The sequence below is a fragment of the Mesorhizobium sp. B2-5-4 genome (assembly GCF_006441095.1).
Lineage (GTDB): Bacteria > Pseudomonadota > Alphaproteobacteria > Rhizobiales > Rhizobiaceae > Mesorhizobium > Mesorhizobium salmacidum.
On the sequence record NZ_VFUR01000021.1, the window covers coordinates 54,707 to 95,510 of the forward strand.

The 40,804-nt window shown below is 64.7% G+C and carries 52 protein-coding genes and 1 pseudogene (1 of these 53 only partly in view); 26 read left to right on the forward strand and 27 right to left on the reverse strand.

Features of this window, described 5'->3' with window-relative positions; genetic code table 11:
* Positions 1-63, reverse strand: partial view of a DUF1236 domain-containing protein gene (locus tag FJ492_RS23085; RefSeq protein WP_140772487.1) — the 5' portion only. 234 nt of this gene lie to the left of the window's left edge; only the first 63 of its 297 coding nucleotides appear in the window; it begins with the start codon at positions 61-63; its stop codon lies off the left edge, out of view.
* A gap of 894 nt (positions 64-957) precedes the next feature.
* On the opposite strand from FJ492_RS23085, the gene FJ492_RS23090 reads away from it, so the two are divergent.
* Positions 958-1,185, forward strand: a complete 228-nt coding sequence (locus FJ492_RS23090) for a polymerase (RefSeq protein WP_140508513.1) — start codon at positions 958-960, stop codon at positions 1,183-1,185.
* 113 nt (positions 1,186-1,298) lie between these two features.
* Positions 1,299-1,520, forward strand: coding sequence for a hypothetical protein (locus FJ492_RS23095; protein WP_140772429.1), 222 nt, complete (start codon positions 1,299-1,301; stop codon positions 1,518-1,520).
* Positions 1,521-1,611: 91 nt separating this feature from the next.
* Here FJ492_RS23095 and FJ492_RS29505 read toward each other — a convergent pair whose 3' ends face one another.
* The 3 genes and pseudogenes from FJ492_RS29505 to FJ492_RS23105 form a co-directional block, all read right to left on the reverse strand.
* Complete coding sequence (locus tag FJ492_RS29505) at positions 1,612-2,091, reverse strand: diguanylate cyclase (RefSeq protein WP_348641916.1); 480 nt, start codon at positions 2,089-2,091, stop codon at positions 1,612-1,614.
* Positions 2,092-2,432, reverse strand: a pseudogene (locus tag FJ492_RS29595) (PAS-domain containing protein); the annotation flags it as partial.
* 15 nt (positions 2,433-2,447) lie between these two features.
* Entirely contained in the window at positions 2,448-3,353 is a 906-nt protein-coding gene (locus tag FJ492_RS23105) for a LysR family transcriptional regulator (protein ID WP_140508511.1), read from the reverse strand.
* Between the two features lie 93 nt (positions 3,354-3,446).
* On the opposite strand from FJ492_RS23105, the gene FJ492_RS23110 reads away from it, so the two are divergent.
* The 6 genes from FJ492_RS23110 (at position 3,447) to FJ492_RS23130 (ending at position 7,738) form a co-directional block, all read left to right on the forward strand.
* Positions 3,447-4,328: an aldo/keto reductase family oxidoreductase gene (locus FJ492_RS23110; protein WP_140772431.1), complete on the forward strand. Its 882-nt coding sequence runs from the start codon at positions 3,447-3,449 to the stop codon at positions 4,326-4,328.
* A 264-nt stretch (positions 4,329-4,592) separates the two neighbouring features.
* On the forward strand, positions 4,593-5,345 hold the full coding sequence (locus tag FJ492_RS23115; RefSeq protein WP_140772434.1) for a pseudouridine synthase: 753 nt from the start codon (positions 4,593-4,595) through the stop codon (positions 5,343-5,345).
* 148 nt (positions 5,346-5,493) lie between these two features.
* Positions 5,494-5,781, forward strand: coding sequence for an SDR family NAD(P)-dependent oxidoreductase (locus FJ492_RS29300; protein ID WP_246676094.1), 288 nt, complete (start codon positions 5,494-5,496; stop codon positions 5,779-5,781).
* Positions 5,727-6,161 carry a hypothetical protein gene (locus FJ492_RS23120; protein WP_246676095.1) on the forward strand — a complete coding sequence of 145 codons (435 nt, stop codon included), beginning with the start codon at positions 5,727-5,729 and terminating at the stop codon, positions 6,159-6,161. The genes FJ492_RS29300 and FJ492_RS23120 overlap by 55 nt, the downstream gene beginning before the upstream one ends.
* A gap of 40 nt (positions 6,162-6,201) precedes the next feature.
* Positions 6,202-7,260, forward strand: a complete 1,059-nt coding sequence (locus tag FJ492_RS23125) for an RNA polymerase subunit sigma-70 (RefSeq protein WP_140750609.1) — start codon at positions 6,202-6,204, stop codon at positions 7,258-7,260.
* Positions 7,261-7,336: 76 nt separating this feature from the next.
* The gene (locus FJ492_RS23130) at positions 7,337-7,738 is read left to right on the forward strand and encodes a VOC family protein (RefSeq protein ID WP_140508505.1); all 402 of its coding nucleotides are present in this window, start codon (positions 7,337-7,339) and stop codon (positions 7,736-7,738) included.
* Between the two features lie 284 nt (positions 7,739-8,022).
* Here the strand turns inward: FJ492_RS23130 and FJ492_RS23135 are convergent, their stop codons facing one another.
* Positions 8,023-8,604, reverse strand: a complete 582-nt coding sequence (locus FJ492_RS23135; protein WP_140772436.1) for a histidine phosphatase family protein — start codon at positions 8,602-8,604, stop codon at positions 8,023-8,025.
* 261 nt (positions 8,605-8,865) lie between these two features.
* On the opposite strand from FJ492_RS23135, the gene FJ492_RS23140 reads away from it, so the two are divergent.
* Entirely contained in the window at positions 8,866-9,315 is a 450-nt protein-coding gene (locus FJ492_RS23140) for a universal stress protein (RefSeq protein WP_027146284.1), read from the forward strand.
* A 37-nt stretch (positions 9,316-9,352) separates the two neighbouring features.
* Here the strand turns inward: FJ492_RS23140 and FJ492_RS23145 are convergent, their stop codons facing one another.
* Positions 9,353-10,252 (reverse strand): AraC family transcriptional regulator, encoded by a 900-nt coding sequence (locus FJ492_RS23145; RefSeq protein ID WP_140772438.1) that lies wholly within the window; start codon positions 10,250-10,252, stop codon positions 9,353-9,355.
* Positions 10,253-10,467: 215 nt separating this feature from the next.
* Here FJ492_RS23145 and FJ492_RS23150 point away from each other — a divergent pair, with 215 nt between their 5' ends.
* A complete protein-coding gene (locus tag FJ492_RS23150) occupies positions 10,468-11,037 on the forward strand; it encodes a DUF308 domain-containing protein (protein WP_140772440.1) in 570 nt (189 codons plus the stop codon).
* 60 nt (positions 11,038-11,097) lie between these two features.
* On the opposite strand, the gene FJ492_RS23155 is transcribed toward FJ492_RS23150, so the two are convergent.
* Positions 11,098-11,850 carry a sulfite exporter TauE/SafE family protein gene (locus FJ492_RS23155; RefSeq protein WP_140772442.1) on the reverse strand — a complete coding sequence of 251 codons (753 nt, stop codon included), beginning with the start codon at positions 11,848-11,850 and terminating at the stop codon, positions 11,098-11,100.
* 28 nt (positions 11,851-11,878) lie between these two features.
* Positions 11,879-12,082 carry a hypothetical protein gene (locus FJ492_RS23160; RefSeq protein WP_140772445.1) on the reverse strand — a complete coding sequence of 68 codons (204 nt, stop codon included), beginning with the start codon at positions 12,080-12,082 and terminating at the stop codon, positions 11,879-11,881.
* A 124-nt stretch (positions 12,083-12,206) separates the two neighbouring features.
* Between FJ492_RS23160 and FJ492_RS23165 the strand changes: the two genes are divergently transcribed.
* Entirely contained in the window at positions 12,207-13,079 is an 873-nt protein-coding gene (locus FJ492_RS23165) for a LysR substrate-binding domain-containing protein (RefSeq protein ID WP_140772447.1), read from the forward strand.
* 21 nt (positions 13,080-13,100) lie between these two features.
* On the opposite strand, the gene FJ492_RS23170 is transcribed toward FJ492_RS23165, so the two are convergent.
* From FJ492_RS23170 to FJ492_RS23190, 5 genes are all read right to left on the reverse strand, one after another.
* Complete coding sequence (locus FJ492_RS23170; protein WP_140750623.1) at positions 13,101-13,799, reverse strand: RES family NAD+ phosphorylase; 699 nt, start codon at positions 13,797-13,799, stop codon at positions 13,101-13,103.
* On the reverse strand, positions 13,793-14,203 hold the full coding sequence (locus tag FJ492_RS23175; protein ID WP_140508495.1) for an MbcA/ParS/Xre antitoxin family protein: 411 nt from the start codon (positions 14,201-14,203) through the stop codon (positions 13,793-13,795). Before FJ492_RS23175 ends, FJ492_RS23170 begins: the two co-directional genes overlap by 7 nt.
* A 114-nt stretch (positions 14,204-14,317) precedes the next feature.
* Positions 14,318-15,751, reverse strand: coding sequence for an aldehyde dehydrogenase family protein (locus FJ492_RS23180; RefSeq protein ID WP_140772449.1), 1,434 nt, complete (start codon positions 15,749-15,751; stop codon positions 14,318-14,320).
* A gap of 153 nt (positions 15,752-15,904) precedes the next feature.
* A complete protein-coding gene (locus tag FJ492_RS23185; RefSeq protein WP_140772451.1) occupies positions 15,905-16,288 on the reverse strand; it encodes an ACT domain-containing protein in 384 nt (127 codons plus the stop codon).
* Between the two features lie 2 nt (positions 16,289-16,290).
* Entirely contained in the window at positions 16,291-16,776 is a 486-nt protein-coding gene (locus FJ492_RS23190) for a GNAT family N-acetyltransferase (protein ID WP_140772453.1), read from the reverse strand.
* A gap of 345 nt (positions 16,777-17,121) precedes the next feature.
* Between FJ492_RS23190 and FJ492_RS23195 the strand changes: the two genes are divergently transcribed.
* From FJ492_RS23195 to FJ492_RS23210, 4 genes are all read left to right on the forward strand, one after another.
* The gene (locus FJ492_RS23195) at positions 17,122-17,499 is read left to right on the forward strand and encodes an ester cyclase (protein ID WP_181166728.1); all 378 of its coding nucleotides are present in this window, start codon (positions 17,122-17,124) and stop codon (positions 17,497-17,499) included.
* Positions 17,500-17,650: 151 nt separating this feature from the next.
* Complete coding sequence (locus FJ492_RS23200) at positions 17,651-18,712, forward strand: YeiH family protein (protein ID WP_140772455.1); 1,062 nt, start codon at positions 17,651-17,653, stop codon at positions 18,710-18,712.
* Positions 18,713-18,836: 124 nt separating this feature from the next.
* Positions 18,837-19,886: an AraC family transcriptional regulator gene (locus FJ492_RS23205; protein ID WP_140772457.1), complete on the forward strand. Its 1,050-nt coding sequence runs from the start codon at positions 18,837-18,839 to the stop codon at positions 19,884-19,886.
* Between the two features lie 175 nt (positions 19,887-20,061).
* Complete coding sequence (locus FJ492_RS23210; protein WP_140718442.1) at positions 20,062-21,111, forward strand: alpha/beta fold hydrolase; 1,050 nt, start codon at positions 20,062-20,064, stop codon at positions 21,109-21,111.
* A gap of 16 nt (positions 21,112-21,127) precedes the next feature.
* Here the strand turns inward: FJ492_RS23210 and FJ492_RS23215 are convergent, their stop codons facing one another.
* The 3 genes from FJ492_RS23215 to FJ492_RS23225 form a co-directional block, all read right to left on the reverse strand.
* A complete protein-coding gene (locus FJ492_RS23215) occupies positions 21,128-21,625 on the reverse strand; it encodes a GAF domain-containing protein (protein WP_140772459.1) in 498 nt (165 codons plus the stop codon).
* Between the two features lie 226 nt (positions 21,626-21,851).
* Positions 21,852-23,468 carry a chaperonin GroEL gene (groL, locus tag FJ492_RS23220; protein WP_140750637.1) on the reverse strand — a complete coding sequence of 539 codons (1,617 nt, stop codon included), beginning with the start codon at positions 23,466-23,468 and terminating at the stop codon, positions 21,852-21,854.
* A gap of 58 nt (positions 23,469-23,526) precedes the next feature.
* Positions 23,527-23,841, reverse strand: coding sequence for a co-chaperone GroES (locus FJ492_RS23225; RefSeq protein ID WP_140718439.1), 315 nt, complete (start codon positions 23,839-23,841; stop codon positions 23,527-23,529).
* A gap of 246 nt (positions 23,842-24,087) precedes the next feature.
* Between FJ492_RS23225 and FJ492_RS23230 the strand changes: the two genes are divergently transcribed.
* Both FJ492_RS23230 and FJ492_RS23235 read left to right on the forward strand, forming a co-directional pair.
* Entirely contained in the window at positions 24,088-24,342 is a 255-nt protein-coding gene (locus tag FJ492_RS23230; protein WP_140718438.1) for a hypothetical protein, read from the forward strand.
* Positions 24,339-24,605, forward strand: a complete 267-nt coding sequence (locus tag FJ492_RS23235) for a DUF1488 domain-containing protein (protein WP_140772461.1) — start codon at positions 24,339-24,341, stop codon at positions 24,603-24,605. Before FJ492_RS23230 ends, FJ492_RS23235 begins: the two co-directional genes overlap by 4 nt.
* Here FJ492_RS23235 and FJ492_RS23240 read toward each other — a convergent pair whose 3' ends face one another.
* The 3 genes from FJ492_RS23240 to FJ492_RS29305 all read right to left on the reverse strand — a co-directional run bounded on the left by FJ492_RS23240 (position 24,606) and on the right by FJ492_RS29305 (position 25,594).
* Positions 24,606-24,824, reverse strand: a complete 219-nt coding sequence (locus FJ492_RS23240; RefSeq protein WP_140750643.1) for a DUF6500 family protein — start codon at positions 24,822-24,824, stop codon at positions 24,606-24,608. It lies immediately after the preceding gene.
* Between the two features lie 73 nt (positions 24,825-24,897).
* Positions 24,898-25,089, reverse strand: coding sequence for a hypothetical protein (locus FJ492_RS23245; protein ID WP_140718435.1), 192 nt, complete (start codon positions 25,087-25,089; stop codon positions 24,898-24,900).
* Between the two features lie 4 nt (positions 25,090-25,093).
* Positions 25,094-25,594, reverse strand: a complete 501-nt coding sequence (locus FJ492_RS29305) for a hypothetical protein (RefSeq protein ID WP_246676096.1) — start codon at positions 25,592-25,594, stop codon at positions 25,094-25,096.
* A 62-nt stretch (positions 25,595-25,656) separates the two neighbouring features.
* Here FJ492_RS29305 and FJ492_RS23255 point away from each other — a divergent pair, with 62 nt between their 5' ends.
* The 5 genes from FJ492_RS23255 (at position 25,657) to FJ492_RS23275 (ending at position 32,179) form a co-directional block, all read left to right on the forward strand.
* Positions 25,657-26,706 carry a LacI family DNA-binding transcriptional regulator gene (locus tag FJ492_RS23255; RefSeq protein ID WP_140772463.1) on the forward strand — a complete coding sequence of 350 codons (1,050 nt, stop codon included), beginning with the start codon at positions 25,657-25,659 and terminating at the stop codon, positions 26,704-26,706.
* Between the two features lie 62 nt (positions 26,707-26,768).
* The gene (locus tag FJ492_RS23260) at positions 26,769-28,016 is read left to right on the forward strand and encodes a sugar ABC transporter substrate-binding protein (protein WP_140772465.1); all 1,248 of its coding nucleotides are present in this window, start codon (positions 26,769-26,771) and stop codon (positions 28,014-28,016) included.
* A gap of 375 nt (positions 28,017-28,391) precedes the next feature.
* A complete protein-coding gene (locus FJ492_RS23265; RefSeq protein ID WP_140508459.1) occupies positions 28,392-29,318 on the forward strand; it encodes a sugar ABC transporter permease in 927 nt (308 codons plus the stop codon).
* Positions 29,318-30,175, forward strand: coding sequence for a carbohydrate ABC transporter permease (locus FJ492_RS23270; protein ID WP_140508458.1), 858 nt, complete (start codon positions 29,318-29,320; stop codon positions 30,173-30,175). Before FJ492_RS23265 ends, FJ492_RS23270 begins: the two co-directional genes overlap by 1 nt.
* A 21-nt stretch (positions 30,176-30,196) precedes the next feature.
* The gene (locus tag FJ492_RS23275; protein WP_140772467.1) at positions 30,197-32,179 is read left to right on the forward strand and encodes a glycoside hydrolase family 127 protein; all 1,983 of its coding nucleotides are present in this window, start codon (positions 30,197-30,199) and stop codon (positions 32,177-32,179) included.
* A gap of 176 nt (positions 32,180-32,355) precedes the next feature.
* On the opposite strand, the gene FJ492_RS23280 is transcribed toward FJ492_RS23275, so the two are convergent.
* The 7 genes from FJ492_RS23280 to FJ492_RS23310 all read right to left on the reverse strand — a co-directional run bounded on the left by FJ492_RS23280 (position 32,356) and on the right by FJ492_RS23310 (position 35,830).
* Positions 32,356-32,754, reverse strand: a complete 399-nt coding sequence (locus tag FJ492_RS23280) for a DUF1801 domain-containing protein (protein ID WP_140508454.1) — start codon at positions 32,752-32,754, stop codon at positions 32,356-32,358.
* Between the two features lie 34 nt (positions 32,755-32,788).
* A complete protein-coding gene (locus FJ492_RS23285) occupies positions 32,789-33,232 on the reverse strand; it encodes a DUF1801 domain-containing protein (RefSeq protein ID WP_140772469.1) in 444 nt (147 codons plus the stop codon).
* Positions 33,233-33,244: 12 nt separating this feature from the next.
* Positions 33,245-33,466: a hypothetical protein gene (locus tag FJ492_RS23290; RefSeq protein ID WP_181166729.1), complete on the reverse strand. Its 222-nt coding sequence runs from the start codon at positions 33,464-33,466 to the stop codon at positions 33,245-33,247.
* Positions 33,467-33,504: 38 nt separating this feature from the next.
* Positions 33,505-33,897: a VOC family protein gene (locus FJ492_RS23295; RefSeq protein WP_140718426.1), complete on the reverse strand. Its 393-nt coding sequence runs from the start codon at positions 33,895-33,897 to the stop codon at positions 33,505-33,507.
* 77 nt (positions 33,898-33,974) lie between these two features.
* A complete protein-coding gene (locus FJ492_RS23300) occupies positions 33,975-34,406 on the reverse strand; it encodes an SRPBCC domain-containing protein (RefSeq protein WP_140508446.1) in 432 nt (143 codons plus the stop codon).
* Positions 34,403-34,726 carry a metalloregulator ArsR/SmtB family transcription factor gene (locus FJ492_RS23305; protein WP_027146469.1) on the reverse strand — a complete coding sequence of 108 codons (324 nt, stop codon included), beginning with the start codon at positions 34,724-34,726 and terminating at the stop codon, positions 34,403-34,405. The genes FJ492_RS23300 and FJ492_RS23305 overlap by 4 nt, the downstream gene beginning before the upstream one ends.
* Before the next feature lie 375 nt (positions 34,727-35,101).
* Positions 35,102-35,830, reverse strand: a complete 729-nt coding sequence (locus FJ492_RS23310) for a gamma-glutamylcyclotransferase (RefSeq protein WP_140772473.1) — start codon at positions 35,828-35,830, stop codon at positions 35,102-35,104.
* A gap of 150 nt (positions 35,831-35,980) precedes the next feature.
* Between FJ492_RS23310 and FJ492_RS23315 the strand changes: the two genes are divergently transcribed.
* Both FJ492_RS23315 and FJ492_RS23320 read left to right on the forward strand, forming a co-directional pair.
* Positions 35,981-36,673, forward strand: coding sequence for a DUF2270 domain-containing protein (locus FJ492_RS23315; RefSeq protein ID WP_140718565.1), 693 nt, complete (start codon positions 35,981-35,983; stop codon positions 36,671-36,673).
* A 99-nt stretch (positions 36,674-36,772) separates the two neighbouring features.
* Positions 36,773-39,100 (forward strand): cation:proton antiporter, encoded by a 2,328-nt coding sequence (locus FJ492_RS23320; protein ID WP_246673002.1) that lies wholly within the window; start codon positions 36,773-36,775, stop codon positions 39,098-39,100.
* 12 nt (positions 39,101-39,112) lie between these two features.
* Here FJ492_RS23320 and FJ492_RS28835 read toward each other — a convergent pair whose 3' ends face one another.
* Positions 39,113-39,256 (reverse strand): hypothetical protein, encoded by a 144-nt coding sequence (locus FJ492_RS28835; protein ID WP_181166730.1) that lies wholly within the window; start codon positions 39,254-39,256, stop codon positions 39,113-39,115.
* A gap of 212 nt (positions 39,257-39,468) precedes the next feature.
* Here FJ492_RS28835 and FJ492_RS23325 point away from each other — a divergent pair, with 212 nt between their 5' ends.
* The gene (locus tag FJ492_RS23325) at positions 39,469-39,915 is read left to right on the forward strand and encodes a DOPA 4,5-dioxygenase family protein (RefSeq protein ID WP_140718566.1); all 447 of its coding nucleotides are present in this window, start codon (positions 39,469-39,471) and stop codon (positions 39,913-39,915) included.
* A gap of 76 nt (positions 39,916-39,991) precedes the next feature.
* Positions 39,992-40,804: ornithine cyclodeaminase family protein (locus FJ492_RS23330; RefSeq protein ID WP_140772475.1), on the forward strand; the 813-nt coding region annotated here is incomplete at its 3' end.

Consider the following 40,804-nt stretch of genomic DNA (forward strand, 5'->3'; position numbering starts at 1 on the left):
GGCGGCCGCGCCGACACCTGCGAGCAACAGAACCGCGGCTACGGCGGCAAGATTCTTTTTCATCAGTTCCTCCATGTGAAATCCACGCAGCTACGACATTGTCACCGCGCTGCCGATCGAACTTCAGGCGGGATTGAATGTTCCAGGATTGGGCTTCGGTCCGACATTCCCAAGACTTTGGTCCCATCTCAAAACGCAATGGTCCTGCCGGAGCCGCCAGCGGGAACGGCCATCTTTCATGCTCGTTGTTCGCTGCAAGGTCACGGCGGATAGCTGGTGAAAGTCGGACAGCGACCGCGCGTTTTTTTCAAATTGGCGCAGCTAACGTCCCTTCCTGCGCCAACAGGGTTCGTCCGCTGCTTCCATGCGGTGGGCGAACCCTGAATTTCCTGGTTTCGGGCCGAGATGTGAGGAGATCCTGATGTTCAGCGACAAGGAAACCCGACTTATGGAGGCGGCGCTGTTGATGGCGGTCCCGTTATCGGCCCTGATCGCCGTCCTGCTCGTCAGCTTTACCTTAAGCTGGTAGCAGCCCTTGTCGTTTTTCACTGGCAATCGTGGCGCCGAGTTGAGGCGATGGGACAGCGGATGCGTCCATACAATCCCTGTCTAACGGATCTCGGCGTGCTTTCCGTCACCCCGCGGATCGGGCTTAACCGTTGCCGAGGAATCAACGCTCGCCGCTGCCCGCGGAAATCGCGGTCCGTTCATGATGCTTCAGGAGAGGCAGCCCGGCCTGCCTTGGCGGAGGGCTCGGTACGTTGCGAGCAGGCCGGGCCATGCTCCGGCTGCCACCATTGGTGGAGGCTCGGCCGGTGCGCAGGCAGGTTGTGCCTTTATCGTTCGACCCGCAACTCGGACTGAAGTCCAAAGTATCAGGCGCATTGGTCCCACACGTTGAACATAGTCCGCTGGTGCTCGTTGCCCATTGCAGGTGCGTGATTTGGAGGAGAGATAATGCAGCTTGGTGAGATCATCGCCAATACCTTGGCCATCCTCTTGCTGGTCTGTTTTCTCGCCAGCACGTTCTTCCTTTTCGGAAAGCCATTGTGGCCGGAGCAGCATGCCCGCATGGTCATCATCCCGGCGGTCGACAGGATGACGACAGCCTCGACTGCGCCCAATGGCACACCTGTCCTGCCGGACACTTTCGACACCAGCCTTGCCCATCCAAGGCCGTCCTGAGGGCCGTCAAGGGCGCGCGCGGCGGCGAATGCAGCTGCGCGCGAACAGCCGGAACCAAAACGACCGGCAACGGTTTCCCACCTGAAGGGACCGTAACTACGGAAACAGCAGTAATGGAACTTCTGACCTTGGAACTGGCCAGGGCAAGGCAGCGACTTAACCGAGCGGAACTCGCCCTCGAACGTGCAAACGCGATGCTGGACGAGGAGTGTGGCGTTGGTATCAATCTGAGGCTTTGTGACAGGATACGATCGGCGCAACAACGCGTCGGCGAGGCGAAGGCTCGTCTTGTGAAGCTCGATCCCGCCAGCGCGGATTCAGTTCACAGCGGTTGAAGGTGCCTGGCCTGATCCTCGTTCAGGCAATCGCCAGCTCAGCCTCGATCCAAACTCTACCGGCAGCCCGGCCCCCAGGATTTGGGAAGGCTCAAGTCTTGCGCCGGGAACCGGTCGAGCGTTGGCCGCTGAGATGCGGGCGCCAGCCATGCACCCGGTCCCGCCCAGCGGCCTTGGCGCCGTAAAGCGCCTCGTCGGCGCGTCTCAGAAGATCGGCAATCTCCATCGCGGCGCCACCCGCGTCTAGGGTGCTGACCCCAATGCTGACGGTGACGATGCCCTTTTCGCTGCCGGCATGCCCGATAGCGAGATCGCGCACCTTGCTCCTGAGGTTTTCGGCGATGACGAAGGCCCCATGCGCGTCGGTCTCGGGCAGGATGAGCCCGAACTCCTCGCCGCCATAGCGGGCGGCGGCGTCTGCCGGCCAGCGGGCTGCCGCCTCGATGCACCGGCTGACGACGCGCAGGCACTCGCCTGCCGGATGGCCGTAATGGTCGTTGAACCGCTTGAACAGTCGACGTCGATGATGAGCAGGCTGAGCGGCATTGCGTTGCGGCTGGCGCGGGCGAATTCGCGCGCCAGCGCTTCGTCGAAGGCGCGCCGCGTCAACAGTTCGGTCAGGCCGTCGCGGTGCGCCAGGAGGTTCAGCTTCTCATTGGCGGCCATCAGTTCGGCCTCGACCTGCTTGGCCTCGGTGATGTCGGAAAACATGCTGAGGCTTCCGCCATCGCCGGTCGGCCGGGTGCGCACATCGAGCCAGCGCCCGTCGGCAAGCCGGACCTGACGGTGACTGACAAGTTTCTGCGAGGCCATGATGCCGGCGATCCACTCCTCGAGAGCGTCCGGCGGCGTGACGCCTTCGCCGCGCGCCGCCGAAGCGCGCAAGATGTCGCGGTAGTCGGCACCCGGCACGATATCGGTCCGGGATCACCCCCACCGCATCCCACCGACAAAATCGATGAAAGCCCGCAGCGGCGCTGGCGTCAGGCGGCGGCCGGGATAGTAGAGGAACGGGCCTGAAAATTCCTGCCACCAGGGCTCCAGCACCGGCTCCAGCCGGCCGTCGTCGAAATAAGGGCGCAGCCAGTCCTCGAACAGCGAGACGATGCCGCCGCCGGCGACCGCCACCTCGAGCGCAAGCGCCATTGCCGTACCGGTGCTGACCAGCAGCGGGCCGGTTGGGTCGACGCTCACCACCTCACCGTCGCGTTCGAACTCCCAGGGCGGCGTGAAGCCGCTGGCGAAGCGACCGCGCAGGCAGGCATGATCGAGCAGGTCGCGTGGATGGCCGGGCCGGCCGTGCCGGTCGAGATAGGCCGTAGCGGCGGCGGTGGCGAAGCGCTGCCGGCGCGGGCCGATCGGCACGGCGATCATGTCCTGCTCCAGCCGCTCGCCATAGCGGATGCCGGCGTCGCAACCGCTCGCCAGTATGTCGACGAAACTGTCCTCGGCGGTCACTTCCAGCCGGATGTCGGGATAGGCGGCGAGGAAAGGCGGCAAAAGGCGCGGCAGCACCAGTTTCGCCGCGACGACCGGCACGTTGAGCCGCAGCGTGCCGGTCGGGCGGCCGCGAAAACCGTTGACCACGTCGAGCGCCGCATCGACTTCGCCGAGCGCGGGACCGAGCCGCTCGAGCAGGCGCGCGCCGGCTTCGGTCGGCGCCACGCTGCGCGTGGTGCGGTTGAGGAGCCGCACGCCGAGCGCGCTCTCCAGCCGCCGCACCGTCTCGCTGAGGCTGGAGGCACTGACGCTGCCAACCCGGGCTGCCTCGCGGAAGCCGCCGGCGCGCGCCACCGCCATGAACGCCTGGAGGTCGCCCAGATCCGCCGCCATTGTTCGCCTTTCCGCACAGGCCGTGCTGATTGCACCATATTATCGTTCAGGTGCGCGTTGTCTATATCTGGCTGACCCAAAGGAGATGACACCATGACCGACATTAGCAAGGCCGGAACTTTCAAACTCGGCGACCGCACCGTGAAGCGCCTCGGCTACGGCGCCATGCAACTGGCCGGACCGGGCGTCTTCGGCCCGCCAAAGGACCGCGACGCCGCGCTCGCCGTGCTGCGCGAGGCCATTGCCAGCGGCGTCGACCACATCGACACCAGCGATTTCTACGGCCCGCACATCACCAACCAGATCATCCGCGAGGCGCTGCACCCCTACCCCGCCAACCTCACCATCGTAACCAAGATCAGTGCCAAACGCGGGGCGGATGCATCGTGGATACCCGCAATGTCACCGAAGGAGCTGACGCAGGCCGTACACGACAATCTGCGCAATCTCGGGCTGGATGTGCTCGAGGTCGTCAACCTGCGCTCCATGCATGGGATACATGGACCCGCCGAAGGATCGCTCGAGCCGCAGCTCGACACGCTCGCGGAACTGCAGCGCCAGGGCCTTGTGCGCCATATCGGCCTGAGCAATGTCACGCGCAAACAGATCGCGCAGGGGCGCGGCATGGTCGACATCGTCTGCGTGCAGAACCAATACAACATCGCGCATCGTCAGGATGACGCCCTGATCGACGAGCTTGCCGCCGACGGCATCGCCTATGTGCCGTTCTTCCCGCTCGGCGGTTTCACGCCGCTGCAGTCGAGCACGCTTGCCAACGTCGCGCAAAAACTTGGCGCGACACCCATGCAGGTGGCGCTCGCCTGGCTGTTGCAGCGCTCCCCCAACATCCTGCTCATCCCGGGCACCTCGTCGGTCGGGCATCTCAGGGAGAATCTGGCGGCGGCCGAGCTGAAGCTGCCGGTCGATGTGATCCAGGTCTTGAACGGCATCGCGGCCGAGAAGGCAGCCGCCTGAGGCGGTCGCGGCAGAGAGAGCCGACATTCGAGCTTCCGATCTACCCCCTCGTGGAGGGGTGAGGAGTGGTCCGCGAAGCGGACGGGAAGCCAATTGCTTGGCTTTCCGAACGACGAACGCCCGGAGCGATAGCGTAGGGTCGGGTCCAGCAGGACAGAGGGGGGCGCCGTGGAGCGCGGCGGTGCCGAAACACCCCTCGCCCCGCTTGCGAAGCCAGCGCCGCCCGTGCCATCAGTCGGCCTGAGCGACACCGGCATTACGGCCATGACACCAAGGCACACACACCACACCGGCAGGCCGGCGAGCGCTGGCGTCAGCCTGAACCGCGCGCTGTCAAAACTCGGCCTGTGTTCGCGCACGCAGGCGCAGGTGCTGATCGCGGCGGGCCGCGTGCGTGTCGGCGGCAAGGTCGTGCGTGACGCGGCGTTGCGCGTCGACATGAACCGCGACCGCATCGTCGTCGATGGCGATGCGGTCGTTGCCGAGCGCAAGGTCTATCTGATGCTGAACAAGCCGCGCGGAGTGGTCACCACCCGTGACGATCCACAACAGCGCGACACCGTCTATGCCTGTCTCGAAGGGCTCGATTTGCCTTATGTCTCGCCGGTCGGCCGCCTCGACAAGGCGAGCGAAGGCCTGCTGTTGATGACCAACGACACACGCTTCGCCAACCGGCTGATGGATCCGGCCTCGCATCTGCCCAGGACCTATCACGTGCAGGTCGCCACGGTGCCGGATGAAACGACGCTGGACGAGCTGCGCACTGGCGTCACCGTCGACGGCGAGACCCTGACCGCCAACGCGATCAAGCTTTTGCGCAGCGGCGGCCGCACCGCCTGGCTGGAGATCGTGCTCGACGAAGGCAAGAACCGTCACATCCGCCGCCTGCTTGCCGCCCACGGCATCGAGGTCAAGCGCCTCATCCGCATCGCCATCGGCAGCCTGCCGCTCGGCAACCTCGCCAAGAGCACGGCGCGGCATTTGACGGCGGAGGAACTGGCGTTGCTGGCGGAGTGAGCGTTCCTTTGCGTTGCTGGCCTTTTCGGCGGGTGACGGCCGGACAATGCCTCAAAAAATTCTCGTCACCACCGATGATTTCCACCCGCCTCCGCTGTCCTGATCATTAGGCGCCGGAATCCTCCGGGCCGGAAAGCGAGGTGGATCCATGGGATCCTTGAAAGGTCAAAATGTCGTCGTGGTCGGAGGCAGCCGGGGCGTCGGCCGCTCCATCGTGGAAGCCGCGCTGAGCGAGGGAGCAACCGTGCTCGCCATCGCCCGGGGCGCGGACGCTTTGAAGGAACTTTCCTGGGAGGCGTCGGGCGTAAGGACGCTGGCGGCGGACGCCACGCGGGACCGATTCAGGACCAGAGCTGGGACGAGTTCTCGGCCAATTGGGAAATGGACGTCAAGGCGTCCTTCCTGTTCTGCCGGGCGGCGCTGCGCGGCGGGCTGAAGCCCGGCAGCCGCGTGGTGCTGATCTCCAGCGGCGCTGCATTCAGCGGCGGCCCGCCGAATTCCGGTGGCTACTCCGGCGCCAAGCGCATGCAGTTGTTCCTCGCCGCCCATAGCCAAAAGGAAGCCGACCGGCTTGGCCTTGGCCTGCGCTTCATGGCGCTGGCGCCGATGCGCATCATGGCCGGCACCGGCGTCGGCCAGCGCGGCATATCGAGCGTTTCGGCCTATCTCGGCATCAGCCCGGCGGATTTCCTAGCCAGCATGACCGATATGCAGACGCCCGCCGATGTCGCCAGTGCCGTGGTCGCGCTCGCTGCCGGCAAGATGCAGGGCACCGGCTTCACGGTGAGCGGCAGCGGCCTTGCGGCGGCGGCGTGAGGCGCGCAGGATGGCCCGAAATCATCATGGCGAGCTCGAAATGACAGACGCCCCTGCCGGGCCATCCGGCCGGCCGGTCCTCGACCGGCCCGCCTTCGAGCGCCTGACCATCGCCCACCGCCGCGAACTCAAGCTGCACTGCTACCGCATGATGGGCTCGCTCCACGAGGCCGACGACCTCGTCCAGGACACTTTCCTGAAAGCATGGCGCGGCCGCTCGCAATTCGACGGCCACGGCTCGCCGCGTGGCTGGCTCTACGCCATTGCCACCAACAGCTGCCTCAACGCGATCAAGGCAAGGTCGTCGACGCGCCGCATTCTCGAAGAGCCGGCACGGCCGCCGACCGAAGGCCGCGCCGCTGCTGGCCCAGCCGCCGAACTGACCTGGCTGGAGCCCTATCCCGACGCCGAGCTGCCGGATCTCGCCGACGGCGAACCGGGCCCCGAAGCGCGTTACGAAACCCGCGAGGCCGTCCGGCTTGCCTTCGTCGCGGCGATCCAGCTTCTGCCGCCCAGGCAGCGCGCCGCGCTCCTGCTTTGCGACGTGCTCGGCTGGTCGGCGCTGGAGGCGGCGCAATTGCTGGGCGGCTCTACGGCGTCGATCAACAGCGCCCTGCAGCGGGCGCGCGCCACACTCGGCGAACGCTTTCCCAAGGGGCGGCCACTGCAGCGCGCGCGGCCGAGCGCCGACGAGGACCTGCTGCTCGAACGCTATATCAGGACCTGGGATGCCGCCAATCTCGACGGCTTCATCGAACTCCTGCGCGAGGATGCCACCTACCACATGCCGCCCTGGCACGACTGGTACCAGGGCCGCCAGGCGATCCACGGTTTCTTCGACACCGTGTGGAACAATTTCGCCGGTTACCGCGCGGTGGCGACAAGGGCCAATGGCCAGCCCGCTGTGGCGATCTATGCGCAGCGCCATCAGGATGCCGCGTGGCGCGCGCAATCGCTGCACGTCATCGAGCCGGCCGACGGCCAGATCGCCGCGCTGACGGTCTATGTCCGCCCGCTCGGACCCGATTTGTTCGCAGCCTTCGGCCTGCCGCCGGTCTGGTCCGAGCCGCAAGCGCGGCCATCGCAACCCATCTCCTGACAGAAAGCTGGCAGGAGACCTGGTCTATGGATCGGTCGGGAGCCGGTCGCGGCTTCGAGATCAAGGAGCCAATGCGATGAATTTCGTCTCTGTCCGCATCATCACATCAGATGTCCAGCGCCTCGTGCGCTTCTACGGCGAGATCACCGGCATGCCGGTGACGGTATACACGGAAGACTTCGCCGAACTGGCGACACCGGCCTGCACGCTGGCGATCGGCAGCACGCGCACTTTGATGCTGTTCGGCGGCGACATCGCCCGTCCCGCCGACAACCACACGGCCATCCTCGAATTCCGCGTCGGCGACGTCGATGCCGAATTCGCCCGGCTGTCGGACCTTATCAAGAACACGATCGTGCAGCAGCCCACCACCATGCCCTGGGGCAACCGCTCGCTGCTGTTCCGCGACCCCGACGGCAATCTGGTGAATTTCTTCCAGCCCGTCACCGCCGAGGCGATCAGGAAGTTCGAGAGGTAGAGAGCAGCCCAGCATCCGGAATTAGCCGAGGCTCTCCGCGTTCGTCATACCAGTGCGAAGCAGCCGCGAAGCGGCGTCGCGGAGACCCTGGTATCCATGCCGTGACAGCAATCGGGGGATGCAGCGGAACAGGATCGGCACCGTGGAGACGCCTTGAGTTCGCGGCATGGATCCCTTGGGCTGCGGAGCAGCTCCAGGGGTCTGCGCCGCGTCGCTACGCTCCTTGCTCCGCCCTGGATGACGAAGTGACGGGCGCTTCCGCGCTGAGCAGGCACCGCTGCACCCTATTTCAGGTTCCACTTGCGCACGACCGGCTCGCCGAGGTTATGCTCGTAGCCGAGCACGCTGATGCTGGCCGTGTCGAGCACGAACAGCGCGCCGCCTTCCGGCGGCAGGCCGAGCCAGCGGGCGGCGAGCACGCGCAGGAAATGCGCGCTGGAAAAGATCAGTATGTCGGCGTTGGCCCTGCGCAGGCGCTCGATGATCCTGTCGGCACGGACGCCGACATCGGCCGCCATCTCGCCTTGCAGGCAGCCATCGCGAAACACGTTCCAGCCCGGCCGCTCGGCCAGGATTTCTTTCGTCGTGCGCCCTTCATAGGCGCCGTAATCCCACTCCTGCAGGTCGTCCACCTTGACGCTTGTCGCGCCAAAGCCGGCAAGCACGCTGGTGTTGTAGGCGCGTTGCGAAGGGCTTGACCAAACCGCGGAAAACGACAAGCCTTTGAGCCGCTCCGCGACGCCGCGCGCGGCCGCCTCGCCGGCCGGCGTCAGCGGCATGTCGGTGCGCCCGGTATGCTGCCCCGAAAGGCTCCATGCCGTCTCGCCATGCCGGACCAGATGGATCTGCGGAAACGCGTTGCTCATGGGATGCCCTTCGATGTCGGCGGCACCTTAGAGGACGGTTTCGCAAAGGGGAATCCGGCCGGCGAAATTGTGCCATGCCTCTTCTCGATAGATTGGCGCTGAGGGGCGGCGCCGAGGCCGACGGTCGGCCGCTCCCGACGACAAGCACCGATATTGGGCCACATCTCTGGCCCTGATCCCCGCCGCATTGGCTCAATGAATGAGCGCGGGGGCATAACTATCTCTGTTGGATAGTCATCAGGCATCACAGGTCGGATCATCATGTACAAACATCTGCTCATCGCCACCGATGGCTCGGAACTGGCCGACAAGGGCGTTGCCCATGGCCTCACGCTGGCCAAGGGCATCGGCGCCGCCGTCACCTTCATCACCGTTTCGGAACAATTCCCGATCTTCGCCTGGGGCGGCGCCATGGCCGGCTACGTCGCCGGCGATGAGCTGGCCGTCTACCAGGAAGAAGCGCGCCGCTACGGCAAGGAAGTGCTCGACAAGTGCAAGGCATCGGCCGACGCCGCCGGCGTGTCCGCCAAGCTGGTCCATGTCGAGGACAACCGACCCGCCGAAGCGATCCTGGACCTGTCCAAGGCGCAAGGTTGCGACCTGATCGTCATGGCCTCGCATGGCCGCCGCGGGCTGGGCAGGCTGCTTCTGGGCAGCCAGACGGCGGAAGTGCTGTCCTACACCGAGATCCCGGTGCTCGTGGTGCGGTAGCGGCCGCAACTCGATATCTTCAAAATGGCGCCGTCGGTCAGCGCTGCTTGGCGGGTTCATTCGCCAGGGCATATTCAACCCGTGGCGGATGCCCGAAAAGCTGTTTGTAGGCGCGACTGAAGGCGGCCTCGGACTCGTAGCCGATGCGCAAGCCGATCTCGCCCACGCGCGCGTCTCGCCTGGCCAGCAGGTCCCGGGCCAGGCCTAGGCGCCATTCATTCTGATAGCGCAGCGGCGAGCGCCCGACGAGCGCGGCGAAGCGCTCGCAGAAGCTCGAACGCGACATGCCGGCCTTGTCGGCCAGTTCATTGATGCTCCACCGCTGCAGCGGCCTTTCGTGGATGGCTTTCAGTGATCGGGCGATGCGTGCATCCGAAAGCCCGCCGAGCCAGCCCGTGGCATGTCCTTCATGGACCCAACTGCGCAAGGTGCGGATGACCATGAGGTCGATGATGCGGGAAATCATCAAGGCCGCGCCGGGCTGGGCGTCGCTGGTTTCGATCATCAGGAAGGGCAGCATTCCGTCTATCCATCCTGCCCCCTGGGCACGTCCGATATGGATGGATTGCGGCAAGGCAAAGATCATCCCCCGAAGACTATCCGGATCGAACCAGAAGCGGCAGGTGACGATCGCCACCTGCGCACGCGACGCCACCAGCCGCGACCCACCGGGATCGCGAGGCAGGAGCACGAGGTCGCCGGCCTCGATGACGACAGGGGCCTGATCCTCGCTCTCCATGTGCAGCGCGCCGGCTGTCACCACGACGATATGGGCTTGCCCTTCGTCGAGATCGAGTTGTTCCGCCTTTGCCAGCGAACGCGAAAAAACCTGGTCCCCGGTAAGCCTGATCTGCGCCAGCACATGCGACAGGAGATCGCCGGTAACGTGGGATGCTCCATCCGGAAGAATGGTCAAGTTTTCAGGCGATTCCATCATGGATGCAGTCAGCCGGTTCCCCTACATTCCTAACGACGATAGCGCATTTCGTGCTGACTATGCGCTGTTTTTGCCTTGGATTAAAGCCGTTCCCGCAAGCAAAGCCGCGAGCATGAGCTGTTCCAATCATCCAACCTGAGGACATGATCCCAGTCGATCAAGCGGGTCAACTCGCCGCTCTCGGGCCATTCCAACCAACAAGACAGGACGTTCCAATGAGCACTCAAACACTCCAGGCACCCGACGCCGCATCGCAATGGCTGAAGTCATATTATTTCCTGCGGGCAGGCTTTTCAGTGGCCTGGGTAGCGGCCGCCGTTACCCTTGGCAAAAGCGCGCCGCCGGTCGCGGCGGTACTGCTGGTCGCCTACCCCGCATGGGACGCGATCGCCAATAGTCTGGATGCGCAGCGCAGCGGCGGACTGAAGGCCAATTCCAGCCAGGCGCTCAACGCGGCGGTCAGCACGATCACGGCCATCGCGGTCTTCATCGCTCTTGGACAGGGCCCGCACGCGGTCCTGGCGGTGTTCGGGGCGTGGGCCGTTCTCTCCGGCTTGTTCCAGCTTGCGACCGGTGTGCGCCGTTGGCGAGCCGGCGCGCAATGGGCGATGGTGCTGAGCGGTGCGCAGTCAGCGCTTGCCGGCGGCTTCTTCATCAAACAGGCAATCGGCACCGCGACGCCGGGCATCACCGATATCGCGCCCTATGCCGCGTTCGGCGCCTTCTATTTTCTCGTCTCGGCGATATGGCTGAGCGTCATGCGGGCACGCAAGCCCACCGCTTGATCCCGCCGCGTGCTGGGTCTGGCCGAAACATTCGCAAGACCGTTTGCGCCCCGGCACTTTTTAGCCCCGCAGCACAGCCTCCAGCGCGAGATAGGCACCCAGCACCAGCAAGCCGGCGAAGAACACCGTGCGAAAGGTCCCGACGCTCATCCTCTGGCGCAGCGCCTGGCCGATGAACATGCCGGCCAGCGCCGGCGCCAGGGCCAGGACCGACCCCGCCAGTTGCGCCGTCGGCGATACCAGTGCGCCGGTCGTGAATAGTCCCAAGCCAAGGGCCAAGGTCGATACGGTGAAGGACAGGCCGAGCGCCTGGATGAGGTCCTCTTTCCCCAGCCGCAACGATTGCAGATAAGGCACCGCGGGAATGACGAAGACGCCGGTGGCGCCGGTGACCAGTCCGGTCGCCACACCGACCAGCGGCGATATCCAAGCCTCATGGCGCGGCGGCGTGGTGAAGCCGGCCTTGGCCAGGCCGACCAGTGCATAGAGCACCAGCGCGGCGCCAAGCCCGGCCGAGGCCATCATCGTGTGCGCGCCGGTCAGCAGGCCGGCGCCGGTCACGGTGCCGATGACGACGCCGGCCATCATCGTCCACAGGCGTTTGCACAAGCCGCCGAAGGACGGACCGGTGAACAACTGCCAGAGATTGGTGACCAGCGACGGGATCAACAGCAGAGCGGCGGCCTGCGCCGGCGGCATGGTCACCGCCAGCAGGCCCATCGCCACGGTCGGCAACCCCATGCCGACAACGCCCTTGACGAAGCCGGCAGCGAGGCAGACGGCGCCGATGAAGGCTATGGCCCCGCTCAGCATGGATGGACTTTGGGCACGCCGGGTTCCTTCAGTCGTGCAGCAACATGTCCGTCGGCTCGGCTTCCGGTTTTGCCGTTACGGCATCGCGGCTGACGGAAGCCGCCGTCACCGCGCATCCCCGCACGCCAGACTGCATTTGCGCAGTGGCAAGCGAGGCCACCGCGAGCGCCAGCACGATCGCCGCGCTTTCAAGAATCCCGAGGCCTTGCCGGCCTGATGTTTTTTCACGCATCACACATCTCCACCGCAAATGATTTGACTGAGATGCACGCCGCCCACAATGTGGAAGTTGCGCTGCCAGCCTTCGGCCAGCACGAAGGCTGAAACGACGCGATACGATTTGCAGGAGCGAAAAAATGCGCTTCGACCTCACCGATCTCCGGCTGTTCCTGCTGGTGGCCGAACGCGGCAGCATCACGCGTGGCGCCGAACTCGCCGGCCTCGCCCTCGCCTCGGCCAGCGCGCGCATCAAGGGCATGGAGGAAAGCCTGGGCGCGCCGCTTCTGGAGCGGCGGCGCCGCGGCGTGGTGCCGACGGCGGCCGGACAGGCGCTGCTCCACCATGCGCGCGCGGTGCAGAACCAGATCGAGGCCATGGCCGGCGAGCTCTGCGCTTATGCCACTGGCCTGCGCGCCCGCGTGCGGCTGATGGCCAATACGGCGGCGACCAGTGAACTGCTGCGCGACACACTGCCGGCCTTCCTGGCCGCGCATCCCCGGATCGACGTCGACCTCGACGAACGCCCCAGCCATGAGATCGCCGAGGCGGTGGCGAACGGTGCGGCCGATCTCGGCATCGCCGCCAGCTGGGCCGGCCTTTCGCATCTCGAGCAAAAACCGTTTTTCGTCGACCGGCTCGTGGTGATCATCGCGCGGACCCAGCCCAGCCTCGAAAGCCGTACCGCCGCCCTTGCCGACATTCTCGGTGAAGCCTTCGTCGGCTTGAGCGCCGGCCATCCCTTGCAGGAGCACATAGCCCGCCAGGCCGCCAGGCTCGGCGGCCACCTGCACTTCCGCATCCGCGTGCCAGGCCTCGACAATGTCTGCCGGCTGGTCTCGCAAGGCGCCGGCATCGCCATCGTGCCCGAAAGTGCCGCGCGCCGTGCCGCCCGCACGCTGCGCAGCCTGCGGCTCACCGATGACTGGGCCACGCGCCAGCTCAATCTGTGCGCCCGCAGCTTCGAAGCGCTGACGCCGCAGACGAAGCTGCTGGCGGCGGCGCTGGTGTGAGGCCAAGCCGCACCGGCCTGGTCATACCACTTCCAACACCTTGCCCGTGTCGTGCTGGCGCACGAAATCGACGCGGGCGCCGTCCCAGTGATAACTGTAGTGGCGGCCCTGGACCGGGACACCGACGACGTCGGGCCAGAAGATGCCGATGCACTCTCCTTCCGCCATGCGCACGCTGTTCCACACCAGCCCATCGCTGCCGGCGGCCCGCAACGCCCGCCCTTCCGCCTGCGACGCGGCGTAGTCGTCCGGGTCGAGCACGCCGGGCACGGCGTTGACGTCGTCGAGGTCGCGGTCGACGCTGCCGATCAGCACGCGGAAATCGGCTGTCCAGCCGGGCGCCTCATTGGTGGCGCGCATGAATTTCTGGTGATGGTGGATGGTTTCGGCCAGCGCCACGTCCTCGCTGTCGCCGGCATAATAGATACCGTAGCTGCCGTCCGAGAAGCGGCCGGGCCGCAAGGTCGAACAATGCACGAAAGGCGCCATGACGAAACTGGCGCCGGGACCCGAAACACGCCTTGCGGCCGGCACCTTGCCGAGATCGCCGAGCTCGAGCCGGATGCGCGGATTGGTCTTCTCCTCGACGGCGGCCAGCGCCTCCCAGTCGCGCGGGTCTGCGATGTCCTCGAACAGGTCGATCGGCGGATGGATGGAGCGGATGATGCGATAGGTCTGGGGCCAGTGGACGCGGCGCCGGACCGCAAGTCCACTCACCATGCACCACGCTCCGCGTCGAGCCATTCGCGCATCGCCGCGAGATCGGCGATGTCGCCGCGCATCATCAGGTCGAGCGCGGATTGCCCGCCGAAGGCGGCATTGGGCTTGCGAATCCAGGCATAGCCGCGTGCCGGCTCGGTGAAGAGATAACGCAGCCCCTTATGGATGCCCATCAGATGGGCCATGCGGGTGCGCAGGTCGCGGTCGATCCGGCCGATGCCGCCTTCCTTCCACCGTGCCCAGGTGCGCGCCGAGATGCCGCCAAGCAGGACGCAGGCCTCGAAATCGGTGAGATTCCAGGCCTTGAACAGATTGATCGTGGTCCGCGCCAAGGCGCCCGCCTCTTCATCCGAAATTGCGCTGCCAACCGTGGCCGGTGTGGTGACGATGGACTGAAGCTGCATGTTTAGACCTCGCTAATGGCAGATATATAGCACGTATCTGCCAATTGGCAAGGATAAGCCATCAGGACTTCGGTTCCTCGCCCCCATGAGGGCGAGGAAATCTGGCGCCCGCGCCTATTCCGCCGCCTCATACCCCGCAATGCCCTTGATCTCGAGGAAATCCTCCAGCCCGTATTCGGCGTATTCGCGGCCATTGCCCGACTGCTTATAGCCGCCGAAGGGCAGGCCGGCATCCCATTGGGGATAGTTGATGTAGACGTTGCCCGAGCGCATGCGCGCGGCCACGTCACGGGCCTTCTGCAGGTCCTTGGCCTGGATGTAGGAGGCAAGGCCATAGACGGTGTCGTTGGCCTGTTCGACTGCCTGTTCGACCGTGTCGTAGGGCAGGATCGCCAGCACCGGCCCAAAAACCTCTTCGCGCGCGATGCGCATGTCGTGGGTGACGTCGGCGAAAACGGTCGGCCTGACATAGTAGCCGCGGTTGAGTTCGGCAGGGCGTCCGGGGCCGCCGGCGACCAGCGTCGCACCCTCGTCGATGCCGCTCTGGATCAGGTCCTGGATCTTGTCGAACTGGACCTGGCTGACGACAGGGCCGAGCTTGGTGTTGGCGCCATCGGCCGGGCCGACGGTGAACTTTTCAGCCGCCACCCTGGCATATCCGGCGGCCTCGTCGTGGCGGTCGCGCGGCACGAACATGCGCGTCGGCGCGTTGCAGGACTGGCCGCTGTTGCTGAAGCAGCCGGCGACGCCCTTGCTGACGGCGGTGGCGAGATCGACATCCGGGAACAGGATGTTGGCCGACTTGCCGCCAAGCTCCTGATGCACGCGCTTGACCGTGTCGGCCGCGGCCTTGGCCACCAATATGCCAGCCCGCGTCGAACCGGTGAACGACATCATGTCGATGTCGGGGTGGCTGGACAGCGCCTGGCCGACGCCGGGGCCATCGCCATTGACGAGGTTGAACACGCCCTTCGGCACGCCGGCCTCGTCGATGATCTCGGCGAAGATGATCGCGTTGAGCGGCGCGATTTCAGACGGCTTCAGCACCATGGTGCAGCCGGCCGCGAGTGCCGGACCGACCTTGCAGGTGATCTGGTTCAGCGGCCAGTTCCAGGGCGTGATCAGGCCGACGACGCCGATCGGCTCCTTGACCACGAGGTGGTTGCCCTTGACGTGGCGGAATTGGAAATTCTTCAGCGTCTCGGTCATCTTAGTCAGATGCGCCAGGCCGATGCCGACCTGGCTGTCGAGCGCCATCTGGCGCGGCGCGCCCATCTCGCGCGACACGGCCAGCGCCAGGTCCTTGCTGCGCTTCTTGTAGACCTCGATGACGCGGCTGAGGACGTCGAGGCGCTCCTCGACCGAGGTGAAGCCATAAGTGTCGAAGGCGCGCTTGGCAGCGGCCACCGCCTTGTCGACATCGGCCTTGGAGCCGAGCGAGATCTGCGCGAAGACATCCTCATTCGACGGATCGACGACGTCGAGCGTGTTAGGCACGACGGGATCGACCCATGCGCCATCGATATAGAACTGCAGATTGTGTGACATGGGTTTCTCCTGGAGTGTGCCGCATAGCCGGGCGGGCCGTCATATCGGGCGCGAAATAACGATGCACAAACGGCGCTGTCAAACGCAACCCCCGAAGTGGTTGAGCCAGCGCGCCACTGGTTGAGCCAGAGGGCTGGACCAGCGATGAGCGGACTATAGCAGCGTATGCCCGGCTTCGCGCAGAAAGCCTCTCGCCGCGGGCTCGTCCGCCGCTTTCACCAGCAGGTGGTCGCCATCGAATGTCGATACCAGGAAGATGCCCAAACCGTTTTCCGACAGCGGCTTTATGACCGACAGCACGATGCCGGTTTCGTCGAACGCAAACGGCCCCTGCAATTTGAAGGCGACCCAGTCGCGATCATGCTTGACGGCATCCGGCACGCGATCCTGGAGGCAGGTGATCGAGAGCTCGTCATCGGTTCTGGTGATGCTGACGAAGCCCGGTCCGTCCGCCCAGGCGGGAATGCCGTCATCGGATTGAAGCCGCGAAATCGCATAGAGGCCAGTGAGTTGCTTAAGCTTGATCCTGGCAGTCATCCTCACGCTCCGATTGGCGGGCATCCAACTGGCCGCTTGCTCATATAGACCGTCGTTCCGTTCATAAACGGCTCCTCCCGATCGATCGTATAGCCAAGCTTGCGATAGAGCGACACATTGGCTTCGAAGGCGCCGTTGGTCAACAGGCGGAGCTCCGGGCGTCCCGCCTCGCGTGCCTTGGTTTCCGCATGCTCCAGCAGCAGCCGGCCGATGCCCCTGCCCTGCGCCTCCGGCGCGACGCAGACATTCTCGATCCACAGGTGATCGTCGGCCAGCATGGTCTCGACCATGCCGACAATGCGGTCCTCCGCGACGGCGAGCTCGAACTGGCGTTCGGCAATCGCCTTGTCGTAATCGGCACGCATCGGCAGCGGCTCGCGGCCGATCACCGGCACCCATCTGGCATAGGCGGCGCGCACGATGTCGCGGATCGTGGCGGCGTCGGCAGGCTCGGCCGGGCGAAACCGGATGGAAGAATTGGCAATCATCACAAGGCTCCAGGCATGAAAAAGCCCGCCGGCGTTTTTCGCGGGCGGGCTTTGGGAAACGAAGCGGATCTATAAAGCCGGTCTTCCTCGTCGCGCAATCAGCGTGCCCTTCCGCACGGTGCGGGGGCGGCGTCGCTTGGTGTCGGCGGGAGCGAGAACGAACATGGCGGCAAGCTGGAGCAGCAATCGTGATGCGTCAAGGCACCGTCTGGCTCGGTCGTTGGGCCAGCCGCCGCCAGGCGTCGCCGGCCTTCCCGGGTCGATGCCTTCGCGGGTAAAGCGCTGGATTGTATCCGTGGCCGTTCTATCTTCCCGATCGGGCGTTCTAGCAATGGAGCCATCGCCGTGAGCGAAACCGATCTCTATCGAGGCTATATCGACTGTCTCAACAACCAGGATTGGCAAAGGCTGCATCGCTTCGTCCATGACGAGGTGCATTACAATGGCGACCGGGTTGGACTGTCAGGCTACCGCGACATGCTGGAGCGGGATTTTCGCGAAATCCCGGACCTCTTTTTCGACGTCCAGCTGTTGATCTCCGACCCGCCATTCATAGCCAGCCGCCTCCAGTTCAACTGCACGCCCAAGGGAACTTTCCTCGGCCTGCCCATCAACGGCAGGAAAGTCTCCTTCAGCGAGAACGTCTTCTATGAATTCCTGAACGACAGGATCAGGAACGTCTGGTCGGTAATCGACAAGGTGGCGATCGAAGCGCAACTGTAGTCTCGGCCTCTTCGCTGCTCGATCCGGGTGCGGCAGCCTTTCGGCACAAGCAAAATCGTTCGGAAAACTCGATCATTCTAACGAAAATAATTCGTTGGAATGATTGGTCCTGAAATGGCATTTCTCCGTTGTAGTCGCTTGGAGAATTGCATTGCCCTCCCTGACCCGCGTCGCGAATGATATTCCGAAAAGCACGATCTCCGCCGATCTGGCGCAGGGTCGCAAGCGCCTCGATTCCCTGGCGAACGGCATCATTCCCGGCATCGTGCTGGTGGCGATGATCACGGCCGTCGCCTTCTCGGCCCGCAATGTCTCCGGTTTCGCCCTGTTCAGCCCGATGATCCTGGCCGTCGTCGCCGGCATGGTCTATTCCAACGTGCTCGGCACACCGGCGCACGCCAAGGCCGGCATCGCCTTCTCGCAAAAGCGCCTTTTGCGCTTCGCCATCGTGCTGCTCGGTTTCCAGCTGACGCTCGGCCAGGTCGCCTCGATCGGCGCCGGCGGCGTCGGCATCGTGGCGCTGACCCTTGGCGCCACCTTCGTCTTCACCATCACGCTCGGCCGGCTGATCGGCGTCGATGCCAGGCTGGCGCAGCTGATCGCCGCCGGCACCTCGATCTGCGGCGCCTCGGCGATCGTCGCCACCAACATCGTCACCGACGCGCGCGACGAGGACGTCACCTACGCCGTCGCCTCGATCACCTTGTTCGGCACCGTCGCCATGCTCGGCTTTCCCCTGCTGGCGCCGCTGCTCGGTCTCGACCAGCATGCTTTCGGCCTGTGGGCGGGCGCCTCGATCCATGAGGTGGCGCAGGTCATCGGCGCCGGCTTCCAGAACGGCACCCAGTCCGGCGAGACCGCCACCGTGGCCAAGCTGACGCGCGTCGCCATGCTGGCGCCGATGGTCATCGCGCTCGGCCTGATGGCGCGCCGCGGGAGCAGCGACCAGTCGGCGGCGCGACCGCCCATGCCGTGGTTCGTCGCCGCCTTCGTCGCCGCCGTGGCATTGAACAGCCTGGTTACGATACCAGCCGAAGTGAAGCAGGCGGTAGTGCTGGCCACCACCATCATGCTGACCATGGGCCTTGCCGCCATGGGCCTGCAGGCCGACATTTCGCAACTGCGCTCGCGCGGCCTGCGCCCGCTGGCGCTCGCCTTCTGCGCCTTCCTGTTCATCGGCTGCTTCAGCCTGATGCTGGTGAAATTGGTCTGAGACGGGCTCAGCCCTATCGCTGGAGTAGTTCCAGAAAAAGTGCGGACCGGTTTTCGAACGGCTCTAATTGGGAATCGAGACCACTTCGGCTAGGGTCCGTCTGTCAGCACAGAGCCCCCGACCCATGCCGTTCGTCCCCCTGCCCTTCGTCGTCGCGCTGTTGCTGTTCATCCTGCTCTGGGTCGTCGCCAGGCGCGAGGATGACGCCGCGCCCAACCTGCCGCTTCTTAGCCTGATCCTGCTTGCCGCGTTGCAATCCGTATTGACCGGCCTGCGCTGGGGCTATGACCTCCGCGCGGTCGGCTACATCGCTCCCGTCTCCGCCGCCATCATGCCCTCGCTGCTCTACGCCGGTGTCTCGAGGCTGGTCCGCACCGGACACCGCCGGTGGCCGGCCTTGCTGATGCTCCACGCGGCGCCGGCGGCAATCGTCATGCTGCTGGTCATCGTGCGGCGCGACGCGGTTGACGTGGCGCTCGTCGCAATCGACTTCATCTACGCCGCGGCCATCCTCTGGCTGTTGCGGTCCGGCGCGGATGGGCTTCGGCTGGCGCCTTTCGACGGCGCGGTGCCTGCCTATAGGGCCATCATCGCGGCGGCATCGGCACTGTGCCTGTCGGCCCTGGTCGACATGCTGGTATCCTTCGAGCTGGCATCCGGCCATGACGACCGTGCCGCGACGATCATCGGCATCGCCAATCTGTTTATCCTCGTCATTGTCGGCGTAGCGGCGGCGGCGGCCAGCCAAAGCCATATTCCCGGCACCCTCGCCGATCCGATAGGCCAATTATCGCCGCCCGATGACGGCGAAGACGCCGACACGATCGCCAGGGTGAACGAGCTGATGCAGGAGAAGAAGCTCTATCGCGACGCCAACCTCAACCTTAACCGGCTTGCCAGGCGGGCCGGAATTCCGGCGCGGCAGATCTCGGCGGCCATCAATCGGGCGATGGCCAGGAACGTCTCGCAATATGTCAACGAACACCGCATCGCCGAGGCCTGTCGGCTGCTCGGCGAAACCGGGCAGTCCGTCACCGAAATCATGTTCGCCGCCGGCTTCCAGACCAAATCGAACTTCAACCGTGAGTTCCGCCGCGTGACCGGCACGACCCCGCTCGCCTGGCGCGAGAAGAACACGCGGGCGCCATCCTTTGCGAGCCCCGTGAGCAGCTGAGCACACCGTTCCGCGGCGGCCGTACCAGATCGCGATTGTGGACGTCCTCGATCGCAATCGAGGTCGCGGGCGCCCCCAGACCCGGCGATACCGCGTCATCGAGACTGCGACCGAAGCTGCTGCCCGGAGACTTCGGGAGTTGCGGCGATGGCGCTGTCGGAAAACGGAGACTTCAATGAGATTTCGAACCATGCTTTGCGCCATCATCATTTCCACGCTTGCGCTGCAACACCAGGCCAATGCCGGCGATGCCGTCGGTGTTCGCCATGTTGCCGCCCGATCGCTGGAGCGCGGCAGCGATCTCGACGTCACCGTCTGGTATCCGGCAGAACCGGGCGGCGTGGCTGTCATGCTCGGCGACAGCGAGTTCTTCACCGGAACGTCGGCCGAGCGTGATGCGCCGGTCTCTCCCGGCAAATTCCCTCTCATCCTGCTCTCGCATGGCGCCGGCCTGGCCGGCACCCCGCAAGCCCTGAGCTGGATAGCGGCGCCTCTGGCGAGGCAAGGCTTCATCGTCGCCGCGCCCACCCATCCGGGAAACGGCGGGAAAAACAGGTCCGCCGCCGAGACGATGAAACTGTGGTTGCGACCCACCGATCTCACGGCAACCCTGGACGCGATGGAAAACGAGGCCTCCTTCCGGGACCACATCGAGCAAGGCAAAGTGGGCGCCCTGGGCCTGTCTATGGGCGGAGGCACGGCGCTCGCCATTGCCGGTGCACGCGTCGACCCGAAGCTGCTGGCGGCCTATTGCGACACCGACCTGCTCAACGCATCGCTTTGCGGCTGGGTGAGGCAAAGCGGCGTCGACCTCCACGCCATGGATATGCGGCTCGCCGGCCGCGACAACAGTGACCGGCGCGTCCGCTTCGTCATGGCGGTCGACCCCGCGCCATCGGATGTCTTTGACGCCGGGAGCATTTCCGGCATCAAAATCCCGGTCGATATCGTCAATCTTGGCCAGCCGGGAAAAATCCCCGCGACCACCGATGCGTCGGGCATCGCCAACGCGATTCCCAATGCCAGCTACGCAACGATCGGAGATGCCAGCCACTACAGCATGTTCGGCGAGTGCAAACCCGGCGCGTCGGCGCTCATCATATCTCAAGAGATCGGCGACCCCGTATGCGACGACGGCGCGGGCCGGTCACGCGCGCAAATCCACGCGCAACTGATCGACATGGCGACCACGGCCTTCAGGCGCGCGCTGAAGGCAGCGCCTTGATTGCGCTGCCGGAAGGTCAGTCCTGGAACGAACTCGCCGCGACATAGATCGCGGCCAGCGCCTCGATGCCGGCCTGGTCGGCACTGTCGAAACGGCCGGGCGTCGGGCTGTCGAGATCGAGCACGCCGAAGACGCCCTCCTCGTCTTCCAAAAGCACCACCAGCTCGGAGCGCGAGGCGGCGTCGCAGGCGACGTGGCCGGGGAAATCATGCACGTCCTTGATCAGCATCGAGGTGCCGAGCTCGACCGCCGTTCCGCATACGCCCTTGCCCACCGCGATGCGCACGCAGGCCGGCTTGCCCTGGAAGGGGCCGAGCACCAGTTCTTCGTCCGATGCCAGGAAGTAGAAGCCGGCCCAGTTGAGGTCGGGCACCATCTGGAAGATCAGCGCCGAGGTGTTGGCGGCGTTGGCGATCGAGTCGTGCTCCCCCTCGAGCAGCGCTTTCAATTGCTTGGCGAGGTCACGATAGAACGCGGCCTTGTCTGAGGTATCGATGGCCTGGGCCGCAAACATGACTTGTCTCCGAACTGAGGATCGCGGTTCCGTTCGATCGGTTGCCAAATCGGGCAAAGCCCAAATCGGCTAAAGCTTTGCACCAACGGCCCACGGAAATAGTCTAGCGTGAATCCCAACCCCGGCGAAAGCCTCAAGATGAGGATAGCCGCCGCCGTCCTAGCTCAACAGGTCGGGCCTGAAAAGGTGGCCTCCATGAACCACCCTTCGCAGTCCGGGCTGGATCTTAGTAGCCGCCGCCGCCCGCCGGTGCCGCATCCTTCGGCGGGACGTCGGTGATCATCGCTTCGGCGGTGATCAACAAGGCCGCGATCGAGCCGGCGTCCTGCAATGCCGTGCGCACCACCTTCGCCGGGTCGACGATCCCGGCCTTGATCATATCGACATAAACCTCGTTCTGGGCGTCGAAGCCCTGATCGTGATCCTTGCTGTCGGCGAGCTTGCCGACAACGATCGAGCCCTCAACACCGGAATTCTCGGCGATCTGGCGGATCGGCGCCTCAAGCGCGCGAAGCACGATGGAGATGCCGGCGGTGACATCGGCGTTGGCGCCATTCAGGCCTGATAGCGCCGACCGGGCACGAAGCAGGGCGACGCCGCCGCCTGGCACGATGCCTTCTTCCACGGCCGCGCGCGTGGCGTTCAGCGCGTCGTCGATGCGGTCCTTCTTTTCCTTCACTTCCGATTCGGTGGCGCCGCCGACGCGGATGACGGCTACGCCCCCTGACAGCTTTGCCAGCCGCTCCTGCAGCTTTTCCTTGTCGTAGTCCGAGGTCGTCTCCTCGATCTGGCCCTTGATCTGGGCGACGCGCGCCTGGATGGTCGCCTTGGTGCCGGCGCCGTCGATGATCGTGGTGGTGTCCTTGTCGATCAGCACGCGCTTGGCGCGGCCGAGCATCTCGATGGTGACGTTTTCAAGCTTGATGCCGAGATCCTCGGAAATCATCTGGCCCGATGTGAGCACCGCGATGTCTTCCAGCATCGCCTTGCGACGGTCGCCGAAGCCCGGCGCCTTGACGGCCGCGACCTTGAGGCCGCCGCGCAGCTTGTTCACGACCAGGGTGGCGAGGGCCTCGCCTTCGACGTCCTCGGAAATGATCAGCAGCGGCCTGCCGCCCTGCACCACCGCTTCGAGGATGGGCAGCATCGCCTGCAGATTGCCGAGTTTTTTCTCGTGAATGAGGATGTAGGGGTCCTCAAGCTCGGCGCGCATCTTGTCGGCATTGGTGACGAAGTAGGGGCTGAGATAGCCGCGGTCGAACTGCATGCCTTCGACGACGTCGAGTTCGGTGTCGGCGGTCTTGGCTTCCTCGACGGTGATGACGCCGTCATTGCCGACCTTGTTCATCGCCTTGGCGATCATTTCGCCGACGCTGGCGTCGCCATTGGCGGCAATGGTGCCGACCTGCGCGATCTCGGCCGACGACTTGACCTTCTTGGCCTTCGCCTTGATTTCCCCGACGACGGCGGCGACGGCCTGGTCGATGCCGCGTTTCAAATCCATCGGGTTCATGCCGGCGGCGACCAGCTTGGCGCCTTCGCGCAGGATCGAAGCGGCCAGCAGCGTGGCTGTCGTGGTGCCGTCACCGGCGAGGTCGTTGGTCTTCGAGGCCACTTCGCGCACCATCTGCGCGCCCATGTTCTCGAACTTGTCGGCAAGCTCGATTTCCTTGGCGACGGTGACGCCGTCCTTGGTGATGCGCGGGGCGCCGTAAGCCTTGTCGATGATGACGTTGCGGCCCTTGGGGCCCAGCGTCACCTTCACCGCATCGGTGAGAATTTCGACGCCGCGCAGCATGCGGTCACGCGCATCGGTGGAGAATTTGATTTCCTTGGCGGACATGATTTTTTCCGTTCGAGTTTGAGGGGCCAGTCGCCGCGCCGAACGCGCGGCGCTCCAGTCAGGCGGCCTTCTTGGCTTCGGCAGCCTTTTCGATGACGCCCATAATGTCGGCTTCCTTCATGATCAGCAGGTCTTCGCCGTCGATCTTGACCTCGGTCCCCGACCATTTGCCGAACAGGATCAAGTCGCCGGTCTTGACGTCGAGCGGAACGAGCGCGCCCTTTTCGTCGCGCGCCCCCGGGCCGACGGCAATGACTTCGCCTTCCTGCGGCTTTTCCTTGGCATTGTCGGGAATGATGATGCCGCCCCTGGATTTTGTATCGCCTTCGGCGCGCCGGATGACGACGCGGTCGTGGAGTGGACGGAACTTCATGAGAACTTCTTTCTGGGGCCGGCATAGGCGGCCGCGCCCTCTCTATAGGCGATTTGGCACTCGATAGATAGGAGTGCCAAAATTTATCGTGGGACGGAATTAGATATTGGAAGTATTATTTTCGCACCCGGTTTCCTGATATCCGAAATCAGCCAAATATTTCAAAAAGTTGAATTTTGCCGGTCGAGCGCCTATTTATCCGACAAGTTCGTTTTCACGATTTCATGCGCAAAGGAGATTTCTTCGATGGCCGACGGCAATCAGACGATCATGGAAAAAGCTGAAGCCCGCTTTGTCGACAAGCAGAAGAAGAACGCGGAGCGCAACAAGGCAACCGCCGAATACATGTCCGAGGCGAAAGCCAGGGCGATCAAGACGGCAAGGCTGAGGGAGTTGCGGCTGGCCAAGGAAGAAGCCGACCGCGTGGCGGAAGCGCTGAATCCGACGCCTAAGACGAAACGGGTGGCCAAGAAGGCCGCCGCAACGGGGGTCAAGACATGAGCCTGACCTTTCCCAATCGCAGCCGCAGCTATGATGTGGCCGGCCAACGCATTCGTTTCGTCGGCCATGACGGCATGCTCCAGATTTCCTTCTCGGTGGCCGCCGACGCCATGAGCAGGATACAGCCGGACACCGCCGCCGACGAGACCGGCTATCTTGCCGCCTTCGACAGGTCGAGTTCCACTATCCACGACGTCGCCGCCAAGGCCTACGGCCGCACCCACAAGAGCCTGTATGCGCTGACGGCCGCCGATTTCAGCTGATCAGCCGAGGTCCGCGACCATCGTGCGTATCTTCGCAGCCTTTTCAAAATGGTCGAGGCGGTGGGTTCTGATCCACCATTGGGCGACTTCCATCAGCAACTCGGGGTCGTCGTTCCTGTTGGCGAAGAACGCATAGAACGACACGCCGACGCTGGGCCCTTTTTCGGAAATCCTGCGGTCACAGACCTCCAGTATCTTCTGCTTCAGGCTGGGTCTCACGAGAATCCTCTGATTTGCGGTGCGGCGGGATCTTGCCCGCGCCAAGTACCGCCCTGGGCAAACGTTGGACAGGTCAGGATTTACGTTCGGCCCTCTCCCGGCGCTTGACGTCGCGGATATTCATCTGATCGACCAGCGCGTTGGCATCCTGCGGGCTCATGCCGACCATCACCCTTTGCCTGACCACCGCGGGCTGGCCGGTAAAGACATCGATGATGGCCCAGCTTTGGGGCAAGTCCATGCGCAGTGCATAACGGTCGGCCATGCGGCTAGCCTCGCGCGAAGAGAAATGCGGCGCCGAGGATAGCGACCGTCCAGACGACGACCGACAGTTGCAACGCCTTGGCGCCGTACGAGGCCAGGGCCTGCCGCAATCGCGCCGCAAGACCTGCCGTCCGGACCGGCACAGGAATGACGGCAACCGGTGCCTTGGCGCCAAGTTTTCCAAAGACGGGCAAGAGCGGCACGAAACTGACCTCGAATGTCGCGGGATGGGCTCCCGGCAAAGGGATGCCCAGTCCTCCATAGCACCCTTTTCGCGAACTCCTTGCATACCAAATCGGCGCCACCTGCCGATCGGTCCGGGAGATGTCGGATCCTTTCAGCTGGCGCACGCGGCCAACAGTGACCCCCGCTCCGATTGGCGGCACCCGTCGCGAAATCCGGTCTCGCGAGCGACTGCAACTTTTCCCCTTGATCAGTCCTTCGATCTGGCCTAGCCTTGAGTTGAGAAAAGGTTTTTCCAGATGTTCCCGATCGGGCTCGGCCATTGGCCGGGCCTTGTTTTGGCCGGTAAGGGAAAACCTTTTCCCAACTAAGGATTCTTGCCGCGATGGCATCGGACGACCCGCCAGTCTTTCCCAAGCCCGTCACCTTGCGTGACGTGGCTGCGCAGGCCGGCGTCAGCGTCGCCACCGCCTCGAAAGCGCTCAACGACCAGGGGCGCATGACGGCCGAGACCCGCGAGCGCATCCGTGAGACGGCGCGCAGCCTGGGCTTCCGGCCCAACAGCCTGGCGCAGAGCCTGCTCAGACGCCGCTCCTTCACCGTCGGCCTGCTCACCAACGATACCTATGGCCGTTTCTCGCTGCCGCTGATGTCGGGCATATCGGACGCGCTGGTCGATGCCGGCGTTTCGGTGTTCCTGTGCAATGTCGAGGAGGATCAGCGCCTCGGCCAGCTCCATGTCGAGGCCATGCTCGACAAGCGCGTCGACGGCATCATCGCCACCGGCAAGCGCATCGACCGCCATTTGCCGGTCGACCTCTCCAATCTGCGCGTCCCGGTGATCTACGCCTTCACCCAGCCCGATCCCGACGCCGTCGCCTTCGTCTCCGACGACGGCGACGGCGCGCGGCTCGCGATCGAGCATTTCTGCCGGCTCGGCCGCAAGCGCATCGCCCATGTCAGCGGGCCGGCGAGCTTTGCCGTGGTGCACGAACGGGCGCAGGCTTACCGCGCCGTGCTGACGGAAAACGACCTGCCGATGATCGAGCCGCTGCTCGGCTCCTGGTCGGAAGCCTGGGGACATGATGCCGTGGCAAAACTGTTCGACGGCAACGGCGAAAAACCGGACGCCGTCTTCTGTGGCAACGATCAGATCGCGCGCGGCGTCATCGATGCGTTGCGCGAACGAGGCCTCGGCGTGCCTAATGATGTCGGCGTCATCGGCTTCGACAATTGGGAGATCGTGGCCGAGGCCACCCGCCCGCCGCTGACCTCGGTCGACATGAACCTGGCAGCACTCGGCCGCGAGGCCGGGCTGACCCTGCTTTCCCTGGTCGGCGGCAAACCCGCCACGCCAGGTATCAGAAAACTGCCGTGCCGGCTGGTGGTGCGGCAGTCCTGCGGCCGCCTGCCGGATGGTGAGAAAGACGGCTGAAGAACGAAGCGCCGCAATCGGCGGCAAGCCGCGCATCGCGGCCAAATGTGGAGGAGGAGAACATGAGGACTTTGATTGCCAAACTGGGCCTTACGGCCGCCGTTCTGGGCTGCGGCCTGCAATTTGCCGCCGCCGATACCGCCAACATCTGGGTACGCGCCGACGGCTCGAACTTCATGCCAAGGATCGTCGACGCCTTCAACAAGGCGAACAAGGACCAGGTCAAGCTCGACATCATCCCCAATGCCGAGATCATCCCGAAATATGGCGCGGCGGCCGCCGGCGGTACGGCGCCCGACGCGCTGTCGCTCGACCTGATCTACACGCCCTCCTTCGCCGCCGCCGGCCAGCTGGAGGACATCACCGACTGGGCGAAGTCCCTGCCCTATTTTTCCAGCCTGTCGCCGGCGCATGTGAAGACCGGCACTTACAAGGACCATATTTACGGCTTGCCCTTCTCGGCCGACGCCTCGGTGCTGATCTGGAACAAGAAGCTGTTCAAGCAGGCAGGCCTCGACCCCGAGAAAGGTCCCGCCAACTGGGCCGAGATCGAAGCCGACGCCGAGAAGGTCAATGCGCTTGGCGGCAACATCAAGGGCTTCTACTTCTCCGGCAATTGCGGCGGCTGCAACATCTTCACCTTCACGCCGCTGATCTGGGCCTCGGGCGGCGACATCCTGTCGGAGGACGGCTCGAAGGCGACGCTGGACAGCCCGCAGCTGCGCGGCGCCATCGATCTCTACCGCTCCATGGTCAAGAAGGACCTGGTGCCGGCGGGCGCGCAGACCGACACCGGCGCCAATTTCTTTGCCGCCTTCGCCGCCGGCAATATCGGCATCTCGCCGTCCGGCGCCTTCGCCATCGGCGCGCTCAACACGCAATATCCCAATGTCGATTACGGCGTAATCTTCCTGCCGGGTAAGGATGGCAACTGGTCGTCCTTTGCCGGCGGCGACAATTTCGTCGTCACCAAGGGCACCAAGAAACTAGCCGTGGTGAAAGAGTTCCTGGACTTCGCCTATTCGCTCGAAGGCCAGACGATCCTCGCCAAATACGGCAGCCTGCCGGTGCGCGGCGACATCGCCAAGGACGCGCTGAAGGATCTCGATCCGCGCTACCAGATCGCCGCCGAGGCGATGGCCAAGGGCAAGACGCCCTATTCGGTGGTCTTCAACGACCTGATCAACTCCGCCAACGGCCCGTGGACGCAGATGATCAACGAGGTCTTCTTCGGCGACGACGTCGACGGCGCGATCGCCAACGCCCAGGAGACCATGCAGTCGATCATCGACCAGGCGCCACAGAAGTAAGCGGACGCCTGCCGGCCGCCCGCCTGTCTCCCTGGGCGGGCGGCCGGAAATTGTTCCATTCAAATAGCAGGCTATCGCGTTGAAAGAATTCATGTCCATCACGAGTTCGGGGCGTATCAAACTTCGCTCCCCCTTCTCCCCTTGTGGGGTGAGAAGCGGTCCGCGCAGCGGGCGAAAAGCCAACTGCTTGGCTTTTCGAGCTTTCAACGCCCTGAGCCTGCGAAGGGCCGGGGGATGGCCGATCCACCCTGCCGGGTCCCCGCTGCTTCGCAGCGTCCCGGCGTTCGCTGGCCTTTCATCGTGGCACTGGCACGATGAATTCGCCTTCGGCGAACTGGCCGCTCACCTCACAAGGGGAGAAGGAAAGGGCAACCCATGACCGCCATCACCACAACCACCGCCCCGCCTCGCGCCCGAAAACTCGTCGGTGCCGGGCGCCGGCAATGGATCGGCCTGCTTTATGTCGCGCCGGCGGTGGCGCTGGTCATGCTGTTCTTCGTCATCCCGCTCGGCATGACGGCCTGGATGTCGCTGCACAACTGGCCGCTGATGGGCGAGCACTCCTTCATCGGCCTCGGCAATTACTGGGCGATCCTGCGCGACACCAGGTTCTGGAACGCGCTGAGATTCACCGGCTATTACACGCTGGTCGTCACCATCGCGATCTTCGCCGTCGCCTTTCCGCTGGCGATCTTCATCGAGCGGCCGCGCCCTTTCACCAACCTCTACCGCACCATGTTCTTCATGCCGGCGGTGGTCGGCTTTGCCTCGGCGAGCCTGCTCTGGTCATGGCTCCTCAACGTCGATTCCGGCCTGTTCAGCCCGGCCGCCTACGACCTCGGCCTGATCGACAGAAAATTCAACCTGCTCGCCACCTTCCAGCCGGCCTTCTGGTCGATCATCGCCATGGTGGTGTGGAAGGTCGCCGGCTTCACCATGATCATCCTGATGACCGGCCTGCAATCGATCCCGCAGGACCTGCAGGAGGCAGCCGTTATCGACGGTGCCGGACCGTTCGCACGGTTCCGAGCGATCACCCTGCCGCTGATGCGCCGCACCCTGGCGCTAGCTCTGATCCTGTCGGTGGCCGGTTCGATCCTTGCCTTCGACCAGTTCTACATCATCCTGCGCGGCGGCCCGCGCAACCAGACGCTGACGGCGGTGTACTGGATCTTCAACCAGTCCTTCGTCTCGTTCAAGCTCGGCTATGGCGCCGCACTTTCCATGGTGCTGCTGGTCATCCTTGTGGCGCTCAGCCTCGTCCAGCTCTGGTTGCTGCGCAAGCCCGAGGGGCTCGACTGATGGCGCAGGCGATGTCAGGCAGAGGCAAGCTCGCCGCGCGCTTGGCCAGGCACTCCACCGGCATCGTCGCCTCGGTGCTGTTCGTGGCGCCGATCGTGTGGACGGTGCTGTCGGCCTTCAAGCCGGCGCAGGAGGCCCGCCTGCCGCCGCTGCCGCCCTGGCCGACGTCCGGCTTCTCGCTCGAGAACTATCAAACACTGAACAGTTTCGGCGATGGCCTGTGGGCCTCGGCGCAGAACAGCATCTATGTCTCGGTGATGACGGTCATATTGTCGGTCATCGTCAGCGTGCTCGCCGGCTACGGTTTTTCGCGGTTTCGGTTTCCCCTGAAGGATCTGTTCTTCGTCCTCATCCTGTCGACGATCATGATCCCGTTCCAGTCGATCCTGACGCCGATCTTCCTGGTGCTGACCAAGCTTGGCCTGCACAATACGCTGACCGGGCTGGTCGGCGTCTATGTGACGCTGCAGCTGCCGTTCTCGATCTTCATGATGCGCAACGCCTTCGACGCGGTGCCGCGCGAGATCGAGGAGGCCGCGCGCATGGATGGCGCCGGCAACGCCACCATGCTCATAAAGGTGATGCTGCCGCTGGTCTGGCCGGGGGTCGTGACCATCGCGCTGTTTGCCTTCCTCGGCGCCTGGAACGAGTTCCTCGCCGCCCTGGTGCTGATGACCGACCAATCCAAATTCACGCTGCCCGTGATGATGACCGCGCTTCAATCGGGCCGCTTCGGCGCCATCGACTGGGGCGCCGTGCAGGCGGGCGTCACCGTGATGATGGTGCCGTGCCTGATCCTGTTCCTCGCTTTGCAGCGCTTCTACATCCGCGGCCTGATGGCCGGAGCCGTCAAATAATCGATCGAATGGAGTGAGTTCATGACCGCATCGCAAACCGCCAAAATGGCTAAGACGGGCAAGCCGAAGCTCGCCTTCCGCCCGCTGCCGGTGCCGCAGGTCGACGTGCGCGGCTTCTGGGGCGACCGCGCCGAGGCGGTCGCGACGCGCACCGCCGACATCCTCTACGACCGCTGCGTGGAGGCGCGCATGCTGGAGCAGATCGACCCTGACCGCCCCTCGCCCGGAATTGTCATTCCCTTCCACTCGCCGTCTCCCGACGAGGCCGCCTCCGCCGGCTTCACCGGTTCGACGGTGACCACGCAGATGTTCTGGGATTCCGATCTCGGCAAGACGATCGAGACCGCGGCCTATTCGCTCTACCGGCGCAAGAACCCCGAACTGGAGAGGAAGATCGACGCCGTCGTCGACATGTACGGCAGGCTGCAGCAGGAGGACGGCTATCTCTCCAGCTGGTATCAGCGCATCCAGCCCGGCAAGCGCTGGACCAATCTGCGCGATTGCCACGAGCTCTATTGTGCCGGCCACCTGATCGAGGGTGCGGTCGCCTACTACCAGGCGACGGGCAAGCGCAAGCTGCTCGACATCATGTGCCGCTACGCCGACCACATCGCTTCGGTGCTCGGGCCCGAGCCCGGCAAGAAGAAGGGCTACTGCGGCCATGAAGAGATCGAGCTGGCGCTGGTCAAGCTGGCGCGGGTGACGGGCGAACAAAAGTACATGGTGCTGGCCAAATACTTCATCGACCAGCGCGGCCAGCAGCCGCATTATTTCGACGAGGAGGCGCGCGCCCGAGGCGCCGACCCGAAGGCCTATCACTTCAAGACCTACGAATACAGCCAGTCGCACATCCCGGTGCGCGAGCAGGACAAGGTCGTCGGCCATGCGGTGCGGGCCATGTATCTCTATTCGGGCATGGCCGACATCGCCACCGAATATGGCGACGACACGCTGCGGGTGGCGCTCGACCGCCTGTGGGACGACCTCACCACCAAGAACCTCTACATCACCGGCGGGCTCGGTCCGTCGGCGCACAATGAGGGGTTCACCAGCGACTACGACCTGCCCAACGAAACCGCTTATGCCGAGACCTGCGCCTCGGTCGGGCTGGTGTTCTGGGCGAGCCGCATGCTCGGCATGGGGCCGAACGCCCGCTACGCCGACATGATGGAACGCGCGCTCTACAATGGTTCCATCTCCGGCCTGTCGCTCGACGGCTCGCTGTTCTTCTACGAGAACCCGCTGGAAAGCCGGGGCAAGCACAACAGATGGAAATGGCACCGCTGCCCCTGCTGTCCGCCCAATGTCGGGCGCATGGTGGCCTCCATCGGCAGCTATTTCTACAGCCTGGCCGACGACGCCCTTGCGGTTCACCTCTACGGCGACTCCACCGCTCGCTTCGATATATCGGGCGTGCCGGTCACGCTGGCGCAAGCGAGCCGCTATCCCTGGGATGGCGCGGTCGAGATCACGGTCGAGCCGCAGGCGCCGGTGGCGTTCACGCTTCATTTGCGGGTGCCGGGCTGGAGTCCCAGTGCCAAGCTGGAAATCAACGGTGAAGCGGTCGACCTCGAGGAACTGACCAGCGACGGCTACGCCGCCATCCGGCGCAACTGGACAAAGGGCGACCGTGTCCGGCTCGATCTCGAAATGCCGATCGAGCGGCTCTACGCCAATCCCGAGGTCCGGCAGGATGCCGGCCGCGTCGCGCTGTCACGCGGGCCGCTGATCTACTGCGTCGAGGCGACCGACAATGACACCAGCCTGCATCGCCTGACCCTGCCGCGTACGGCCGGCATAGAGGCGCATGACGAGCCGGACCTGCTCGGCGGTGTGGTGACGCTTTCAGCCACGGCGCAAGCCGATGCCGGCGACGGCTGGCGGGACGGGCTCTATCGCTCCGAACCGCCGGCTAAGGTCGAGACGCGCCTGACCGCCATCCCCTATTTCGCCTGGGACAACCGCGAGCCCGGCGAGATGCTGGTCTGGCTGCGGGACGGCTGACCGCAGACGCCTTGGCCGCTCGAACAGGAACATGCCGAAGCCGATGCGCCGGACGATGAAAGAGAACGACCGGGCGCCGGCGTTGCGGCCAGCCCATCTCGCCCCGTTTACGGGGAGAGATGTCCGGCAGGACAGTGAGGGGCAGCGCCGACGGCGGCCTTTGTCGACAGACGCAGTTACCTTCGCGCCTTCGATTTGTTCAACGCCACGGCGGCGTGCACGAGCGCCTTAAAGGCCTCCTCGTCGACCTCTTCGCCTTTCTGGAAATCGATGGCGCGGCGCGTATTGCCTTCGAGGCTGGAGTTGAACAGGCGTGCGGGATCGGGCAGCGCAGCCCCTTTGGCGAAGGTCAGCTTGACGACGGCCTTGTAGGTCTCGCCCGTGCAGATCATGCCGGCATCCTCCCACACCGGCACGCCGCGCCATTTCCACGTCTCGACCACGTCGGGATCGGCTTGATGGATCAGCGCGCGGAGCCGCCCCAGCATCTCGCCGCGCCAGTCGCCGAGTTCCCTGATCCTGCCGTCGATCAGCTCGGAGGGGGATTTGCTGTCCTGCAGTCCGGTGGTCGTCATGCCGTTTCTCCTTCAAACGCTGGAAATAGCGCGCTCACATACGCTCGCCAGGCAATTGGCTGGCCTGCTTCACCCAGGCGCTGAACAGCGCCTCGTCGAAGGCCTCGTCCTCGTGGATGTGGAAATAGCGCGTATCGCTGCTCTTGGATTCGCCCGGCGGCACCGGGTCCAGGGACTGGCCGCGAAAGAAAGCCACCTTGATGTACTTGGTGAAGCAATGGAAGCTGAGGAACCAGCCTTCGCCCTCGACGCCGTAGAAAGGCGAGTTCCATTTCACCGCCTTGTTCACGCCGGGCACGGCGCGCTCGATGAGCGCGTCGAGCCGCCCGCCCATCTCGCGCTTCCAGCCCGGCATGGCCGCGATATAGGCCTGTACCGGCGCGTCGCCGTAGCCTTTGGCGATCTGCGGGTTGCCGCCGGAAAGCAGCTTCGGCTCAGCCTTGGCGGGCCTGGTCGATTTCTGCTCGATCTTGGCCATGCCGCTCTCTTCCTATCCGTTGGCCCGCTGCACGCTGCGTCCCCTGGAAATATAGGGTAGCACGAACATATAGAGGCCGCTGAACAGCAAGAGAAAGAGCGGCAGGAGTGGCGAATAGATCACCCAGGCGGGCGGCTGCCCGAACGCCATGGTGATAAAGTTGGCGGCGACGGTTGCCGTAAAGATGATCGACAGCCAGCGATGCGTTTGCCTGATCCATTTGCTCCAGTCCAATGCTACCTCCTCTTGCATGCGTTGAAAACCGGCGCCCCTTACCAGCGCGCCAGCTCCGTGATCTGGATGAGATTGCCGCAGCCATCATTCACCTGGGCGATGGTCGAGCCGGTCACCGCGGTCGGCGCCATGGCGAAGGCACCGCCATTCGCCTTGATGCGTTCATGATCGCCCTTGATGTCGTCGGTGAACAGCATCAGTGCCGGCTGTCCCTGCTTGAAGATCGCCTGCTGGTAGGCCTTGGCCGCCGGGTTGTCGTTCAGCGCCAGCTGCAATTCGGTCCCGTCGGGCTCTTCGGCCGAGACGACCGTCAGCCAGCGGAACGGCCCGTTGCTGAAATCCGCTTTTTTGGTGAAGCCCAGCACATCGGTATAGAAGGCAAGTGCCTTTTCCTGATCGTCGACATAGATGCTGGTCAGTTTGAGTTTCATCGCTTTTCTCCATGGGTTTTGCTGGCGGAGAACCGCCCTTTAACAGTGCTGTGTGACTTTCGGCCTGGCCGGAGACCTCAGTCCGTCCGCGCCAGAAGCTCTTCCAGCTTCTCCAGGAATTGCGGCCACCCCACCTTGGCGCCGCCATAGGCCCGTCTCTGGTCGGGCCGGAAACCGGCCTGCTCCATGCGCAGATGGGTTCCCGTTGACGTCGGGGTGAGCGTGAAAGTCACCACGCTCCTGAGATCGAAGGCCGGGTCCTGGTGCGCCAGGTTCCAGGTGTAGGACAGCGTCTTGTGCGGCTCGACGGCAAGCACCTCGCAGTCCAGCACGCCGCCCCAGTCGGCGCTGATGTTGAAGCGATGGCCCACGACCGGATTGAAATCGTTCTTCATCAGCCACTCCTCGATCAGATGCGGGTGCGTCAGCGCGCGCCAGAGTTTCTCCGGCGGATGGGAGATTTCCCGCTCGACGACGACAGTGCGGGTCTCCTGGGCACTATCGTTCACTGGTCCATCCTCTTGAGCAAATCCTCGAGGTCGTCGAACCGGCTTTCCCAGAACCCCGCCATATGGCGTGTCCAGTCCATCAGCGGCGCCAGCGCGGCGAGCTGCGCACTGTAATGCGTCTGGCGGCCTTCATGGCGGTCGCGCACCAGCCCGGCCTGCTTCAGCAAGCCGAGATGCTTCGACACCGCCGGCTGCGAGACGCCGGACTGGATTGTCAGAGCGCCCACGGTCTGCTCCCCCTGGCGGCATAATCGTTCGAAGATGGCGCGCCGCGTCGGGTCGGCAAGTGTCCTGAACAGCGCATCGTGAGCATCGGTCATGTGCAATCAATAACCCGTTGGCTATTGGTTTACGTATAACCGCCGGGATATATATGTCAAGCCGGAACATGGAGCGACAGGAATATCGGTGAGATGGACGGCAACATAGTTCCTTCGGCGCTGGACGCGATCGCCTTCACCCCTGGACGCGATCACCTTCACCCGTTGACAGCGGCTTCGTCCCAACCGAACGAACAGACTGTTCATCTTGGCCGAATCAGCTATTATAGGTAAGGGCCTGCCGCAACGTAGTTTGCTCAATCCATGGCCCCTTCCGCTCAGGCGACCGTCGATACCCCGCCCCCCGCCCTTCGGCGGTCGTCAGCTATTTCCTGTTCACGCAGGCGCATTCGCGCGGCGCCGGCTTCCGGTTTTTCAGCGGACGTGGCTCCGCCCGATCTCCCGCGCCACCAGTTCCTGCAATTGCCACAGATTGCGATCGCGGATGCCGCAGGTGTCGAGGTGGCGGATCGTCTCGAACAGATATTGCGCGCCCGAGCCCCAGTGGCCGACGGCTCTGGCCAGCGTCGCCGCGACCGCAGGCTTGTCGAGCTTGCCGGCGTAGCGCGGATTGGCGGGATCGACGACGAAGCCGAGCGCCTGGCCCATCCCGCCTTCGGTGCTGACCCGCAGCCAGCGCGGCACGTTGACGGCGGGCAGGATGGTCATTTCGCGGCGCAGCAGCGCTTCCAGATTGTCGGCTACCGGTTCGGCGATCTCGAACACCATGCCCTGGCACTGGCCGCCACGGTCGAGCGCCATCATCAGGCCAGGCTGATCGAGCGTGCCGCGAAAGCGCTGCACGGTGAAGCAGAACGACCGGTGCCAGCCGCGCGCCACCGCCCGTTCGCCACCCCGCACCTCCCCTGCCGGCTTCCACAGCAGCGAGCCATAGGCGAACAGCTTCAGCGGTCCGGGCGGCGCGCTGGCCAGGACCTCATCGCGAAACCGCGCATAATCCTGGTCAGTCATATAGACCATGCCCGGCGTCGGCCCGGCATCCTCGACCGCGCGCAAGGTGCGCGCCACCAGCGCCTCGGTCAGCGCCATCGGCGGTTTGCGGAGCGCGGATTTGCGCGGTGCGACGGAAATCGGCTTGTTCATTTTCGTGCCTCGGCCATGGCCGCTATGTTGCTCAGCGGAGACAGATACTCAAGAGGCTGCCCGGGCGACCACCCGTCCCATTGGGCGCCGGCGGGGATCGTCATGGAACGACATCGCTCCCGGAACGTTTGATGAGGTTGGGAGGAAGTCATGAACGATGCGCCGGCAACGTCCGTCGGCAGGCCGCTTTTGCCAGGCGAACTGGTCACCGTGATGTCCCATTTCCATCGCGCCGAGATCGCTCGCATGGCCGGCTGGCGCGACCGCCTGGACCGCACCAGCAATTGGGCGATCACGGTTGTCGCGGCGATGCTGTCGGTGTCGCTGTCGACGGCCAGCGCCCATCATGGCGTGCTGCTGTTCGCCATGCTGCTGGTGCTGCTTCTACTGTGGATCGAGGCGCGCCGCTACCGCTTCTTCGATGTCTACCGCGCCCGCGTGCGCCAGTTCGAGCGCCATTATTTCGCGCAGATCTTCTCGCCGCAGCCCGATTTTGCTTCCGACTGGCTGCTGATCCTCGGCGAGAGCCTGCGCACGCCGAAATTCTTGGTCTCGCAGCGTGTGGCGCTGGCGCGCCGTTTGCGCCGCAACTACCTGCACATGATGCTGATCCTGCTGCTTGCCTGGATCCTCAAACTGTCGACGCCGAGCCTGATCAACCAAGGCGCGCCGGTCGGCTTTGCCGGCACATTGCGCGAGGCTGTCGGCGCGGCGGCGCTCGGTCCCGTTCCAGGCGCGGCCATCGTCGCCGTGGTTGCCTTCCTTTATGCCGGCCTGGTGGCGGCCGCCTTCCTGACGCCGGGCGATGACGGCGAGCTCTCCTTCGGTGACGTCCACGTCTGAGCTAGATATCTGATGCAATAACTCGCGACGGATGGCTGCAACGCAAAGGTCAGCCGCGCGTTGTTATGGTCAGTCCGCGGCGGCGTCTTGAAGGGACCCATGATCCACCTAACGGCAACGAGATCGCACGGCGCCGCGGTCGCCTTTTCGCTGGCCATTCTCCTTCTGGCACCGGCGAGCCACGCGCTGGCCGCTCAGCCGGCCGGTCACGCCTCTGGCATGGGCGGCTCGGCCGAAGGGCTGTTCGTCGCCGAGATCGTCCTCCTGCTTCTGGTCGGCCGTGGCCTTGGCGAGATCTTCCAGCGTTATCGCCAGCCGGCGATCATGGGCCAGCTGATTGGCGGCATCCTGCTCGGGCCGTCGCTGTTCGGCTGGCTCTGGCCCGACGCCCAGCACCTGATCTTTTCCACCGACCCCGCGCAGAAAAGCATGATCGATGCCGTCTCGCAGCTCGGCATCCTGCTGCTCCTCCTGCTGACCGGCATGGAGACGGATCTGCGCCTCGTGCGGCGGGTGGGCGCGGCCTGTTTTTCGATCTCGATCACCGGCGTCGTCGTGCCCTTTGCCTGTGGCTTCGCGCTGGCGCAGGTGCTGCCGGATTCCCTCCTGCCCGAGCCGACCGAGCGCATCGTCGCCGGCCTGTTCCTCGGCACGGCGCTGTCGATCTCCTCGGTCAAGATCGTCGCCATGGTGGTGCGTGAAATGAATTTCATGCGCCGCAACCTCGGCCAGATCATCGTCTCCTCGGCGATCATCGAGGACACGTTCGGCTGGCTGATCATCGCCGTCACCTTCGGCATCGCCACCAATGGCAGCCTGCAAGTGGTGCCGCTCATCACGACGGTGGCCGAAGTGGCGCTATTCATGGTGTTTTCCTTCACCATCGGCCGCCGCGTGGTGTTCACCCTGATCCGCTGGAGCAATGATAGTTTCCGCAGCGAATACGCCGTCATATCGGTCATCCTCATCATCATGGGCGTGATGGCGCTGATCACCAATCTGATCGGCGTGCACACCGTGCTCGGCGCCTTCGTCGCCGGCATACTGGTCGGGGAATCGCCGATCCTGTCCAACCACATAGAGAGCCAGTTGCGCGGCGTCATCACGGCGCTGTTCATGCCGGTGTTCTTCGGCATGGCCGGCCTGTCCGCCGACCTCACCGTGCTTGCCGACCCGACGCTGGCGCTGCTGACGCTGGCGCTGGTGCTGATCGCCAGCATCGGCAAATTCTCGGGCGCCTTCCTCGGCGGCCGGCTGTCCGGCATGTCGCTGAAGGAGGCCACCGCCATCGGCAGCGCCATGAACGCGCGCGGCTCGACCGAGGTCATCGTCGCCTCGATCGGCCTGTCGATGAACATCCTCTCCCACAATCTGTTCACGATGATCGTCACCATGGCCGTCATCACCACGCTGGCCATGCCGCCGATGCTGCGCTGGGCGCTAGGCCGGCTGCCGGTCGGCGATGCGGAAAAGCAGCGCGTCGACCGCGAACTGCTCGACGAGCGCGGCTTCGTCTCCAAGCTGGAGCGGTTGCTGCTGCTCGTCGACGACAGCCCGGTCGGCAAGTTCGCCGCCTATCTCGGCGGTCTGGTCGGCGGCGGCAGCGGCATGCCGACCACGCTGCTCCACCTCGAGGGCGGGCAACTGCCCGGCCCTGCCCGCGACAAAGGTCCCGAGCGGGCCTCGCAGCAGGTCAAGAAGGGGGCGGCCAGGAGTGCCAGGGCTGTCCGCAAGGCCGAGGATACACCCGTCGACAAGGTCCACCTCACGGCCCGTACCGAGCTTCAGGCCACCACCGAAACGATCGCGGCCGAAGCGCGCAAGGGCTACGGCCTTCTGCTGGTCGGGCTGGACGACGCGATGACCGACAAAGGCACCTTCAGCGGTACCCTGAAGGATATCACCAGCGGCTTCGACGGCCCGCTCTGCCTGGTGCTGAATGGCGCCAAATCCAGCGGCAAGATGCCGTTGCTGCGCGCCGGCGCGACCATCCTGGTTCCCGTCAACGGCACCGAAGTCGCGCGGCGCGCGGCCGATTTCGCGCTCGCCTTGGCGCGGCCGCACCGGGCCCGCGTGAAAGCCCTCTATGTGTCGCAGGCCCGCAAGGGCAGCCCGCCAAGCTCGGTTTCGCACCGCCGCGAGGAGGCCGTGCTCAAGGATGTCGCCGATCTCGCCGACCGCTACGGCGTTGCCGTCGAAACCGCGATCAGGACGCGTGCCACGCCCGACAGGGCCATCGCCAGGGAGGCGGGCAAGGGCGCCGCCATGGTGGTGATGGGCGTCACGCAGCGGCCAGGCGACGAGCTGTTCTTCGGCGACACGGCGACCGCCGTGCTGGCCGCCGTCGCCTGCCCGGTCGTGCTTCTGGCCAGCGACCGCGTCAGGCGAGCCGAAGCCGAGGAGGCGGCAACCGAGACCGGCGCCTGATGCTCTACGGTGCTACAGGCCGAGGAACTGCCGCCCGATCACATAGCCCAGCGCCGCCGCGACGAGCGGGAACAGCGCCGGCGCGACCTTGCCGAGTAAGGAGACGCTGGTGTCCCTGGGCGGCACATAGCGTCCATTGCCAAGATTCTTGGTCATTGCGTACCCCACGCCATCGGATAATTAGCAGATGCTTATTGACGCATGGCCGAATTAACGGGTTGTAAAGAAATTCGATCGAATAGCCGACCATTGGGCGGCGCCCACAGCCTGTTTGTCGCTGATCTCTGCGCAGGCCGCCCCGGCTAGAGACAAGATACCCGCGCTTCGGCTAACGTTCCGCCGGACGCGACACCAGGGGGAGAACCGAGATGAGCAAAGCCAGTTCAACGCCGGCCGGGCAGCCGAGGCCCCCCAAGCCAAGACAACTCGCCGAGATCGCCAGCTACCACGCCCACATCTACTATGACGGGCAGGCCGAGCGGCAGCACGCCGAATGGCTGCGCCAGCGCATCGCGGAACGTTTCCGCGTGCGCCTGGGCAATTGGCACGACGGACCAGTCGGCCCGCACGGGCAGGCCATGTACCAGGTCTCCTTCGCCCCCGGGATTTTCGCGACGCTGGTTCCCTGGCTGATGCTGAACCACCAGGGCCTCAGCATCCTCATCCACCCCAACACCACCAACCCCAAGCGCGACCACCTGGTCGACCCGATCTGGATCGGGCGGGCGCTGGCGGTGCACGGGGAGGTTCTGGGCGAGGAGCATGAGGCGGAAGAGGCGCTGGAGGTGAATACGGAGCCGACGCTGGGGGCGTGAGGGCGCCCGCGATGAGGGAGCCGTTTGACGCTCTCGCGGGTATGATGATCCATCGGGGAATGACAGGACGAAACCCTTGGCCGCCGAAACCTTGCCCTATCTGTCATCCCAGTTGCTCGACCGCCTGGCAATCCCGACGGCCGACATGGTCGACGAGATCGAACGCCAGATCGTCGGCCAGCGGCGCGGCGAAGTCTGGTGCGCCCCGAAAGCGGTGGTGCTGCCGGGCGACGACCGCTACATCATGGCCACGCTCGGCGTTGCCTCCACGCCGCCCGTGCTGGCCACGAAGTCGCTGGTCGTCAATCCGCGCAACGCCGGGCGCGGACTGCCGACGCTCAATTCGCTGATCACGCTGCTCGACGCCGAGACCGGCCTGCCGCTTGCCCTGGTCGACGGCAATTGGGTGACGGAGAAACGCACGGCCGCCTTGAGCGCCGTCGCCGCCAGGCGCATGGCGAGAAGCGACGCGTTATCCCTGGCCTTTATCGGCTGCGGGGTGCAAGCGCGCGGCCATTTAGAGGCATTCGCCGACCTCTTCCCCTTGCGCGAAATCCGCGCCTACGGCCGCGGCGCCGCCAACCGCGACGGGCTGTGCCAAATGGCGCGCTCGCGCGGACTGGAAGCCATCCCCTGCGACACGGCAAGGGAAGCGGTCGAAGGCGCCGACATGGTGGTGACGACGGTGACCCTGGTGCCCAAGCCCGAACCCTTCCTCGATGCGAACTGGCTGAAGCCGGGAAGCTTCGCCGTGATGACCGACCAAGCCCTGCCCTGGCTGCGAGAGACCATGCCCCGCTTCGACCGCATCATCGTCGACGATTTGGAGCAGGAGAGGAATATGGCCAAGCCGATGGTCGACCCGGCGATGGTTGCCGGAGATTTGACC

Coding starts and splice junctions, on each gene's coding strand:
- FJ492_RS23140 (WP_027146284.1), top strand. CDS start 8,866: ATGTACAAACATCTGCTCATCGCCACCGATGGCTCGGAACTGGCCGAC.
- FJ492_RS29300 (WP_246676094.1), top strand. CDS start 5,494: ATGGGATCCTTGAAAGGTCAAAATGTCGTCGTGGTCGGAGGCAGCCGG.
- FJ492_RS23150 (WP_140772440.1), top strand. CDS start 10,468: ATGAGCACTCAAACACTCCAGGCACCCGACGCCGCATCGCAATGGCTG.
- FJ492_RS23190 (WP_140772453.1), bottom strand. CDS start 16,776: ATGATTGCCAATTCTTCCATCCGGTTTCGCCCGGCCGAGCCTGCCGAC.
- FJ492_RS23145 (WP_140772438.1), bottom strand. CDS start 10,252: ATGATGGAATCGCCTGAAAACTTGACCATTCTTCCGGATGGAGCATCC.
- FJ492_RS23215 (WP_140772459.1), bottom strand. CDS start 21,625: ATGTTTGCGGCCCAGGCCATCGATACCTCAGACAAGGCCGCGTTCTAT.
- FJ492_RS23205 (WP_140772457.1), top strand. CDS start 18,837: ATGCCGTTCGTCCCCCTGCCCTTCGTCGTCGCGCTGTTGCTGTTCATC.
- FJ492_RS23125 (WP_140750609.1), top strand. CDS start 6,202: ATGACAGACGCCCCTGCCGGGCCATCCGGCCGGCCGGTCCTCGACCGG.
- FJ492_RS23260 (WP_140772465.1), top strand. CDS start 26,769: ATGAGGACTTTGATTGCCAAACTGGGCCTTACGGCCGCCGTTCTGGGC.
- FJ492_RS23285 (WP_140772469.1), bottom strand. CDS start 33,232: ATGGCCAAGATCGAGCAGAAATCGACCAGGCCCGCCAAGGCTGAGCCG.
- FJ492_RS23255 (WP_140772463.1), top strand. CDS start 25,657: ATGGCATCGGACGACCCGCCAGTCTTTCCCAAGCCCGTCACCTTGCGT.
- FJ492_RS23270 (WP_140508458.1), top strand. CDS start 29,318: ATGGCGCAGGCGATGTCAGGCAGAGGCAAGCTCGCCGCGCGCTTGGCC.
- FJ492_RS23155 (WP_140772442.1), bottom strand. CDS start 11,850: ATGCTGAGCGGGGCCATAGCCTTCATCGGCGCCGTCTGCCTCGCTGCC.
- FJ492_RS23265 (WP_140508459.1), top strand. CDS start 28,392: ATGACCGCCATCACCACAACCACCGCCCCGCCTCGCGCCCGAAAACTC.
- FJ492_RS23130 (WP_140508505.1), top strand. CDS start 7,337: ATGAATTTCGTCTCTGTCCGCATCATCACATCAGATGTCCAGCGCCTC.
- FJ492_RS23310 (WP_140772473.1), bottom strand. CDS start 35,830: ATGAACAAGCCGATTTCCGTCGCACCGCGCAAATCCGCGCTCCGCAAA.
- FJ492_RS23185 (WP_140772451.1), bottom strand. CDS start 16,288: ATGACTGCCAGGATCAAGCTTAAGCAACTCACTGGCCTCTATGCGATT.
- FJ492_RS23210 (WP_140718442.1), top strand. CDS start 20,062: ATGAGATTTCGAACCATGCTTTGCGCCATCATCATTTCCACGCTTGCG.
- FJ492_RS23135 (WP_140772436.1), bottom strand. CDS start 8,604: ATGAGCAACGCGTTTCCGCAGATCCATCTGGTCCGGCATGGCGAGACG.
- FJ492_RS29305 (WP_246676096.1), bottom strand. CDS start 25,594: ATGGCCGAGCCCGATCGGGAACATCTGGAAAAACCTTTTCTCAACTCA.
- FJ492_RS23110 (WP_140772431.1), top strand. CDS start 3,447: ATGACCGACATTAGCAAGGCCGGAACTTTCAAACTCGGCGACCGCACC.
- FJ492_RS23225 (WP_140718439.1), bottom strand. CDS start 23,841: ATGAAGTTCCGTCCACTCCACGACCGCGTCGTCATCCGGCGCGCCGAA.
- FJ492_RS23105 (WP_140508511.1), bottom strand. CDS start 3,353: ATGGCGGCGGATCTGGGCGACCTCCAGGCGTTCATGGCGGTGGCGCGC.
- groL (WP_140750637.1), bottom strand. CDS start 23,468: ATGTCCGCCAAGGAAATCAAATTCTCCACCGATGCGCGTGACCGCATG.
- FJ492_RS23170 (WP_140750623.1), bottom strand. CDS start 13,799: ATGGTGAGTGGACTTGCGGTCCGGCGCCGCGTCCACTGGCCCCAGACC.
- FJ492_RS23120 (WP_246676095.1), top strand. CDS start 5,727: ATGGACGTCAAGGCGTCCTTCCTGTTCTGCCGGGCGGCGCTGCGCGGC.
- FJ492_RS23165 (WP_140772447.1), top strand. CDS start 12,207: ATGCGCTTCGACCTCACCGATCTCCGGCTGTTCCTGCTGGTGGCCGAA.
- FJ492_RS23280 (WP_140508454.1), bottom strand. CDS start 32,754: ATGACGACCACCGGACTGCAGGACAGCAAATCCCCCTCCGAGCTGATC.
- FJ492_RS23180 (WP_140772449.1), bottom strand. CDS start 15,751: ATGTCACACAATCTGCAGTTCTATATCGATGGCGCATGGGTCGATCCC.
- FJ492_RS23115 (WP_140772434.1), top strand. CDS start 4,593: ATGACACCAAGGCACACACACCACACCGGCAGGCCGGCGAGCGCTGGC.
- FJ492_RS23305 (WP_027146469.1), bottom strand. CDS start 34,726: ATGACCGATGCTCACGATGCGCTGTTCAGGACACTTGCCGACCCGACG.
- FJ492_RS23095 (WP_140772429.1), top strand. CDS start 1,299: ATGGAACTTCTGACCTTGGAACTGGCCAGGGCAAGGCAGCGACTTAAC.
- FJ492_RS23160 (WP_140772445.1), bottom strand. CDS start 12,082: ATGCGTGAAAAAACATCAGGCCGGCAAGGCCTCGGGATTCTTGAAAGC.
- FJ492_RS23320 (WP_246673002.1), top strand. CDS start 36,773: ATGATCCACCTAACGGCAACGAGATCGCACGGCGCCGCGGTCGCCTTT.
- FJ492_RS23175 (WP_140508495.1), bottom strand. CDS start 14,203: ATGCAGCTTCAGTCCATCGTCACCACACCGGCCACGGTTGGCAGCGCA.
- FJ492_RS23235 (WP_140772461.1), top strand. CDS start 24,339: ATGAGCCTGACCTTTCCCAATCGCAGCCGCAGCTATGATGTGGCCGGC.
- FJ492_RS23230 (WP_140718438.1), top strand. CDS start 24,088: ATGGCCGACGGCAATCAGACGATCATGGAAAAAGCTGAAGCCCGCTTT.
- FJ492_RS28835 (WP_181166730.1), bottom strand. CDS start 39,256: ATGACCAAGAATCTTGGCAATGGACGCTATGTGCCGCCCAGGGACACC.
- FJ492_RS23090 (WP_140508513.1), top strand. CDS start 958: ATGCAGCTTGGTGAGATCATCGCCAATACCTTGGCCATCCTCTTGCTG.
- FJ492_RS23275 (WP_140772467.1), top strand. CDS start 30,197: ATGACCGCATCGCAAACCGCCAAAATGGCTAAGACGGGCAAGCCGAAG.
- FJ492_RS23325 (WP_140718566.1), top strand. CDS start 39,469: ATGAGCAAAGCCAGTTCAACGCCGGCCGGGCAGCCGAGGCCCCCCAAG.
- FJ492_RS23295 (WP_140718426.1), bottom strand. CDS start 33,897: ATGAAACTCAAACTGACCAGCATCTATGTCGACGATCAGGAAAAGGCA.
- FJ492_RS23245 (WP_140718435.1), bottom strand. CDS start 25,089: ATGGCCGACCGTTATGCACTGCGCATGGACTTGCCCCAAAGCTGGGCC.
- FJ492_RS23315 (WP_140718565.1), top strand. CDS start 35,981: ATGAACGATGCGCCGGCAACGTCCGTCGGCAGGCCGCTTTTGCCAGGC.